This window comes from Chryseobacterium sp. HNCC26DJ241 (assembly GCF_057180505.1).
Window position 1 is genome coordinate 57,672 of the sequence record NZ_JBXUGL010000005.1, and the last position, 57,671, is coordinate 115,342.

At 33.1% G+C, this 57,671-nt stretch carries 54 protein-coding genes (2 of these 54 cut by a window edge); 38 read left to right on the forward strand and 16 right to left on the reverse strand.

Features of this window, described 5'->3' with window-relative positions:
• A protein-coding gene (locus AC2A1C_RS04895) for a lipopolysaccharide biosynthesis protein (protein ID WP_484023960.1) crosses the window boundary here: on the reverse strand, positions 1–1,093 show its 5' portion. Its footprint begins 386 nt before the window's first position; only the first 1,093 of its 1,479 coding nucleotides appear in the window; it begins with the start codon at positions 1,091–1,093; the stop codon falls past the left edge of the window.
• Entirely contained in the window at positions 1,093–1,884 is a 792-nt protein-coding gene (locus tag AC2A1C_RS04900; RefSeq protein WP_484023961.1) for an FkbM family methyltransferase, read from the reverse strand. The genes AC2A1C_RS04895 and AC2A1C_RS04900 overlap by 1 nt, the downstream gene beginning before the upstream one ends.
• A 137-nt stretch (positions 1,885–2,021) precedes the next feature.
• Between AC2A1C_RS04900 and AC2A1C_RS04905 the strand changes: the two genes are divergently transcribed.
• Positions 2,022–3,668: an alpha-amylase family glycosyl hydrolase gene (locus AC2A1C_RS04905; RefSeq protein ID WP_484023963.1), complete on the forward strand. Its 1,647-nt coding sequence runs from the start codon at positions 2,022–2,024 to the stop codon at positions 3,666–3,668.
• 144 nt (positions 3,669–3,812) lie between these two features.
• Here the strand turns inward: AC2A1C_RS04905 and AC2A1C_RS04910 are convergent, their stop codons facing one another.
• On the reverse strand, positions 3,813–4,466 hold the full coding sequence (locus tag AC2A1C_RS04910) for a DUF2461 domain-containing protein (protein WP_484023964.1): 654 nt from the start codon (positions 4,464–4,466) through the stop codon (positions 3,813–3,815).
• Positions 4,467–4,555: 89 nt separating this feature from the next.
• On the reverse strand, positions 4,556–4,852 hold the full coding sequence (locus AC2A1C_RS04915) for a GIY-YIG nuclease family protein (RefSeq protein ID WP_484023965.1): 297 nt from the start codon (positions 4,850–4,852) through the stop codon (positions 4,556–4,558).
• 197 nt (positions 4,853–5,049) lie between these two features.
• Here AC2A1C_RS04915 and AC2A1C_RS04920 point away from each other — a divergent pair, with 197 nt between their 5' ends.
• The 8 genes from AC2A1C_RS04920 to AC2A1C_RS04955 all read left to right on the forward strand — a co-directional run bounded on the left by AC2A1C_RS04920 (position 5,050) and on the right by AC2A1C_RS04955 (position 12,367).
• The gene (locus AC2A1C_RS04920) at positions 5,050–6,717 is read left to right on the forward strand and encodes a DEAD/DEAH box helicase (RefSeq protein ID WP_484023966.1); all 1,668 of its coding nucleotides are present in this window, start codon (positions 5,050–5,052) and stop codon (positions 6,715–6,717) included.
• 97 nt (positions 6,718–6,814) lie between these two features.
• Positions 6,815–7,387, forward strand: coding sequence for a DUF2490 domain-containing protein (locus tag AC2A1C_RS04925; protein WP_484023968.1), 573 nt, complete (start codon positions 6,815–6,817; stop codon positions 7,385–7,387).
• 8 nt (positions 7,388–7,395) lie between these two features.
• A complete protein-coding gene (locus tag AC2A1C_RS04930) occupies positions 7,396–7,539 on the forward strand; it encodes a hypothetical protein (RefSeq protein ID WP_484023969.1) in 144 nt (47 codons plus the stop codon).
• 98 nt (positions 7,540–7,637) lie between these two features.
• Entirely contained in the window at positions 7,638–8,276 is a 639-nt protein-coding gene (locus tag AC2A1C_RS04935; protein ID WP_484023971.1) for a DUF47 domain-containing protein, read from the forward strand.
• Positions 8,277–8,297: 21 nt separating this feature from the next.
• On the forward strand, positions 8,298–9,440 hold the full coding sequence (locus AC2A1C_RS04940) for an anion permease (protein ID WP_484023972.1): 1,143 nt from the start codon (positions 8,298–8,300) through the stop codon (positions 9,438–9,440).
• Positions 9,441–9,550: 110 nt separating this feature from the next.
• On the forward strand, positions 9,551–10,522 hold the full coding sequence (locus AC2A1C_RS04945) for a polyprenyl synthetase family protein (RefSeq protein WP_484023974.1): 972 nt from the start codon (positions 9,551–9,553) through the stop codon (positions 10,520–10,522).
• Between the two features lie 65 nt (positions 10,523–10,587).
• Positions 10,588–11,541, forward strand: coding sequence for a GSCFA domain-containing protein (locus AC2A1C_RS04950; RefSeq protein WP_484023976.1), 954 nt, complete (start codon positions 10,588–10,590; stop codon positions 11,539–11,541).
• Positions 11,542–11,605: 64 nt separating this feature from the next.
• Positions 11,606–12,367, forward strand: coding sequence for a TatD family hydrolase (locus AC2A1C_RS04955; protein ID WP_484023978.1), 762 nt, complete (start codon positions 11,606–11,608; stop codon positions 12,365–12,367).
• Positions 12,368–12,391: 24 nt separating this feature from the next.
• On the opposite strand, the gene AC2A1C_RS04960 is transcribed toward AC2A1C_RS04955, so the two are convergent.
• From AC2A1C_RS04960 to AC2A1C_RS04975, 4 genes are all read right to left on the reverse strand, one after another.
• A complete protein-coding gene (locus AC2A1C_RS04960; RefSeq protein WP_484023980.1) occupies positions 12,392–13,639 on the reverse strand; it encodes a DEAD/DEAH box helicase in 1,248 nt (415 codons plus the stop codon).
• 82 nt (positions 13,640–13,721) lie between these two features.
• The gene (locus tag AC2A1C_RS04965; protein WP_484023982.1) at positions 13,722–14,210 is read right to left on the reverse strand and encodes a DUF6438 domain-containing protein; all 489 of its coding nucleotides are present in this window, start codon (positions 14,208–14,210) and stop codon (positions 13,722–13,724) included.
• Positions 14,211–14,248: 38 nt separating this feature from the next.
• Complete coding sequence (locus AC2A1C_RS04970; protein ID WP_484023983.1) at positions 14,249–15,091, reverse strand: isoaspartyl peptidase/L-asparaginase; 843 nt, start codon at positions 15,089–15,091, stop codon at positions 14,249–14,251.
• A 64-nt stretch (positions 15,092–15,155) separates the two neighbouring features.
• Positions 15,156–16,043 (reverse strand): cyanophycinase, encoded by an 888-nt coding sequence (locus tag AC2A1C_RS04975; RefSeq protein WP_484023984.1) that lies wholly within the window; start codon positions 16,041–16,043, stop codon positions 15,156–15,158.
• 201 nt (positions 16,044–16,244) lie between these two features.
• Between AC2A1C_RS04975 and cphA the strand changes: the two genes are divergently transcribed.
• Entirely contained in the window at positions 16,245–18,869 is a 2,625-nt protein-coding gene (gene cphA / locus AC2A1C_RS04980) for a cyanophycin synthetase (protein ID WP_484023985.1), read from the forward strand.
• 65 nt (positions 18,870–18,934) lie between these two features.
• Here cphA and AC2A1C_RS04985 read toward each other — a convergent pair whose 3' ends face one another.
• Positions 18,935–19,594 carry an HAD family hydrolase gene (locus AC2A1C_RS04985; protein ID WP_484023987.1) on the reverse strand — a complete coding sequence of 220 codons (660 nt, stop codon included), beginning with the start codon at positions 19,592–19,594 and terminating at the stop codon, positions 18,935–18,937.
• 121 nt (positions 19,595–19,715) lie between these two features.
• Here AC2A1C_RS04985 and AC2A1C_RS04990 point away from each other — a divergent pair, with 121 nt between their 5' ends.
• From AC2A1C_RS04990 to AC2A1C_RS05035, 10 genes are all read left to right on the forward strand, one after another.
• Complete coding sequence (locus AC2A1C_RS04990; RefSeq protein ID WP_484023989.1) at positions 19,716–20,309, forward strand: alpha-ketoglutarate-dependent dioxygenase AlkB family protein; 594 nt, start codon at positions 19,716–19,718, stop codon at positions 20,307–20,309.
• Positions 20,310–20,454: 145 nt separating this feature from the next.
• Positions 20,455–20,937 carry a BON domain-containing protein gene (locus AC2A1C_RS04995; RefSeq protein WP_484023990.1) on the forward strand — a complete coding sequence of 161 codons (483 nt, stop codon included), beginning with the start codon at positions 20,455–20,457 and terminating at the stop codon, positions 20,935–20,937.
• A 6-nt stretch (positions 20,938–20,943) separates the two neighbouring features.
• Positions 20,944–21,363, forward strand: a complete 420-nt coding sequence (locus tag AC2A1C_RS05000) for an SH3 domain-containing protein (RefSeq protein ID WP_484023991.1) — start codon at positions 20,944–20,946, stop codon at positions 21,361–21,363.
• Between the two features lie 80 nt (positions 21,364–21,443).
• Positions 21,444–22,583, forward strand: coding sequence for a carboxypeptidase-like regulatory domain-containing protein (locus AC2A1C_RS05005; protein WP_484023992.1), 1,140 nt, complete (start codon positions 21,444–21,446; stop codon positions 22,581–22,583).
• Entirely contained in the window at positions 22,580–24,061 is a 1,482-nt protein-coding gene (locus AC2A1C_RS05010; RefSeq protein ID WP_484023994.1) for an outer membrane beta-barrel protein, read from the forward strand. The genes AC2A1C_RS05005 and AC2A1C_RS05010 overlap by 4 nt, the downstream gene beginning before the upstream one ends.
• Positions 24,062–24,279: 218 nt before the next feature.
• Positions 24,280–25,530 carry a dicarboxylate/amino acid:cation symporter gene (locus AC2A1C_RS05015; protein ID WP_484023995.1) on the forward strand — a complete coding sequence of 417 codons (1,251 nt, stop codon included), beginning with the start codon at positions 24,280–24,282 and terminating at the stop codon, positions 25,528–25,530.
• Between the two features lie 54 nt (positions 25,531–25,584).
• Positions 25,585–26,337 (forward strand): hypothetical protein, encoded by a 753-nt coding sequence (locus AC2A1C_RS05020; protein WP_484023996.1) that lies wholly within the window; start codon positions 25,585–25,587, stop codon positions 26,335–26,337.
• A 19-nt stretch (positions 26,338–26,356) separates the two neighbouring features.
• Positions 26,357–26,755, forward strand: coding sequence for a hypothetical protein (locus AC2A1C_RS05025; RefSeq protein WP_484023998.1), 399 nt, complete (start codon positions 26,357–26,359; stop codon positions 26,753–26,755).
• 93 nt (positions 26,756–26,848) lie between these two features.
• Positions 26,849–27,496: a hypothetical protein gene (locus tag AC2A1C_RS05030; RefSeq protein ID WP_484024000.1), complete on the forward strand. Its 648-nt coding sequence runs from the start codon at positions 26,849–26,851 to the stop codon at positions 27,494–27,496.
• A gap of 46 nt (positions 27,497–27,542) precedes the next feature.
• Positions 27,543–28,721 (forward strand): aspartyl protease family protein, encoded by a 1,179-nt coding sequence (locus tag AC2A1C_RS05035; protein WP_484024001.1) that lies wholly within the window; start codon positions 27,543–27,545, stop codon positions 28,719–28,721.
• A gap of 191 nt (positions 28,722–28,912) precedes the next feature.
• Here the strand turns inward: AC2A1C_RS05035 and queG are convergent, their stop codons facing one another.
• Positions 28,913–29,845, reverse strand: coding sequence for a tRNA epoxyqueuosine(34) reductase QueG (gene queG / locus AC2A1C_RS05040; RefSeq protein WP_484024003.1), 933 nt, complete (start codon positions 29,843–29,845; stop codon positions 28,913–28,915).
• An 87-nt stretch (positions 29,846–29,932) separates the two neighbouring features.
• On the opposite strand from queG, the gene AC2A1C_RS05045 reads away from it, so the two are divergent.
• The 8 genes from AC2A1C_RS05045 (at position 29,933) to AC2A1C_RS05080 (ending at position 39,314) form a co-directional block, all read left to right on the forward strand.
• On the forward strand, positions 29,933–30,220 hold the full coding sequence (locus AC2A1C_RS05045) for a rhodanese-like domain-containing protein (RefSeq protein WP_484024004.1): 288 nt from the start codon (positions 29,933–29,935) through the stop codon (positions 30,218–30,220).
• A 232-nt stretch (positions 30,221–30,452) separates the two neighbouring features.
• Positions 30,453–31,016, forward strand: coding sequence for a hypothetical protein (locus AC2A1C_RS05050; protein ID WP_484024006.1), 564 nt, complete (start codon positions 30,453–30,455; stop codon positions 31,014–31,016).
• Between the two features lie 100 nt (positions 31,017–31,116).
• Positions 31,117–32,166: a glucokinase gene (locus AC2A1C_RS05055; protein WP_484024008.1), complete on the forward strand. Its 1,050-nt coding sequence runs from the start codon at positions 31,117–31,119 to the stop codon at positions 32,164–32,166.
• 157 nt (positions 32,167–32,323) lie between these two features.
• Positions 32,324–32,890, forward strand: coding sequence for a YceI family protein (locus tag AC2A1C_RS05060; protein ID WP_484024009.1), 567 nt, complete (start codon positions 32,324–32,326; stop codon positions 32,888–32,890).
• 139 nt (positions 32,891–33,029) lie between these two features.
• On the forward strand, positions 33,030–33,680 hold the full coding sequence (locus AC2A1C_RS05065; protein ID WP_484024011.1) for an alpha/beta hydrolase: 651 nt from the start codon (positions 33,030–33,032) through the stop codon (positions 33,678–33,680).
• Between the two features lie 53 nt (positions 33,681–33,733).
• A complete protein-coding gene (locus tag AC2A1C_RS05070) occupies positions 33,734–35,152 on the forward strand; it encodes an L-serine ammonia-lyase (RefSeq protein ID WP_484024013.1) in 1,419 nt (472 codons plus the stop codon).
• Between the two features lie 114 nt (positions 35,153–35,266).
• Entirely contained in the window at positions 35,267–37,429 is a 2,163-nt protein-coding gene (locus AC2A1C_RS05075; RefSeq protein WP_484024015.1) for a GH92 family glycosyl hydrolase, read from the forward strand.
• Between the two features lie 31 nt (positions 37,430–37,460).
• The gene (locus AC2A1C_RS05080) at positions 37,461–39,314 is read left to right on the forward strand and encodes a beta-L-arabinofuranosidase domain-containing protein (protein ID WP_484024017.1); all 1,854 of its coding nucleotides are present in this window, start codon (positions 37,461–37,463) and stop codon (positions 39,312–39,314) included.
• A gap of 31 nt (positions 39,315–39,345) precedes the next feature.
• Here the strand turns inward: AC2A1C_RS05080 and lptC are convergent, their stop codons facing one another.
• The 4 genes from lptC to ggt form a co-directional block, all read right to left on the reverse strand.
• Positions 39,346–39,936, reverse strand: a complete 591-nt coding sequence (lptC, locus tag AC2A1C_RS05085; RefSeq protein ID WP_484024057.1) for an LPS export ABC transporter periplasmic protein LptC — start codon at positions 39,934–39,936, stop codon at positions 39,346–39,348.
• A gap of 10 nt (positions 39,937–39,946) precedes the next feature.
• Positions 39,947–41,254 (reverse strand): BamG family beta-barrel-assembly machinery protein, encoded by a 1,308-nt coding sequence (gene bamG, locus AC2A1C_RS05090; protein WP_484024018.1) that lies wholly within the window; start codon positions 41,252–41,254, stop codon positions 39,947–39,949.
• A gap of 117 nt (positions 41,255–41,371) precedes the next feature.
• Entirely contained in the window at positions 41,372–42,625 is a 1,254-nt protein-coding gene (dctA, locus tag AC2A1C_RS05095; RefSeq protein ID WP_484024020.1) for a C4-dicarboxylate transporter DctA, read from the reverse strand.
• 56 nt (positions 42,626–42,681) lie between these two features.
• Positions 42,682–44,373, reverse strand: coding sequence for a gamma-glutamyltransferase (gene ggt, locus AC2A1C_RS05100; protein ID WP_484024022.1), 1,692 nt, complete (start codon positions 44,371–44,373; stop codon positions 42,682–42,684).
• Positions 44,374–44,817: 444 nt separating this feature from the next.
• Here ggt and AC2A1C_RS05105 point away from each other — a divergent pair, with 444 nt between their 5' ends.
• The 3 genes from AC2A1C_RS05105 to AC2A1C_RS05115 all read left to right on the forward strand — a co-directional run bounded on the left by AC2A1C_RS05105 (position 44,818) and on the right by AC2A1C_RS05115 (position 49,586).
• Positions 44,818–47,694 (forward strand): TonB-dependent receptor plug domain-containing protein, encoded by a 2,877-nt coding sequence (locus AC2A1C_RS05105; protein WP_484024023.1) that lies wholly within the window; start codon positions 44,818–44,820, stop codon positions 47,692–47,694.
• A gap of 92 nt (positions 47,695–47,786) precedes the next feature.
• Entirely contained in the window at positions 47,787–48,749 is a 963-nt protein-coding gene (locus AC2A1C_RS05110) for an NAD-dependent epimerase/dehydratase family protein (protein WP_484024025.1), read from the forward strand.
• 84 nt (positions 48,750–48,833) lie between these two features.
• Positions 48,834–49,586, forward strand: coding sequence for a polysaccharide deacetylase family protein (locus AC2A1C_RS05115; RefSeq protein ID WP_484024027.1), 753 nt, complete (start codon positions 48,834–48,836; stop codon positions 49,584–49,586).
• Positions 49,587–49,619: 33 nt separating this feature from the next.
• On the opposite strand, the gene AC2A1C_RS05120 is transcribed toward AC2A1C_RS05115, so the two are convergent.
• Both AC2A1C_RS05120 and AC2A1C_RS05125 read right to left on the reverse strand, forming a co-directional pair.
• Positions 49,620–50,825, reverse strand: coding sequence for a metallophosphoesterase (locus AC2A1C_RS05120; protein ID WP_484024029.1), 1,206 nt, complete (start codon positions 50,823–50,825; stop codon positions 49,620–49,622).
• 71 nt (positions 50,826–50,896) lie between these two features.
• Entirely contained in the window at positions 50,897–51,967 is a 1,071-nt protein-coding gene (locus tag AC2A1C_RS05125; RefSeq protein WP_484024031.1) for a 3-oxoacyl-ACP synthase III family protein, read from the reverse strand.
• A gap of 99 nt (positions 51,968–52,066) precedes the next feature.
• Between AC2A1C_RS05125 and AC2A1C_RS05130 the strand changes: the two genes are divergently transcribed.
• The 7 genes from AC2A1C_RS05130 to AC2A1C_RS05160 all read left to right on the forward strand — a co-directional run.
• On the forward strand, positions 52,067–52,636 hold the full coding sequence (locus AC2A1C_RS05130) for a hypothetical protein (protein WP_484024033.1): 570 nt from the start codon (positions 52,067–52,069) through the stop codon (positions 52,634–52,636).
• A gap of 2 nt (positions 52,637–52,638) precedes the next feature.
• On the forward strand, positions 52,639–53,358 hold the full coding sequence (gene ubiE, locus AC2A1C_RS05135; protein WP_484024035.1) for a bifunctional demethylmenaquinone methyltransferase/2-methoxy-6-polyprenyl-1,4-benzoquinol methylase UbiE: 720 nt from the start codon (positions 52,639–52,641) through the stop codon (positions 53,356–53,358).
• Positions 53,359–53,361: 3 nt separating this feature from the next.
• Positions 53,362–54,147, forward strand: coding sequence for a type IX secretion/gliding motility protein PorT/SprT (gene porT / locus AC2A1C_RS05140; RefSeq protein WP_484024037.1), 786 nt, complete (start codon positions 53,362–53,364; stop codon positions 54,145–54,147).
• A gap of 368 nt (positions 54,148–54,515) precedes the next feature.
• Positions 54,516–54,818 (forward strand): hypothetical protein, encoded by a 303-nt coding sequence (locus AC2A1C_RS05145; protein ID WP_484024039.1) that lies wholly within the window; start codon positions 54,516–54,518, stop codon positions 54,816–54,818.
• Entirely contained in the window at positions 54,818–55,108 is a 291-nt protein-coding gene (locus tag AC2A1C_RS05150; protein WP_484024041.1) for a cell division protein ZapA, read from the forward strand. Before AC2A1C_RS05145 ends, AC2A1C_RS05150 begins: the two co-directional genes overlap by 1 nt.
• A gap of 317 nt (positions 55,109–55,425) precedes the next feature.
• Positions 55,426–56,994: a ribonuclease Y gene (gene rny / locus AC2A1C_RS05155; RefSeq protein ID WP_484024043.1), complete on the forward strand. Its 1,569-nt coding sequence runs from the start codon at positions 55,426–55,428 to the stop codon at positions 56,992–56,994.
• A 74-nt stretch (positions 56,995–57,068) separates the two neighbouring features.
• Positions 57,069–57,671, forward strand: partial view of an MFS transporter gene (locus AC2A1C_RS05160; RefSeq protein WP_484024045.1) — the 5' portion only. The gene runs 639 nt beyond the window's last position; the window shows 603 of its 1,242 coding nt (coding positions 1–603); it begins with the start codon at positions 57,069–57,071; its stop codon lies beyond the right edge, outside the window.

Genomic DNA, 57,671 nt, shown 5'->3' on the forward strand with positions numbered 1-57,671 from the left:
ATCGGTAATATTTTGAAAGCGAAATAACGTGCCCGTTAAAACCCGTTGCCAAATCAAAAAGCATGGCAAATCCCAGAATCCAAATCACAGGTTCAGATTGTTTCAGAAGGTCGCCGTTTTTTATAAATTCTGCCAAATATGGAAACCCGACCAAAACGCAGGAAAGTAAAACCAAACCGATAAAAAAGAGTGATAAAGACGATTTTTTGTGAATTCGGTCGAGCTCTTCAAAATCATTTTCTGCAATAGTCTTGTTGATGATAGGTGCGGAAATATTATACAATCCCATTGATGGAATACTGATCAGCGAGATAATAGAGTAGAGTGTGCTGTAAACACCGTTGGCTTCAAAATTGATGAATTCGCCAATCATATAGCTGTCAATTCTCAGAGCAATATAATTTCCGATATTTCCGAGAAATCCGTAAAAGCTGTAATTCAGAACATTTTTCCAGAGATTATCTTTCTTAAAATATTTTGTACTAAAGTCGGGCTTTATTTTTTCCAGTTTGTTGGTATAGGAAATATATCCGAAAAGCCCAATAATAAAAGCTCCGATAAAAAATAAATAGGCTCCTTTTTCCGGAATATGAAAGAAGAAAAAAAGACAGAAAGCACCCAAATTGGCAACTTTCGGAAGAAGATTTTCAAAAATATTGGGAATTACAATTCTTTTATAATTGGATAAAAATTTATTGAAAACCGCACTTAACGCTAAAACCAATATTAATGGGAGAATCAGCCTTTTCATGCTCCACATTTCTGTGGTTTTCAGAATCGGGAAAAGCTCATTCAGTAAAAAATATCCTAAAATAAATATTGTGAAATTCACCAAAATTCCGACCAATGAAAGTGAAAGCATATTGTGATGCTTTCCATCCAAAGAAGTCTGACGGAAAAACTTGACATTTGAAAATGAAATCCCAAAAACTACAATTGGCAGCAACATTTCGGCAGTAGGAAGCACATATCGCAATTTTCCATAAAATTCCATATCATACGGAAATATAAAAATCGCGGAAAATGTACCCAGCAAAAAACCCAGATATCCAACAATCGAATATTTAAAACCCTGCCTTGCTACTACACTCATTAGTTCGGAATAAAGATAATATTGTTAATGTATTGGGTATAATTTTTCAGATTTTCAGCATTTTGTTTTTCAAGAAAATCTTTCGTCAGTTTTTTTAATTCCAATGAATTTCGATCAAGATAATGGGCGGTAAAATTCCAGTTTTCAATTTGTTCTATGAAACTCCAGACTGGTTGCTGATGATGTCTTTGCTCAATTTCGATCATCATGGTTGGTCGGAATTTTTTGATGGTTTTTTCGGCTCCTTTTATGGTTTTCATTTCATTTCCTTCCACATCTATTTTGATGAAATCCAGCTTTTTCAGATTTTGTGTTTCTACCCAATCGTCAAATTTTGTGACCTTTATTTTTTCAGTAACGGATTTTTCTTCGTTTTCTTCTTTTTGGGAAGTTTGCAATGTTCCGCGTGAATGAATTTCTTTTCCGTTGATGATAGGGATTTTAAATTCTGCTTCTGTGTTTTGGTCGGATAAAGCTAATGGAATCACATTTATTTTTGGAAAAATCCTCTTCAGTCTTTTGTATAAATTTCCGTTTGGCTCGAACGCGAAAATATTTTGTGAAGGAAGTATTTTTTCTACTTGAAATATGTAAATACCCAAATTAGCACCAATATCCACAAAAACATCATTTTTTTGCAGATAACCCAGAATCCAAAGTAGTTCTGGCTCTATTTTTCTTTCCAATACATTCTCTTTTGAAAGATTTTTAAGTTTTTTGAAAAACCTTTCTTTATAAAAAGAGGGAGATATGTATTGAAGTTGATCTGCTAATGAGCTGTATAGAGACATAGTAAGTTAGAATTCGGATGAATAGAATAGCAAAGATAAATCTTTTTGTTAATAAAATGTTAAATTTTAAGAAGAATTCTTTCACTCAAAGTAAATATTTATATTTGAAATTGTATTGATTTCAAAACGATTTTCTTATGAAAAAAAGTATTATACTACTTTCTCTGGCTTTTTTGACTTCCTGCAAAACAGCTACGAATATTTCTGATTCTAAAAAACCATTTGTTTGGGAAGGTGCAAATATGTATTTCCTTTTAACCGATCGTTTTAAAAATGGAGATAAAACCAATGACGTTGCTTTTGAAAGAACTGAAAAACCAGCTCTTTTAAGAGGTTTTGAAGGAGGAGATTTGCGGGGAGTCATTGAAAAAGTGGATGATAATTATTTTTCAAATTTAGGAGTGAATGCAATTTGGATGACACCGCTTGTAGAGCAAATTCATGGATATACAGATGAAGGAACGGGAAAAACCTATGCATTTCACGGATATTGGGCAAAAGATTGGACTACCCTTGATCCGAATTTCGGTAAAGAAAAAGATTTGCAGGAATTGGTGGAAAAAGCTCACAAAAAGGGAATCCGAATTGTGTTGGATGTGGTTATCAATCATACAGGTCCCGTTACACCCATTGATAAAATTTATCCTGCAGATTGGGTAAGAAGCGCTCCGCAATGTAAATATGACAATTACATCAATACAACAGCTTGTACATTGGTGGCAAATCTTCCAGATGTGATGACGGAAGAAAACATCAATGTCGGACTTCCGAAAATGCTCGAAGAAAAATGGAAAAAAGAAGGACGATACGAAGCTGAAACGAAAAGCCTGAACGAATTTTTTGCAAAATATAACTTCCCGAAAGCTCCGAAATATTACATTATGAAATGGCTTTCCGATTATATTAAAAAATATGGAGTAGACGGTTTCCGTATAGATACCGTAAAACATGTGAATGAAGATGTTTGGAAAGAATTTCAGAGAGTTTGTCAGGATGCTTTTGACGAATACAAAAGAAATAATCCTTCCAAAGTTTTGGATAATAATCCGTTTTTTACAGTTGGAGAAGTATACGGTTATGGAATTTCCCAGAAGAAAATTTATGATTTCGGAGATAAGAAGGTGAATTATTTCAATAATGGTTTTGAAAGCCTAATCAATTTTGAATTTAAAGGTGATGCCAATAAACCGTATGAAGAAATTTTTTCAAAATATTCAGGAATTTTAAATTCTGACCTGAAAGGTTTTGGCGTGATGAATTACATTTCTTCTCATGATGACGGTTGGCCTTTCGATAAAGAACGGAAAAAAACTTTTGAAGCAGGAACTAAATTATTGCTTTCTCCAGGAATTTCCCAAATTTATTACGGAGACGAAACTGCACGTCCATTAATTGTAAACGGAGCAGAAGGTGATGCCAATCTTCGCAGTAATATGAATTGGAATGATATTCAGAATAATCCTGAAACTAAAAAATTATTGGAGCATTTTCAGAAATTAGGAAAATTCCGTGCGAATCATCTTGCAGTTGGAGCAGGAGTTCATCAGATGATTTCAAATTCACCGTATTGGTTTTCCAGAGTTTACGAAAATAAAGGTTTTACGGATAAAGTAGTGATTGGTCTCAATTTGGATAAAGGAACTAAAGAAGTAAATGTAACAGGAATTTTTGAAAATGGAGATAAAATCCGTGATGCATATTCCGGAGCTTCGATGTCTGTTATTGACGGAAAAGTATCGTTAAATTCCAATTACGAAATTGTATTACTGGAAAAAGTAAAATAATATAAAAGAGGCTGTCTCAAAAGTCATAAAATTTAGGATTTTGTCATTTCGACGAAGGAGAAATCTTTTGTAAATCAGTAAAATAGATTCTTTACTTCATTTCATTACGTTCTGAATGACACTTTGGAAAACAGCCTCTTTTTTTTAAAGAAAAGGTGCTTCCAGAAAATCATTTAACGGTTTTATGGATTTAAAAATTTTTGCGAAATTTTTCACAGCTTTTGCATCCGTCAATTCTTCATCGGAAACAGGATGAGAGACCACAAAATGTTTTAACTTCAGATATTCTGCCATTGGATCTTCTTTTTCAAAACCTTGTGGAACTTTCTGGAGTTTGTTTTCCACACTCAATCCTCTGAAATTATTCCGAAAATCTTTTTGCTCGAGAATTTTTAAAAATTCATCACCATTCATAGAAATTTCTTTTCGGATTTCCTTGAGAACTTTTGGATCAGGTTGATAAACTCCACCTGCAAGAAAAGATTTTCCGGGTTCGATATGAAGATAATATCCCGCAATCTTATTTCCTTTTCCGATTCCCAAACTCGCTCCGAAATTGGTTTTGTATGGAGATTTATCTTTAGAAAAGCGTGTATCTCTATATATTCTGAACATGGATTTTTTGGCATCCATTTTCCCAACTTCTTCATCAAAATCGGCAATTTCTTCAATTAAGTTTTCAACAAAGACTACCACATCTTCATGAGCTTCCGTATAAAGGTTTTTGTTTTCGGTGAACCAATCTCGGTTGTTATTTTTATCTAAATTTTTTAAAAATTGTAGAGTAGAGGATTTCATAAGTTATAATTTTATTAATTGCGAATTTTAGCCTGAGGTTCTCGAAGGCTCATAAAAATACAAAAATCCTTAGATTTTTTCCATATTAATTATTGATTGGGGAATTTTCTTTTAGAAAGATTAGGAAGATTTTCCCATTCATCATTGATGATGGCTTCCTTTTTCTTTCTACTCCAACCTTTTACTTGCCTTTCAAAAGCAATAGCCTGATAAAAATCGTCAAATTCTGTATAAAAGAGAACTTCTACTGGTCGTCTGGTAAAAGTATAGGAATTAGGATCATATCCATTTTGGTGATAAAGAAATTTAGTTTCCAAATCATCAGTTGTACCGGTGTAATAAGTATTATCTGAGCAAAGCAGAATATAAACGTAAAATTTTTTCAAAGGTGTTTTTCTTCAAAATTAATCTTTTTATTTTTAATGAAAAAGCTTTGCTTTTGGCTTTTTTTGAGCCTTCGAGAACCTCAGGCTGATATTTTTCGGATAAATTTATTTTTTGGAATTTTAATGGCTTTTTAATTAAAAATTTCATCTAAAATAAAATCCGTATCTTTGCAGCTGAAAATTTAGACGATCTTTAAATGAATTTATTTACGGAATCCAATTTAAGTCCTGAAGTTCTTCAGGCGATTGGCGAACTCGGCTACGAACAGCCGACAGAAATCCAAAAGCAGACTATTCCTTTTATTCAATCAGACATTCGCGATCTTATCGCACTTGCGGCAACAGGAACAGGCAAAACAGCAGCATTTTCGCTTCCGATTTTGGATATGATAGACGACAATAGTCGTAAAATCCAATTATTGGTGCTTTGCCCGACTCGAGAACTTTGCCTCCAGATCACTAAAGACATCAAAAATTACACGAAATACCTGAAAAACATCAAAACTACAGCAGTTTATGGTGGAAGTAGTATTATGGAACAAATTCGTTCCCTGAAAGAAAAACCACAAATTATTGTAGGAACTCCGGGACGTGTAATTGATTTGATTAATAGAAAAGCATTGGATTTTTCATCTATTCACTGGTTGGTTTTAGATGAGGCAGACGAAATGCTTTCTATGGGCTTCAAAGATGATCTGGAAACTATTTTGAGTGAAACTCCTGAAACAAAGCAAACTTTTTTGTTTTCAGCTACTATGAACAAAGAAGTAGAAAGGATTTCTAAAAATTATCTTACAAAGCCTCACAAAATTTCTGTAGGTTCTATCAATGCTGTGAAGAAAAACATTGCCCACGAATTTTATGTAGTAGGGTACAGACAGAAAAAAGAAGCATTGAAACGTTTGATAGACGCAAATCCAAACCAATATTCCATTATTTTTTGTAGAACAAGAATGGAAACTCAGGAAGTAGCAGATTTTTTGATGCAGAACGGTTATGCAGCAGATGCACTTCATGGCGATCTTTCTCAAGCTCAGAGAGATACGGTAATGAAAAAATTCCGTCTCAAAAATATAGATATTTTGGTTGCAACGGATGTTGCAGCGAGAGGTTTGGATGTGGATTCTTTGACACACGTGATTCATTATTCGCTTCCTGATGATCCGGAAGTTTTTGTTCACCGAAGCGGAAGAACAGGTCGTGCCGGAAAAGACGGAATTTCTATGGCATTAATAAAGCCTGAAGAAACCAGAAAATTAAAACAGATCAAGTCTTCTACAAAAATTGAAATTACCGAAAAGCAAATTCCGAAAGGTGAAGAAATTGTTAAAGCTCAGGTTGCCGGTGTTTTTGAAAGTCTTTTCACAGAACATGAAGATTTCTTTGAGTTTGATGACAGCCTAATTCCTGATTTATCACAGTTCACAAAAGAAGAACTGGTGCATCAATTGCTACAATTCCAACTGAAAGATTTGGCTCAGTATTATAAAAATAGAAATGATCTTTCCGTTCAGAGACTTTCCAAAGAAGATGATCTTCCGCAAAGCAGAAGAGAAAGAAGAAGAGATGACAACAGAAGTGGAAGAGATCGGGATGGAAGAAAGGGAAAACACAGAAATAATGAAAATATGCTTAGATTTTTCTTTAATCTTGGAAAACGCGATCAATTGAAAAAAGTAGACATGCTTGATATCATCAATAAAGCTACGGCAAAATCTAAGAAACGTGCAGATATTGGAGATATCGAAATTTTAGATAAGTTTACTTTCTTTGAAGTGGATAAGAATTTTAAAAATGAAATTCTTTCTAATCTTCCAAGTATGAAATTCAAAGGGAAGGAAATGAGAGCAGAAGTTGCGAACTAAACATGAGCACAATGATATTTTAAACAGCCTTTTTTGAGGCTGTTTTTTTATTCTTTTAGAAAAAATTAATTCTATTTTTGTAAAAAATAAATCGGTAATGTTGGAAAAGTTCGCTTTTTTATTTTTATTCTTGTATGCTTTTCTAAATGCACAAAATGATGGTTTCAAGGATCATATTTCTAATTTTAATATGACTTCTTTTACCTACAAACATAATAAAAAATGGTCTGCATATATTGAATTGCAACAGCGTTCTATTCAGGATTTTATGCTTCCGGATTATTACGAAATCAAAGGAGGAATTGGGTACAACCTCAATAAATCCAACCAGGTTTTTATTGGAATTGGGAAATACGGAACATACAGAGACAGCAAATTTTATCAGCGAGAAAATCGGCTTTGGCTGCAATACGTTTTCTCACAAAATATCTCACGTTTGAAGATCGACCATCGTGTTCGAGCCGAAAAGCGTTTCTTTTATTTCCCACAACCTGATATAAAATCAAATGACGAAAGATACCGATATCGTCTGTCTTTAACATTGCCTCTGAATAATAAAAAAATGCAATCCAAAACGTTTTTTCTCAATACTTTCGATGAAATTTTTGTGGGACCAAAAGATCCGTTTTTTAAGAGAAACCGATACTTTGCAGATTCGGATATCAGATAGATGATTTTATGGTGACTAATTTTGGATATATGTGGCAAAGAGAATTTTCTGCTAATGATATTAAAAACTATCACTTTGTCTATTTCGGACTGAATTTTACATTCGATAGATTAAAAAACAGTGAGTATCGGGAAATTCCGGTAGTTGATTAAAATCACCATCAATGTTAATAAAAATTAATATCGGAATTTTTAAGCTATGCTTATGAATTCTCATATTTGCATTACTAAAACTCTAAAATTAAAATTAAATGGGAATCGGGAATATTTTCAAAGCTTTCCAGCCTAAAGACAAGGTTTTCTTTGTTTTGTTTGATAAAGTAGGACAAAATCTTGTAGAGATGTCAAAGTTTTTCCATGAAGGAATTCAGGAATTTGATCAAAATGATGATACTTTCATGAGTAAAATCAGTGATTTCGAACACACTAATGATGAGCTTACTCACCAGATTTTTGTAGAATTAGGACAAAATTTTATTACTCCTTTTGATAGAGAAGACATTTCATTGTTGGCAAATCGCCTTGATGATATTGCGGATTATATGTTTGCTTCAGCAAAATACATATACCTTTATAAAACCCCTGAAACGAAGGAATATGCAGAGTTTTCACTTCTTATTCATAAGGCTTGCCTTGAAATTCAGAATGCATTGGGGAATTTAAAAGATTTTAAAGATCCTGCTGCTGTAAAAGAATCTTGTATCAAAATCAATTCTTATGAAAATATAGCTGATGATGTGCAGAGTAATGCTTTGATGAAACTTTTTGAAACCAATGATCCTATCAGAATTATCAAAGTGAAATCTGTACTTAATTATCTTGAAGAAGTAACAGATAAAGCAGAAGATGTAGCCAATATTCTGGAAAATATTGTGATCAAATACGCATAATTTTCAACCAATTATTTTAGAATGGATCTACCTGTACTTCTGATCGTTATTATTGCTCTTGCCTTAATATTTGATTATATCAATGGTTTTCACGATGCAGCCAATTCTATTGCCACGATTGTTTCCACAAAAGTTTTAACGCCTTTTCAGGCTGTACTTTGGGCGGCACTTTGGAATTTTGCAGCATTTTTTGTAGCAATGTATATAATTGGAGAATTTAAAATTGCTAATACTGTTGCAAAATCTGTGAATGAAGAATTTATTACCCTTGAAGTTATTTTTGCAGGCCTCATTGCGGCAATAGCTTGGAATTTACTGACTTGGTGGTTTGGAATACCCTCATCATCTTCTCATACATTAATTGGCGGTTTTATAGGATCTGCGTTAATGCATGCACTGGTAAAAGAGTATCATTATATTTCTGTAGAAAATAATACACTTGGTTTGTTTCAGAAAATTATTGAGGCTTTTAAAGGTTTAATGCACCAAAATGTTGTAAAATATGATTATGTAATTCCTATTTTCCTATTCATATTTTTAGCACCTTTTATTGGGATGTTTATTTCTGTTATTATTACATTAATAATTGTAAGGATAAGTAAGAATTCTCACCCTTATAAAGCAGATAAAATTTTTAAAAAATTGCAATTAGTTTCCTCAGCGCTTTTTAGTTTAGGACACGGAACCAATGATGCCCAGAAAGTAATGGGTATTGTAGGAGCGGCAATTATTTACTATCATGTACAAATGCTTCATGATCCTGTTTATATAGCAATGGAAGGAAAAGAGCAGTTCAGATATTTTGTTGAACATTATTGGTGGGTTCCGGTAGCCTCTTTTATTATGATTGCTTTAGGAACTATGAGTGGCGGTTGGAAAATTGTAAAAACAATGGGAACAAGAATTACAAAAGTAACACCACTTGAAGGGGTAAGTGCAGAAACAGCAGGAGCAATTACTTTGTTTTTAACAGAGCATTTTGGTATCCCTGTTTCTACTACTCACACTATTACCGGATCAATTATCGGGGTTGGTTTAACAAAAAGAGTTTCTGCAGTACGTTGGGGAATTACGGTAAGTTTGCTTTGGGCATGGATTCTCACGATTCCGATTTCTGCAATCGTAGCAGGTATTACGTATCTTTTAGTTATTCTTATAACCTAAAGTTACGTTCATAATAGTATGATTATATAAAAGTTTTGTCTTCTTGACAAGGCTTTTTATTTTTTTAAGCATTCAAAAATTGTATTTTTGCAGGAAACCAAAACATATTCATGGAATTTTTAGATCAGTATCAGGAAATAGTAGCAACAGCAATAGACAAATATTTGTTCAAAGACAAACCTAAGGAACTTTACGAACCTATGAACTATATTATTTCGCATGGAGGCAAAAGGCTTCGTCCGATTATGGTTTTGATGGGTTGCGAACTTTTCGGAGGCGATATTTACAAAGCTTTGAAACCGGCTCTCGCTATTGAATATTTTCATAATTTTACTCTGATCCATGATGATATAATGGACGAAGCTCCACTTAGAAGAAATGTTCCGACTATTCATACGCTTCATGGTACTAATACAGCCATACTTTCCGGAGATGGACTTCTTTTAAAAGCATACAAATTTTTTGAAGATCTTGAGCCTGAACTTTTTAAAGCCTGCATCAGAGTTTTTACACATACCGGACTTTTATTGTGCGAAGGACAGCAGTATGATATTAATTTTGAAACTCAGGAAAATGTAACGTATGAGGATTATATCCGAATGATTACCTATAAAACCGGAATTTTAAGCGCATCTTCTTTTGAAATAGGAGCTTTGATAGCAAAAGCCAACTTCTCCGAAGCAAAGGCATTATTCAATTTTGGAAAACATATCGGTATTGCTTTTCAGATTATGGATGATTATCTGGATGTTTTCGGAAATCAGCGTCAGTTTGGAAAAAAACATGCAGGAGATATCTATGAAAATAAAAAAACGGTTCTTTATCTTTTAGCTAGAGAACATGCAACTCCTGAAGAAAGAAAAGAATTGGATTTTTGGTATTCCAAAAAAACAGACAATATTGATAAGGTTTTTGGTGTGGAAAAGATTTTCCGCAGAACAAAAGTAGATGAAAAAACACTTCGTCTTGTTCAGAAACATAATGAAATCGGACAAAGTTATTTGAAAAAGATTAATGTTCCCGAAGAAAAGAAAAAACCTTTTATCGAATTAGCTAATTATTTGTTGAGAAGAGAAAGCTAATTGATTTTGATATGGTGATTTGCTGATATGCAGATCACAATCACGTCGTCATCACCAAATCAACTATGAAATTCCGAACTGAGGTACATATCGAAGATTCTGAAAAAAAAATAGAAATTGAAGATAAAATATTTTCAATTGGTTCCTGTTTCGCTTCAGAAATTTCAGATTTGTTGGGCAATGGTCAATTACAAACATTGAATAATCCTTTCGGAACTATTTTCAATCCATATTCGATCAATCATGCAATAAAAAAATTGCACGATTCTCAATGGTATTCGGAAGAAGATTTAGTGACATACAATGATGCATTTATTTCGCTGGATCATCATACGAAATTTGATTCCGAGTATATACATCAGACCTTAGAAAAAATAAATGCCGAAATCGAAATAGGAAATACTTTTCTTCAGGAAACCAACTGGGTTATTATAACATACGGAACTTCTTTTATTTATGAATTTCTTCCGAAACAAAAATTAGTAGCCAATTGCCATAAAATTCCACAGAAATTTTTTCAAAAAAGAATGCTTTCACATTTGGAATTGACGGATTCTATCTACGAAACGATCATTAATCTGAAAGACATTTGCAAAGATGATGCTCAGATTTTGTTCACCGTTTCTCCGGTTCGTCATACAAAAGATGGAATAGTTGAAAATCAGCTAAGTAAGGCGAAATTAATTACGGCTATTCACGAAATGATTCCGCAATTTGATAACTGCAATTATCTTCCAATTTATGAAATTTTAATGGATGATCTGCGAGATTACCGTTTTTATAAGGATGATCTTATCCATCCGAATTCTCAGGCAATACACTATATTTTTGAAAAATTTGGAAATGCTTATTTTTCAGAGGAAACGAAAGCATTTATTACCGAAAATTTTAAAATTTATCAGGCTTTACAGCATAAAACATTAGACAGTAAAAGCCCGAAACATCAGGAATTTTTGCAAAAATTGAATTTGAAAATCGCTGAACAGCAAAAAAAAGTAAAACATAAAATTTTTAGTTGATAGTAAATAGTTGTTGGTTATGGAATTTTAACTGATAACTAACAACAGTCCACCAATAACCAAAATGATAGATACACATACACATTTATATTCCGAAGAGTTTGATTTCGATAGAGCAGAAATAATTCAGCGTGCTTTGGATAAAGGCATTACAGAATTTTATCTTCCAGCCATAGATTCTGAAAGCCACGAAAAAATGTTGGCTTTAGAAGCTGAATATCCGGAGAAAATTTATTCAATGATGGGGCTTCATCCGTGTTATGTGAAACCGGAAACTTGGGAAAAAGAACTCGAAATTGTAAAAAAATATATCGATGAAAGAGATTTTCCTGCCATTGGCGAAATAGGAATTGATTTGTATTGGGATAAATCTACTTTGGATATTCAGATTAGAGCTTTTGAACAACAAATTGATTGGGCTATTGAAAAAGATTGGCCAATTGTAATTCATACCAGAGAAAGTTTTGATGAAGTTTTTGAAATTTTGGAACGTAAAAAGCATTCTAAACTTAGAGGGATTTTCCATTGTTTTTCGGGAAATTTGGAACAGGCAAAACATGCTATTGATTTGAATTTTCTTCTCGGAATTGGTGGAGTAGTGACCTTCAAGAACGGAAAAATAGATCAATTTCTCCATGAAATTCCACTGGAAAAAATCGTTCTGGAAACAGACTCTCCCTATCTTGCCCCAGTTCCGTTTCGTGGAAAAAGAAATGAAAGTTCTTATTTGGATTTAGTTGTCGGAAAATTGGTCAATATTTATGGAAAAGATTTCTCAGAAATTGATAGGATTACTACTGAGAATGCTAAAAAAATATTCAATTGAAAAAGCCAAAATTCAATTTGGCTTTTACTTTTTTCTTCTGAAAAATTTCTTTTTCTCGTTTTGCTTTTTCAATTGAGTTTTTGAAGGAGGAGTTCCGACAGCAACCGGTTTATTATTACTATCTCTTTTTTGTTCCACCAAATTATCAGTATGAAACGGATGGTCTTTTGCAACCGGAATTTTCTTTCCGATTAGTTTTTCCGTATTTCTAAGATTGGCTAAATCAAGTCCATCTACAAACGAAAAAGAAGTTCCTTCAGCTCCAGCTCTTCCTGTTCTTCCGATTCGATGTACATACGTTTCGGAAACATCGGAAAGTTCATAATTTACAACATATTTTAGATCATCAATGTCAATTCCTCTTGCTGCAATATCAGTCGCTACCAACACTCTGGTTTTCTTGTCTTTAAAATTGTTGAGAGCATTTTGCCGTGCATTCTGAGATTTATCTCCATGAATTGCTTGTGCAGAAATATTAGATTTTATCAGTTTTTTTACAATTTTATCGGCTCCATATTTTGTTCGGGAAAATACTAAAACATGATCCAATTTCGGATCTTGCAAAAGATGGATCAGCAAATCGGTTTTATTGTCTTTTTCTACAAAATAAATACTCTGATTGATGGTTTCCGCAGTTGAAGAAACAGGTGTAACTTCCACTTTTACAGGATGGTGTAAAATTTCATGAGCCAGATTTGCAATTTCTTTCGGCATAGTTGCAGAAAAAAACAGATTTTGTCTTTTTGGTGGCAAAAGTTTTATGATTCTTTTCACATCATGCACAAATCCCATATCCAGCATTCTGTCTGCCTCGTCCAAAACAAAAATCTGTAAATGATGAAGTTTTACAATTCCTTGTCCAATAAAATCGAGCAATCTTCCCGGAGTTGCAATTAAAATATCCACTCCTTTTTTTACATCTTGTTCCTGTTGGTGCTGTTTTACACCCCCGAAAATAACCAGAGTTTTCAGATTGAGAAATTTTCCGTATGCCTGAAAATTTTCTTCAATCTGAATGGCAAGTTCACGGGTTGGAGTAAGAATTAGAGCTTTTATTTGTTTGGAATGCTCTTTATTTTCAGTTAAATTTTGTAAAATGGGAATGGCAAATGCTGCGGTTTTTCCTGTTCCTGTTTGTGCACATCCTAGCAAATCTTTTTTTTCTAAAATGGAAGGAATGGCTTTTTCCTGTATTGGTGTTGGATTTTCATACCCTTCTTTCTGAAGTGCATCAAGAATAGGTTTAATGATTTTTAAGTCTGTAAATTTCAAAGAAATAATATTTTAAATAAAAAATCCCTCCATTTTGAAGGAATTAGCTTTGCAAAGATAGTTTAATATTTTTTAAGAAAATTCATTTCACTTTTTCCCAATCCTGATTGTGTTTCAAATCTTCAAAAAATTGATATACTTTTATAAGTTCTTCTGTTCCGCTTTTGCCATAATCCTGAATGGTTTTAGAAGTTTTATCTGCAAAATTCAATCTCAAGTAAGAAGTGGGCAAATCTGTTATATTCTTGTCTCCGTAATAATTTTTCAGAGATTTTGGATTTAGTTCGTTTAAAAGAATTATCAGTGTATTATAATCTTCTTTTTTTATAACGGTTTTGAAAGTTCCTTCTCTTGGTTTGGCAAATTCGTCTTTGGATTTTCCGTCCGAAAAATTGAAACGTTCTGCTTCTAAAATTGCATTTCTATTAGAATCTATTGTCATTTTATAGATTGGGCAAAATCCGAAACAAGCTCCAGCTTCGTATTCTATTTTCGAGTATTCTGAATTGGCTTTTTGGGAATGGCAAGAAAACATAAGGATGAATGCAATTACAGAAAATAAATATTTCATTTTGACAAATTTTTCTGAAAATTACAAGAATCGTTCCCTTAGTTGAAAACTTCAATGCTTTCACCGTCAAAACTGGCAAAAACCATTTTCGGATAAGAATCTTGATGGAAGATATTTCCTTGATTATCAATAGCAATAGCACCTGCGAAACCATCAATTTCTTTCAGCTCTTCAAAAGTTTTTTCAAAGGCTTTTTCCAGAGACATTCCATCGGTCACTCGTGTTACAATTTTTGTAGCAGTAGCGTTACTTACAATATCCTCGCCAACTCCAGTGCAACTTACAGCGCAATATGCATTGGCATAATTTCCGGCAACTGTAGCAGAATCCGAAATTCTTCCGGGAATTTCAAAACCTTTTCCACCTGTGGAAGTAGCAACAGCGAGCTTTCCGTCTTTGTCCAGCGCAACACAACCGACTGTTCCTTTTCCTCCGGTTTTTAGTTTTTCTTCATATTCTTTTCTTCGTTGTGGAATTTCCGTAGAGAAATTTTCAAAACCATTTTCTGCTGCAAATTTTTTAGCTCCGCTTCCGCCCAAAACACGATCATCAACATTCATCAGTTTTTCAGCAACAAAAACCGGATTTTTTACATCCTGAATATTAATCACACCACTGAATTTCTGCGTTTCAGCATCCATAATTGCTGCACTCATTCGTATAATTCCGTCACTTTGAATCTGAGAGCCAATTCCGGCATTGAAAAGTTCGTCATCTTCAAGTAAGGAAACGGAATAAGCCACAGTTTCCAAAGCAGAATGTGTTTTTAAATATTCGTAGGATTTCAAAACGATTTCTTTCAAAGCGTTTTGCTTGGAAATTTTAGTTTTGTGGCTTTGGTCGCTTTCCGAAAAAAAACCACCATGTATTATAATTTTCATAGGATATGATTGATGAATGGTAATTGATAATTGATGCCATTTATCAATTAAAATTTATGATTTATTATTTTTCCTGTGGAATTGGGCTGTATTGGGAATTAACAATCGTCAGTTCCTTAGTTTTCAAATCAAAATGATCGTTTACAGACATTACATGAACAATCAGATTATCAATAGAAATCGGAGCTCCTAATTCTATATTGGTAAGATTGGTATCTTTTATAAATCTTCCATCCACAAGTATTACCAGTCCGGAACCAATGGCTGTCATGCTATCTCCGCTTATAAAAAGTCCGGTGTCTTCACCAAGACCAATTCCTAAAGTTCGAGGATTATTCACAACTGCCTGAAAAAGTCTTCCGATTCTTCCACGTTGAACAAAATGAGTGTCAATAATTACATTTTCCATAAAACCCAAACCTTGAGTGGTTTTGATCTCGCCTTTCAGCAGAGCTTCATGGCTGGAACCTTGATAAATCATATTTTCTGAAGCAGCGGCTGCTCCAGCAGAAGTTCCCGCATAGATGAAATCCTGTTCTTGATATTTTAGTAAAATAGCATCATGAAAACGCGTCCCACCCAAAATAGAAGTAAGACGAAGCTGATCTCCACCGGTGAACATCACTACATCTGCAGCATTAGCTCTTGCAACTATAGCATCAGAATTTGCCTGTTCTCGGTTTTGTATTTCAAGAATATTGACGTTTTTAGCTCCGAGAAATTCAAAAGCCTTCTTATATTCCGGGCCTACAATCTGTGGGATTTGGGAAGCTGTAGGAATTATTTCTATTATAGAATTTTCCTTCAGTTTAGATTCGTTTATAATTTTTCTTAATATTCCTGTTTCAAAAAAATTAAGGTTTTTTTCAACATTTTGATCAAAGTTTTGTTCAGTAAAGCTGCCTTTATTTACAGCACCTCCTATAATTACTAATTTTCCCACTGCTTTCATATTTTGCAAATTTAAAAAAATCTTCAAAAAGGTTTTCATCAAATTAATGAAGAATCTGATTTTATTGATTTGCTGTAGAATTAATATTACTTTATTCTTTGTTTTTATTTATGATAAATTTTTATTATTTATGTAGAATTAAAAGCATTTTGCTTTTGTATGCATTAATAGTATTCTGATTATAAAATATCCGATTAAATTATGAAAATTGAAAAAATACAAATTCTTCGTGGTCCGAATATCTGGAGTATTCGCAGAAAAAAATTAATTCAAATGCGCCTGAATCTGGAAGAATTGGAGAATTTTCCGACCAATAAAATTCCGGGATTTCGCGAAAGAATTGAAAAACTGATTCCAAGCCTTATCACACATCGTTGTTCCGAAGGCTATGAAGGAGGATTTTTTCACCGAGTAGAATTAGGAACTTGGATGGGACATGTAATAGAACATATTGCATTGGAAATCCAGACTCTAGCAGGAATGGATACCGGATTTGGAAGGACTAGAGAAACCAAAACCCCCGGAATTTACAACGTAGTTTTTGATTATATTGAAGAAAATGCCGGAGCTTATGCAGCAGAAGAATCCGTAAAAATAGCCCAAAGTTTAGTAGATGATACGGAATATGATTTGGAATATTGTATCCATAGATTGAAGGAAATTCGTGAAAAAGAAAGACTTGGGCCTTCTACAGGAAGCATTGTGGAAGAAGCAGTTGCCAGAAATATTCCTTGGATCAGATTGGGAAGAAATTCTTTGGTGCAATTGGGTTATGGTGTTAATCAGCAAAGATTTCAGGCTACAATTACAGGCAAAACAAGCTCTATTGCAGTAGATATTGCATGCAATAAAGAATTAACAAAAAAAATGTTGGATGATGCAGCTATTCCTGTCCCGAATGGAGGTTTGGTAGTGGATGAAGAAGATCTGGAATATGTAATCCGGAAAATTGGTTATCCAATTGTACTAAAACCTTTAGACGGAAATCACGGACGTGGACAGACCATTAATGTAAACGATTGGGAAACTGCAAAAGTCGGATTGGAACATGCGCAAAAAGTTTCCCGAAAGGTAATTGTAGAAAAATATATTACAGGATATGATTTTCGTGTTTTGGTGATTAATCATAAAATGGTAGCTGCGGCAAGAAGAGTTCCCGCAAATGTGATTGGAGATGGAGAACGGAATATTCAGCAACTTATTGATAAAGAAAATCTCGATCCGAGAAGAGGTTACGGACATGAAAATGTTCTTACAGAAATTACCGTCGATAAAGATACCAACGAACTTTTAGACAAATTAGGCTATACTTTGGAAACGATTCCTCAGAAAGGAGAAATTGTTTATTTAAAATCTACAGCCAATCTTTCTACTGGTGGAACTTCCATTGATGTTACCGATATGGTACACCCAGAAAATATTACAATGGTGGAAAGAATTTCTAAAATTATTGGTTTGGATGTTTGCGGAATTGATATTATGGCAGAAAATCTTACTCAACCATTAAAAGAAAGTGGAGGAGCGATTTTGGAAGTAAATGCAGCACCAGGTTTCAGAATGCATTTGGCTCCAAGTGAAGGTTTGCCAAGAAATGTTGCTGCTCCTGTTGTTGATATGTTGTATCCACAAGGAAAACCTTTCAGAATTCCAATTATAGCAGTAACCGGAACGAACGGAAAAACAACAACAACACGATTGATTTCACATATTGTAAAAAATAACGGTTATAGAGTGGGTTTCACAACTTCGGATGGAATTTATATTCAGAATACGATGCTTTCCAAAGGAGATACAACAGGCCCGATTTCTGCTGAATTTGTATTGAAGGATCCAACTGTGGAATTTGCGGTTTTGGAAACGGCAAGAGGTGGAATTTTGCGTTCAGGATTAGGATTCAATTATTGTGATATTGGAGTTTTGACAAATATCAAAGAAGATCATCTTGGATTGAGTGATATTCATAACTTGAAAGATTTAACTCGAGTAAAAAGAGTAGTTCTGGATGCTGTGAAAAAAGATGGATGGTGTGTTCTGAATGCAGATGATGAATATTCTATGAGATTGGTAAATGATTTGGATGCAAAAGTGGCGATTTTTAGTTTAAACGAAAATAATCCGCACATTGTAAAATTTGCAAAAGAAGGAAAAATTACCTGCGTTTATGAAGAAGGTTTTGTTACTATCAAAAAAGGGGATTGGAAAATCCGTATTGCAAAAGTGAGCAATATTCCGATAACCATGCAAGGAAAGGCTAAATTTATGATTGCGAATGTTTTGGCAGCAAGTTTAGCATGTTATTTATATGGATTTGCGATTGAAGATATTGCCAATTCTTTGAGAACATTTATTCCAAGTGCACAATTGACACCGGGAAGACTGAATGTTTTCAAATTTAAAAATTTTAAAGTAATGATCGATTTTGCGCATAATCCTGCCGGTTATGAAGCTATTGAAGATTATCTTAAAAATGTAGAAGCCAGCAAAAAAATAGGAATTATTTCGGGAGTTGGTGATCGTCGTGATGAAGATATTAAAGAATGTGGAAAAATTGCAGGAAGAATGTTCGATCATATTATTGTAAGAAGTGAAAAACATCTTCGAGGAAGAACAGAGGAGGAAATTAACGGTTTGGTGATCAGTGGAATTCAGGAATCGGGAAGAAATGTGAGCTATGAGATTATTCCAAAAGAAATAGAAGCATTGAAGCATGCGATGAGTCTTGCAGAGGAAGGAACTTTCATCACAGCTTTGAGCGATGTGGTGAACAATGCAATTGAACTGGTTCAGGAATATCAGGCAAAAGAACAGCAGGAAGAAGGACAATAAACTATAAAACTCTCACATTTGTGAGAGTTTTTTGTTTTTATAAAATTATTTGATTCGGAATTTAACTAAAAAAAATCAGAAATTTCTTTTATCATCAATTCAGAAAAATCAGAAACTACAATATCAGCCAAAGAATAATCCTGCTTTGTAGAATTTCGGCTTTTATAAGCCGCACAAAAAATTTCCGCACGATGTGCTGCAATAATTCCATTGGTAGAATCTTCAATGACCATGCAGTTTTCTCTTGGTTCTCCTACAATTTCGGAGGCCAGAATAAAAATTTCGGGATGAGGTTTGGATTCTTTTAAAGCAGCTCCACTTATTTTTCCCATAAAATAGCGACCTAAATCAAATTTTTCGAAAACCCAATTAATGGTATTGATATGAGCGGAGGAAGCCAAAATTAGTTTTATATCGTTTTCAAAATAATGAACAATCAATTCTTTTACACCCGGAATCAAGCCAAAATCCGAATCATTATCGAAAAGATATTTGAAATAACTCCTTTTTATAGTTGCGATTTCTTCCCACGAAATATTCAGTTCGAATCTTTCTATCAGCTTTTCGCAAACACTTTTTGTAGAATTTCCGGTAAAAGTAGAATAAAAATCTTCTGAAACTTCAATATTCAAATCTTCAAAAGTTTTAAAATAAGCTTTTCTGTGAAGTGGTTCAGTATCCACAATTACACCATCCATGTCGAATAGTACTGCTTTTAATGGCATTTTCAGAATTTTTTTGCAAAGATACATTTATTATAAAAAAATACTTGTTCATTTTTCGGTTTTATACTCATTCGGAAATTTTTACTTTTAAAACATGATTTCTGAATTATTTAAAAATAGTATGAATCCCTCTGAAAACCTTCTTCCAAAAGAGGGAACAGTAAATTATCATGGAAAAATTTTTACAAAAAATGAAGCAGATTTTTATTATCATCATCTACTGAATCAAATTCCGTGGAAACATGATGAAGCCATTATTTTTGGAAAACTGATCGAGACTAAAAGAAAAGTTGCTTGGTTTGGAGAGCACCCCTTTGAATATACCTATTCCGGAAGAACCAAATATGCAGAAAAGTGGACAAAAGAACTTCTTGATCTAAAGGAAAAAATTGAAAAAATTTCTGGAGAAACATTCAATTCTTGTCTTCTTAATCTCTATCATAATGGAAGTGAAGGAATGGCCTATCACAGTGATGGCGAAAAAGATTTAAAAAAGAATGGTGCAATTGCTTCCGTTACTTTTGGAGCGGAAAGAAAGTTTTCTTTTAAGCATAAAGAAAGCAAAGAAAAAATTGATATGATATTAGAACATGGCAGCTTGCTCATTATGAAAAATGAAACACAAACATATTGGCTTCATCGTTTGCCACCTACCAAAAAAATAGTTTCTCCGAGAATAAATCTTACTTTCAGGACTATTGTAGAAAATGGATAATTTCAGAATTGAAAAATTAATGACCTGAATTCTAATTGTTTGTAAAAAAATTATAAAAACTTTATCAAATTTTAAGAATTCGGTATATTTTTTATTAGTAAATTTGAGTCTATGAACCTAAATTTTTAATTTAAATATTTCAACTATGAAAAAAACAATTGCAATGGCTGCTTTGGCACTAGCTGTGTCTTTTGGAGCGGTTTCCTGTAAGAAAAAAGTGTCTGATGCAGACCTACAAACTAAGGCTACTGCTGTAGTTACTGCTAATCCTTCTGCTTCTGTAGAAGTAAAAGATGGAGTTGCACATCTTAGCGGAACTTTCGCAACTCCGGCTGAAAAAGATGCGGCCATCGCTTCTCTAAAAGCTATTGAAGGTGTAAAAGATGTAATGGATATGGCAACTGTAACTCCACCTCCACCTCCTGTAGAAACTGTTTCTGCTGTTGATCCTGCAGTTCAGAAAAAAGTAGCTGATGCATTAAAAGATTTCCCTTCTGTAAAAGTAGAAGTTGTAAACGGAGAACTTACTTTGACAGGGAATGTTTCTTCTGCTCAAGCTAGAAAAATCAAAGAATCTGTAGATGCTTTGAAAGTAGGAAAAGTAAATCTTAATTATACTGTAAAATAATTTAAAATGAGTACATTACAAGATAAATATTCAAGTGTAATTTCTGCAGCACAATCTGTAGGAGTATCAGATTTACAAGTTTCTGAGCAAGACGGGATTCTTTACGTTTCCGGAAATGCTTCTAGCACTGCTGCAAAAGATGCAGTTTGGAATGCATTAGGAGCTATTGATTCTACATATTCTGCTTCTGATATCAATATTGATGTTCAGGTAGCAGGTTTGGCTGCAGGTTCTTCTTTGACAGTTGCAACTGAAGATTCAAACCTAAATATTAGACAAGAACCTTCTACTGAAGCTGCAATCGTAGGAAAAGCTGCAAAAGGTGAAACCGTAACTTTAGTAGAGCAATCTTCTGATGATTGGTGGAAAGTAAAAACTGCTGATGGAGAAGAAGGGTATGCTTATGCAAGATATTTGAAAGCGTAATTTTTTTTAAATATTTTATGGAAACCTCCGTTTTTCGGAGGTTTTTCCTATTTTTATGGGCTACTTTCAGAAAATAATATATGAAGAAATTGTGGATTTTATTTATTTTTTTCCTTTTAAAACTAAATGGACAAACAATAAATATTAATGGAAAAGTAACCGATGAAAATAATAAACCTATTGAAAATGTGATCGTTTCTTTACATAAACAAAAGGATTCTTCCATTATCAATTTTACGGGAACAAATCCAAACGGAACTTTCAATATAAAAATTCCGAAACAGAAAGAGCCTTCTATTTTGCAAATTTCTGGAGAACAACTTCGATCATTTTCTAAAAATTTTGAAAGCATAGATAAAAATGTGGATATCGGAACTATTTCACTTAAAAAAGAATTGGTTGCAGATATTGAACAAGTGAAAATAACTTCGCATATTGTAATAAAAAAGGATACTATTATTTATAATGCTTCCTATTTTAAGATAAAACCTGATGATAAAATAGACGAACTTATAAAGCAAATTCCCGGTGCAGAAATTGACGATAATGGAAAAATAACCATAAACGGAAAATCTGCAAACAAAATCCTTATTAATGGGAAGCCTCTTTTTGACAAAGACGGAAGAATTGCTTTTGAAAATTATTCAGCAGATGCCATTAAAAAAATCCAGATTACCACCACCAAAACCAAAGAAGAAGAATTTACAGGAAGAACTCCTACAACAGATGATCTTACCATAAATTTCATTACGGATGAAGAGAACAACAAAGGAAAAATTGATAATTTTAGTTTTGGTTACGGAACGCATAATTTTTATACAGGTTCATTTTATAAGAGTCAGTTTAAGGGCGATCAAAAAATTGACTATATCGGAAAATTAAGCGATAACGGAATTAAAAAAATATTACAATTGGGCATTAATTACTCCGATAAAATTGGAAACGATTTTGAAATCGAAAGGATGAGTGCCAATTATAACGATACAGATTCCCGAAGTTATTCCAAAACATACAGAACTACTTTTTTGCCGGAATATAAATTGGATAGAAGTTCGGAAAATAATGGCAACTCGGGGAAACGGGAATTTCTTTTCGGTACCGACGGAAATCTGAAAATAAACAAATCATTATTGATGACTATTTCTGTTGATTTTTCGAATATTTCAACGGATAATTCCAATAACAACAATAGTTTTGTTTTGCGTGATGATGAATTTTGAATAGCAGTTCCAGTTCATCTCGTGGAAATTCTACCACCAATACTTTTACTCCGAAAATATGTATTATTAAAAAATTCAAAAAAAACAATCGTTCATTTTCAGCATCTATAAGCAACACTTTTTCGGAAGGAAAAAAAACAAATTATAACCTTCAGGAAACGTTATTCAATAATAATCCGGAAGAGAATGATTATCGGAATCAGCGTTCGAAAACCAAAAATTCTACTGCTATTTTCGAAACGGATTTTAAATATACTGAACCAATTTCCGATTTAGCAACACTTACTTTTGGAATGAATTATAGTTTGCAAAAACTAAATAATGAAAAAAATGTAGATGATTTTGATATTAATTCTAATCAGTATTCGGAATTTAATTCTTTATTATCCAATGCTTTAAGTCAAAATAATTCATTTTTGATCTCAAATATCAACTATACTTTTCAAAAAAACAAACTCACTTTTATTGCTGATGCAAATCTTGATGTTTCAAAATTGAAAATCAATTCTTTTTATAATTTCCAAAATTTTATTTTTCAAAAAAATTTCATTTTACCGGAATATAAAGTAATGACGGAATACAAATTCAGCAAAACTCAAAACCTTAAAATTGAAAATAGAGCGGAATATTCCATTCCGCAGATTGATGCTTTAAATCCATTTATTGACGAGTCCAATCCTTTGATTACTTTTCAGGGAAATCCTGATTTGAAAAGCACTTGGAGAAACATGACCAGTATTAATTATACAAATAATAATATCCCGAAAGCTACCAATTATAATACAAAATTAGATTTTCAATACGAAAATAATAGGGTTACTGATTACAGCTTTTATGATAATTCAGGAAAACAATTTCGCACTTTTGCTAATATTAGTGGAAATAAAAGTGCCAATTTCAATACCTCTTTTACTAAAAAATATAAATGGAACGGAAACCAAATTTCCCTGAATCCTTCTCTTTCCGGTATTTATAATTTTAGAAAAGGATTTATAGACGGAACTGTTTATACCAATAGTATTTACACCATTTATCCTAAATTCTCTTTTAATCTAAATTGGAAGGACAAGATGGATATTCGTTCTACCATTGGAATAAATTATTCGTTTTCGAAATACACTAATTACCGTTTTGATAAAACGAGAACGGCCAATCAAAAATATTCAGTAGGATTGACCAGCTATTTTTTTAACAAGAATTTATTTTTCACCAATAATTTTACACTTACCAAAAATGTCAATATTTCCTCTGATTTTGATAGAAATATATATTACTGGAATTCAAGTGTAAATTACATGTTTTACAAAAAACAGATGACGCTGAAATTCAGTGCAATCGATTTGCTAAACCAAAGGCAAAGTATTGCCAGAACCATTACTGATAACTACGTCGAGGATAGGGAAGAATTGATTTTGGCGAGATATTTTATGCTTACATTTTCCATGAATTTTAACAAATTAGGGAATAAGAAAAATTAATTTTAGAAATTTTTTGGGGGTCATTTCGTCAGATTTTCCCAAACAATCCCAAAGATAAAATCTGACGAAACCGTGCTATCCATTGCAATCTTTTTTTGGTTGCGGCGGCAAAGCCGCCGCAACCAAAAAAAGGATTTCCATTTCTATCACTTGCCCGAAATTCCACACTCGAAAAAATTTCCGTAAAAAACATATATTTGTAGAATACACAAAAAACTATGAAAGGACAAAATAAACTATTTATCGCTATTATCATTGGCTTGGTTTTGGGAATTACAACAGGGGGAATTGTTCATTTGCTATATCCCGATTCTTCAGAAGGATTTTCAAAAAATATAAAACTTCTCGGTACAGTTTTCATTCGTCTTGTTCAGATGATCATTGCACCTTTGGTTTTTACCACTCTTGTTGTAGGAATTGCAAAAATGAGTGATGTAAAAATGATCGGAAGAGTAGGGACAAAGGCAATGTTATGGTTTATTACGGCATCTTTGGCTTCTCTGTTGATTGGCTTGGTTTTGGTTAATTGGCTGGAACCGGGGCACGTTACCAAACTTCCGATTCAGGATGCAGCTTCTGCTTCGGAAATTGTCAATAATTCCAAAGAATTTTCTTTAGAAGATTTTGTAAAACATATTATTCCGAAAAGTTTATTTGAAGCCTTTGCGACGAATGAAGTTCTCCAAATTGTAGTTTTTTCCGTAATGTTCGGGATTGCTTTGGCAAACATGGGAGAAGAATATACCAAACCGATTCTGAAAGGTTTGGATATTTGCGCTCATGCTATTTTGAAAATGGTAGGATATATAATGTGGGTGGCACCTTTTGGAGTTTTTGGAGCTATTGCTGCTGTAGTTGCTACCAACGGATTCGAAATTTTTAAAGTATATGCAATCTATTTAAGAGATTTTTTCTTCGCTCTTGCAGTTTTATGGTTGGTGTTATGTCTTGTTGGATATTTGATCTTAGGAAATCGTTTGTTTGAACTATTAAGAAGAATAAAAGAACCTTTACTCATTGCATTTTCCACTACAAGTTCGGAAGCAGTTTTTCCAAAATTGGTGGAAGAATTGGAAAGATTTGGCTGTAATAGCAGGATTGTTTCGTTTATTTTACCGTTAGGATATTCATTCAATTTGGATGGAAGTATGATGTATATGACATTTGCTTCTATTTTTATTGCCCAGATTTATGGAATTGATATGCCGGTTAGCAAACAAATTATCATGCTTTTGGTTTTGATGCTTACTTCTAAAGGAATTGCAGGAGTACCAAGAGCAAGTTTGGTCATTATTGTAGCTACTTGTGCCATGTTCGGAATTCCACCTGAAGGTATTGCTTTGATTTTGCCAATTGACCACTTCTGTGATATGGGAAGAAGTATGACCAATGTTTTAGGAAATGCTTTGGCTACTTCTGCAGTTTCCAAATGGGAAGGACAGTTGGAAAATCATGGAGGTGGTCTATAATACAAATTGTTTGCAAAGTTTTTCAGGTATTTTTTGAATTTCTTAAATTTAAAAATGAAAAAAATAATAATTGCTCTCTGTGTTGTGATATTAGGTTGTATAACATATTATATATATCATAAATATACACATCCAAAAGGCAATTACCCGCCAGAACCGGATAATATTTCTGCGGCAGAATTTAAGAATCCTACTCCTATACAGCGGCTACAAGACAGCATTACAAAAAATACAATTCCTTGTCTGTTTTATAAAGATTATATTAATATTAACCTATCTGAAACGTCAAAGCTACAACGAGATTCTGTAATTAATGATATTCATTATCAGGTTTATTTATCAGGACTTAAAAATAATTTTATTATCAATATTTTTGATATCTCAACAGATTTAAAAAAAGTAATCAACTATAGTACTAAAAACCTTTCAACACCACCTGTTTATTTTGTAAGGCTTACTGATTATAATGATAAATATAGTCGGTATAATTTGCCCCGTCATCATTTGTTTTTAGGGGATAATTTGGAGATTGATATTGCCAATAAAATTTATAAGTCATTACAATCTGTCTGTAAAAAAATCAAATTTTATGATGATACACAAATGATTTATCTTTTCTTAAATCAGACCACACTGAAAGACGTTTATTTTGAACAGCTTACAGGTTATAACCCAACTGTAGAGCAAGATTATGGCAAACGGATCGCAGGATATTACAATTTAAGAACAGGAAAAATAAAAATAACTTCCATAAAATACGAAGCAGCAACAGAAGGGCAAAGAGTAGCTCCGAAAGAATATCAATAATTTTTAATTATTTCTAAAAATGAAAATACGGACTGTTATTGTAATACTATTTTTGCTTGTTTCCTGTCGTGGAAAACAAAATGTAAACCTTAACATAGAAGATAAAATTTTGAATTTGCTAATTGAAAATTCCGATGGAAGATCTATTGAATTTCCGGAATTGTATGATAATCTTGCAAATGAAATTTCAGATGATAGTCAGGAGAAACTAAAACTTGTGGAAAGGCTAAAAGCAAAAGGATTTAAAATTACAGATTGGGGACGTGGAAATTACCCTCCGCTTGCGCCGAGAATTGTAACTATTACAATGGAAAAAAAGGATTGTAAATGTGAAGTTACTAAAATATATTACTCAACAGTTTCTGAATCCGAATATAAAATGACAGAAAGAATTAAGTGTATGAAAATCTTAAAATGATGTAGAAAACAGTATTTTGAAACAGAAAAATTTATGCTAAAATTATTACAGATTAAATATGCTCGTTAAAACAATACCTAAAAAATTACATCTATGAAACAGATATTTTTCATAGCAATTATATTTACGGTATTTTCAGGTTGCAGCAAGAAATCTGGTAAAACAATTAATAATATTTCTAAAGAAAACAAGATAAAACTTCATAAATCAGAAAAATTATTTGTAACAGGAGATTTTGATGGAGATAAAATAAAAGATACGATCTATCAACATAATTTTTCAAACCTCATGAAAACTGAAATTGACAGTTCAGCTGATCCTAATAAAAATAAATGGGAAGATGTTATAAAATGGTTTCAAGATCAGGATGCTGATGTATATCTTACAAGTAACAATACTACAGACACATTACATTTAGGAACTGCTCAAGGATTGTATTGCCTTATAAATATTGGAGATAACAATGCCGATAATAAAGACGAAATTGCTTTTGTAATAGATAGATTAGATTTCAGCAGTATCAACAGTTGTCAGATATATTCTCTATGTAACAATAAATGGACACAGCTAAAACAATTTATCATTAACGAAAGTTCATTTGAATATGCTACAGAAAAAGCTCCTGTTTTTAATATGATTAAGAATCATTTAGAAAAACAAAATGGCAAATGGATGTTTCAGGATAATAAAGAACATAATATTGGCAAAATGCAAATAGTAAAATTAAAAAAGTGCAGATAAATCCGGATTTATTTTTATATATTTAGCCAAAAGATAACATTAAATAATGAAAAAATTTTTAATCATTTTACTTATTTTACCCATTTTCAGTTTTGGGCAAAAGAAAATAAACCAAGGAGAATTTCAGCAAAAAAACTATTGTGATACCCTGCATTTTGATTATGTAAAACAACTGATGATAGTGCCCGTAAAAATAAACGGAGAGAATAAAAGATTTCTGTTTGATACAGGTGCAGCACTCATAATATCGGAAGATATACAATCGGCTATGAAAAATCAAGAAATTGGAAACATGGCAGTAGATGATGTTAATAAAAAAACTGCTCATAATCCGATTGTAAAAATAAATGAAATACAAATTGGCAAGCTCACACTTCAAAATGCGCCTGCAATAGTAAATAGTTTTAAAAATTCCGGGATCTTAAATTGCCTGAATATTGATGGCTTCATCGGAAGTAACATATTACGCAACTCTATTGTACATATAGATATAGAAAAAAAGATAATTATTCTTACCGATAAAATTGAAAATTTAAAATTGAAAAATCCTTTTCAGTCTTCTTTAACGCTTGATAAACAAAGTAGACCATTTATAAAATTAAACATTGATGACAAAATTGAAATTGAAGGATTGTTTGATAGTGGTTCTAATAAATTTATGAATATTTCAAAAAAGTATGCAGATAAAGCAATTAAACAAAATATTGCAACAGTATTGAATGAAGGTTACGGCAGTAATAATACAGGATTGTACGGTGCAGGTGAATCACTAAAAAGAATGAGAACAAAGATTAAAAATTTAAAAATTGGTGATGCTACTATAACAGATTTCATAACCATAGTTACAGATGCAAGTCACAATGCATTTGGTACAGAACTGGGACAATATGGAACCATTACTATTGATTTTATAAATAAGAATTTCTATTTCGTGGCTAGAGAGAAAACACAATCTTATAAATATCCTCAAACATTAGGCTTTAATCTTCAGCCCGATAAAAACCAATATTCAATAGGAACCGTTTGGTCAGGAACACAAGCCGAAAAAATAGGCTTGAAAAGCGGTTTGCAAATTTTAAAAATTAATGATACCGATTTATCACAAAAAACATCGGAAAATGATTGCACCTACTTTTTATCAAATTGGTTTAATGATTCAAAAATAAAACTGACCTATAAAGATAATAGCGGACAAATAAAAACGGCTGAACTAAACGAAGAATAATCTCATTTAAGCAAAAGAAGAAACATTCATGGTTGAGAAGGGATATAACTATAGAATCAGACATTATTTAGAAAGATTTAAAAAAGTAAAATGCTCTTTAAAATTGGAAGAAAATACTAGAAAATTTTTTGAAATTGCTGTTTTTAAAACTGAATAATCAGTTGTATTTTAGATTGGTAATGCCACATTTTCTAATCATTTCCTAAAATATCAATATTCCTTTTTAAGCCCGAAAATTTAGTCCTTTTTACTGCAGATTTCCTGAAAATCTCAGAAAATAATTCCTGAGTAATTTCCTGCCACTCATTTTTGCGGAAATTTTTTAGGTATTGATTGGGTTGAAATTTCGACTGATGATGAGGAACGGAAAAACGATTCCATGGACAAACATCCTGGCAAATATCACAGCCAAACATCCAGTTTTCTAATTTATCGTTGAAGTATTCGGGAATTTCGTTTTTCAGCTCTATCGTTGCATAAGAAATACATTTGCTACCATCGATAATTTTATCTGAAACAATAGCATCAGTTGGACAAGCGTCGATACATTTTCTGCAAGTTCCACAATGATCGGTCGTTTCATGATCTTCTACAAGTTCCAGATCACAGATTATTTCTGCAAGAAAAAAGAAAGAGCCTCTTTTCTTGGAAATCAGATTGGCATTTTTTCCAATCCATCCTAATCCTGATTTTTTTGCCCAGCTTCTTTCCAAAACCGGTGCAGAATCTACAAAAACCCTGAAATGAAAATCACCAATTTCCTGCTGAAGTTCAGCAACCATTTCTTTTAAAATTTCTTTTATTACTTCATGATAATCTTCTCCATAAGCATATTTGGAGATTTTAAAATTATTCAGTTCGGGGATTTCTTCTTCGGGGAAATAATTATACATCAATGAAATTACGGATTTAGAACCTTCCACCAATAATCTCGGATCTAAACGTTTATCAAAATGATTTTCCATATATTTCATTTCACCATGATAATTATTTTTCAGCCATTTTTCAAGGGAATGAGCATCTGATTCCAAAAAATCAGCTTTGGAAATGCCACAACTTTCAAAGCCAAATTTTTTAGCTTTGGTTTTAAAAAGTTTAGAATATTTTTCTGGAAGTGAAGTCATATTTCATTGCAAAACTAACATTATTTTGATAAATTTGTTTCTACTGTTTTAGTAGTAAGATAGAATTTAAAATTAAAAAACATTTATATGTCATTAAAAGAAGTTTTAAGAAATGAACATTATCACCTGATTGATGTTCGCGAACCAATAGAATTGGAAATGGAAGGTGAAATAGAAGGTGCACAGAATATTCCTTTGGGAGAATTGGAAGAACACAAGGATGAAATTCTTGCTATTGAAAAAGCAATTATCCTTTTTTGCAGAAGTGGAAATCGTAGTGGAAAAGCGCTGGAATATCTTAATTCCTTGGGTTTGAAAGAAGGATATAACGGAGGTGGATGGGCTGATTTGAAGAACGAAATTGAAAATTTATAATTTTAAGGAACTGAAGAGTTCCTTTTTTTATGACTTGAGTTTTCATAATTTTTTTTAGAATGAAAGTATTTTTTTGTTTTACAAAATTAAATGATTGTTTAATAAATTAATTATTTTAAAACATTGATAATCAATTAATTGATTGTTAAAAACATCGAAAATTAAGATTTTAGACTCTTTTTTGGCATGATTTTTACCATTTACCAACTGTAAAATTTTAAAATTAGAAATTATGTACACAATCAAAAAAGCAATTTTTGTACTGGGAATTATGACAACAGGTTTGTTAAGCGCTCAAAGTTCTGATATGAGAAATATTTTCAAAATAGGGGCAAATGTTGGTTTGGCTGTTCCTGCGGAAAATGCATCTGCTGCGTTAGGTCTTGATTTGGCGTACCAAAATTTGGTTACTCCCGGATTTGGATTAGGTATTGCAACAGGTTATACTCATTATTTCGGAAAAGAAAACAATGGTCTTGACAATAATGATTTTGGTGTAGTTCCGGTAGCTGCATTGATAAGAGTGTATCCAAAACAGACAGGTTTCTATTTGGGGACAGATGTAGGATATGGTTTCATAACAGGTGATGAAAAAGTTGCTGCCAATAATGCTACCAATCGTCCGGATGGAGGTTTTTACATAAAACCGGAAATTGGTTATCATAATAAAGATTGGAATTTTGCAGTGCAATATCAAAAAGTATTTACGGGTGATAAAGGAAAAATCGGAAGTCAGGATTATAATGCCGGAAATCTTGGGATAGGTGTTTTTTACAATATTCCGTTAGGGAAATAAATGTACTTTTTAATAAATATAAAACCTTTTCAAAATTTTGAAAAGGTTTTTTTATTTTGAGTAAAAACTTTTGCTATATTTGGAATTAAACATTTTAAACATGGATACCAAATTCAATTTTCCATTATATTCTCCGGGAAAAAAAAATGAAGGAAGTGCTGCTTATACATTTTTAGTAGCAGATTTAAGAAAAGTGAAAAGTTTTTTGGCATTGTATGAATGCAAGGAAGGAAAAGTGAAAAGCCTTACGGAAAAAGAGTATACTACTCAGGATTTTTCCTCATTCACAGAAATGGTAAAAACTTTTATCAATGAGCTAAATATTTCAGAGGTCAATAGAGTATCGGTGGCTGTTCCCGGTCCGGTTATTGACGGAAAATGCGAAACACCAAATCTTCCATGGAGTTTGGATTCCGAAAATCTTAAGTCCGAGTTAGGAATGCAGAAAGTCTATCTTATAAATGACTTGGAAGCTACCGCTTACAGCTTTATGGAATTTGATAAAAATCAATTGGAAGTACTTCACACTTCTGAAAACAAAGTGAGAGGAAATGTTGCTGTTCTTGCTCCCGGAAATGGTTTAGGCGAAGCAGGAATGTTTTGGGACGGAGAAAGTTTGCGCCCATTTGCAACAGAAGGAGGACATACCGAGTTTTCTCCAAGAAATGATTTTGAAGTAGAGTTTTATCACTTTCTTAATAAAATATATGGAATTGTAACTTGGGAAAATGTACTCTCAAAAGATGGAATATACAATATCTATCGATTTCTAAGAGATGTAGGAAGGCATTCTGAAGATGCAGATCTTAAAAATAGAGTTCAGAATGAAGAATTTCTTTCCGTTATTGCAGATGTAGGAAAAGGAAAACAATCGCGATTGGTAAATCTTACTATTGAAATGTATGCCGAATTTCTTGCCAGAGAAGCCAATAATCTTGTCTTGAAACTGAAAGCAATAGGAGCACTGATTATAACCGGAGAAATTCCTGCTGTGCTTTTTGACTTGGTGGAAAAGGAAAAATTTTATAAAGATTTCAAAATATCAGATAGAATGGAGCATCTGCTAAAAGATATTCCTATCTACGTTGTACGAAATGATAAAGGTATTTTGGAAGGTGCCGCCCAATATGGTGCTTTCATTGAAAATTAGAAAGAACTCTTCAAAGAGTTCTTTTTTTATGAATTTTATGAAAAAGGTTTGTTTTTTGTATATCAGTTTTTTCAAAATTTTATTGACATAGGTCAATATTATTTTATAATGCTTAGTTATACTTTTGCAACAAATTTTTAAACTAAAATATAAAACAATGAAAAAATTAGCACTCGCTTTGGTTTTGATAAGTGGATTAGGTTTTGCACAGGTGAAAAAAGTAGTTTCTTCTGATGTGCATTGGTGGGGATATAAAGTAGCAAAATCTGAGGCTTCTTCACATGATGGTACAGTAAATTTAAGAACCGGATCAGTAGTTCTTAAAGGAAATAAAGTAGCAGCAGGAACTTTTATCCTTGATATGACTTCTATCACCTCAACAGATCTATCAGGAGAGTATCAGCAAAAACTAAACGGACACCTTAAAACCGGAGATTTTTTTGAAACAGATAAATATCCAACAGCAACTTATAAGATCACTTCTTTAAAAAAGAATAATGATAAAAAATATAACTATATTATAAATGGAAATCTTACAGCTAAAGGGAAAACTAGTGCTGTTTCCTTTCCTGCTCAAGTATCTGTGAAGGATGGAGTTGTAACAATTAATTCTTCTAAATTTAGTTTTGACAGACAAAAATTTGGTATTGCTTACAGTTCTACTATGAAAGATGTGGTAGTAAAGGATGAGGTAGATATGCAGATAAGCCTTACCGCAAAATAGTTTTTTTCACAAAACCCTTTGGTAATCATTATTTTAAAATATTGATTAAAAATATATCCAAAAGAGCAGAAATTATCTGCTCTTTTTTTATTTTTGAATAAATAAACAGACAAACTATGTTTGTAAAATATTTGACCATATGAGGCTGTATATTGTAAGTGGACTTGGAGCGGATTTCAAAATATTAGAAAAATTAGAGTTGAATTTTGCAACTGAAATCGTTTTCCTGAATTGGCTTATTCCTGAGCGTAATGAGACATTCGAAAATTATGTTCGGAGAATGGCTGAAAGAGTAGATCATTCCAAACCTTTTTATCTTTTAGGATATTCTTTTGGAGGAATTATGGTTCAGGAAATTGATAGACTGAAAAAAGCCGAAAAAGTCGTAATTCTCGGAAGTATAAAATCGGATAAAGAAAAGTCCCGATTGATAAAGACCGGAGAAATGACCCGAATTCCCCGAATATTGCCCGAAAAAATATTTCATGAGAAATCTTCATTAGCCACATATTCTTTTTTCAAAAAGTTTTTTGATCCGAAAAATAGAAAAATGGTGGAATATTTTCGGGTTCGTAATCCCTATTATCTTAAATGGTCTATCGAAAAAATTTCTGAATGGAAATTTGAAGAAAATCCGTCGGTAGTACAAGTTTTAGGAGATAAAGATATTGTATTTCCTATTAAAAATTCTAAGCCGGATTATATCATTAAAGACGGAACTCATCTTTTTCCGGCTACCAAGCACAAAGAAGTTTCTAAAATACTTAAAGAAATATTTTCTGAAAACTAAAGCATATTAAAATCTTTTATTTTTGAACCTTAAATCGTAAATCCTAAATACAAATGCAATCCATATCTGTTTTTGAAATTATAAAAGTAGGAATTGGCCCATCCAGCTCTCATACAATGGGACCTTGGAATGCTTCAGAAATGTTTCTAAACCTTATCCGAAAAAAGAGTGGAATAGTAGATGTTAAAGAAATTTTTGTAGAATTTTTTGGTTCGCTTGCAAAAACGGGAATCGGACACGGAACAGACATTGCGGGAATGCTTGGACTTTCGGGAGAAAATTTCAGAACTATTGATACTGTTTTGATTGATGAGAAAGTAGAAAAAATAAAAACTTCACAACTGATCAATTTGGGTAATGAAAAGGAGATTCCCTTTATTTACGGACATCATTTAGTTTTGAATAAAGAAAAGTCTTTAGATTTTCACCCAAACGGAATGATTTTCAGAGCTGTTTTGGAAAATGGAGAAGAAATAGTTCAGGATTATTATTCAGTTGGAGGTGGCTTTGTAGCTACTCGTGAAGAAGTATCAGTAGAAAGTTCTTGTATCAGAACTCTTTATCCTTGCCATCATGGAAATGATGTTTTGCATTATTGTGAAAAACTTGGATTGCAAAAATTTTCAGACCTCATTTTCCTGAATGAAGAAAGCTGGAGAACAAAAGAAGAAACCGAAAAAGAAGCACTTTATATTTGGCAACAGATCAAAGAGTGTATTTATAAAGGCGTCAATAAAGAAGGTATTCTTCCGGGTGGTTTACAAGTTATCAGAAGAGCTCCCGCTCTCAACAGAAAATTGTTGGGAGAGAAAATTTATAAAAATCTAGATGAATGGTTTCAACTTGTTGTGGATGCTGAAGAAACATTTACTGCAATTAATAAATGGGTGTCCTGTTTTGCTCTTGCAGTGAATGAGGAAAATGCAAGTTTTGGAAGAATCATAACAGCTCCCACTAATGGAGCGAGTGGCGTAATTCCTGCCGTGCTCATGTTTTCGCAAGCATTTACGGAACATACTAATGAAGATGATATTGTAAGATTTATTCTTGTGGCAGGAGAAATTGGTACTTTATTTAAGAAAAATGCAACAATTTCTGCGGCAATGGGAGGTTGTCAGGCAGAAGTAGGAGTTTCTTCGGCAATGGCTGCAGCTGGACTTACAGAAATTATGGGAGGTACACCTGCTCAGGTTTTAATGGCGGCTGAAATTGCAATGGAACATCATCTTGGTCTCACTTGTGATCCAATAGCAGGTTTGGTTCAGATTCCATGTATAGAAAGAAATTCTATGGGAGCAATAAAAGCAATTACAGCTGCTAATATTGCTATAGAAAGTGATCCTTCTAAGGCAAGAGTTTCTTTAGACGAGGTAATCCAATCTATGTGGGAAACGGCACAAAGTATGAGTGAAAGATTCAAAGAGACATCAGAAGGAGGACTTGCTATTGCCGTAAACGTAGCAGAATGCTAAAAAAATAATTCATCAAAATTTACTATTTTGAGATTTATAGTTGAAAATCATGATTCTGTAAATCTTAGAGAAAGCCACTAAAAAGGTTTCAATGTATATCCATAACTCAAAAAAATGGCAAATAAAATTTTACTCTTACTTCTCTTTTATTGTGCAACAAGTTTTGCTCAAAATTCAAATTTCGTAAATGTTTTTATTGGTACAGATGGAACTGGGCATACTTTTCCGGGGCCATCAATGCCTTTTGGTATGGTACAACCAGGACCGGATAATCGAGATTTTGGATGGAACCATACAAGTGGATACCAATATCAAGATACTTTGCTTTTAGGTTTTTCGCAAACCCGCTTCAGCGGAACAGGGATTAATGAAATGGGAGACGTACTTTTGCTGCCAATCAATCCAAAAAAAGAGAAACTAAAAAATGCTTATTATAAAAATACTGAAATCGGAAAAGTAGGATATTATTCACTGAAAAAAAAGGACGATGTAAAAGTGGAATTGACCTGCTCAGAAAGAGTAGCTTTTCATCGATATACATTTCCGGAAAACGAAGCTCAGGTTTTGGTAGATTTACAGCATGGTCTGCGTTTTATTTTTGATAAAAATACCGAAAAAGGTTTAGTAGTCGATAGTGATGTGAAAATTGTGGATGATAGAACTATTGCTGGCTTTTGCTCAACTCAAAACTGGGTAGACCGAAAATATTTTTTTACCTTATCCTTTGACCAACCTTTTGTGAAATCAGAACTTATCGGCAAGAATGAAATTGAAAAAGCACCTAAATTCTTATTGGATTTTTCATTGGTAAAGAATAGGCAGCTGAAAGTGAAGATTGCTTTGTCATCAGTTTCGGTAGAAGGTGCAACTCAAAATATGATACATGAAATTCCACATTGGGATTTTGAAAAAATAAAAGCAAATAATCTAAAAACTTGGAATCACTATTTGGATAGGATCACCATTGAAGCTCCGAAAAAACAGAAAGAAATATTCTATACTTCCTTATATCACTTGTTTTTGCAGCCTTCCAATATAGCAGATGTGGATGGAAAATACAGAGGAGCGAATGATGAAATTGCAACAGCTTCCAATGGAGAATATTACTCTACATTATCCATTTGGGATATATATCGTGGAGCATTTCCTTTATTGCAGATTTTAGCGCCTGAAAAAATTGATGATATTGTTCAGACTTTACTTTTGCATCATAAAGCTAATGGATTTTTGCCTATTTGGACAGCTTGGGGTAAAGATAATTATTGTATGATCGGAAATCATGCCATTCCTATGATTTTATCGGCTTATCAAAATGGTTTTAAAGGGTTTGATGTAAATGAAGCATTGAAAGCCATGGTAGAAACCTCTTCCAAATCACATATCAATTCTGATTGGGAACTTTATAATCGTTATGGGTATTATCCGTTTGATAAATTGCAAAATGAAGCTGTTTCCAGAACTTTAGAAAGCGGTTATGACGATTGGTGCGTAGCTGAAATGGCAAAAAAATTAGGCGAAAATGAAATTGCAGATACTTTTTTGAAAAGATCCAATTTCTATCAAAATATTTTCGACAAAGAAACTACTTTTTTCAGAGGAAAGGATACCAAAGGAAATTGGAGAACACCTTTTAATCCTTTAATTGCAACTTCTCCTCTTAATAATCCAGGTGATTATACCGAAGCCAATGCATGGCAATATTTTTGGACACCTGCTCAGCACGATGTACAAGGAATAATTAAATTATTGGGAGGTAAAGAAAATTTTACTAAAAAACTTAATGATTTTTTCACGATAAAAGCTGAAAATCCGGATAAATTTTTGGGACAAGAAGCCATGATTGGTCAATATGCTCAAGGCAATGAGCCAAGTCATCATGTAATTTATTTATATGCATACAGTAATGAGCCAAAAACAGGTCAAAAGTATATCCGACAGGCGATCAATGAATTTTATAACAACACTCCTGATGGAATGATTGGTAATGATGACTGCGGACAAATGAGTGCTTGGTATATCCTTTCTATTTTAGGTTTTTATCCTGTAAATCCTGCTGATGGTACATTTGTATTGGGTAGTCCGCAAATCAAAAGTGCAAAACTGCATCTTTCAAACGGCAAAACATTTTCCGTTCTTGCTAAAAATTTTTCCCAGGAAGCTGCTTACAATGAAACCCGTTTTCTGGATGGTAAAAAAATAAGGCAACCTTTTATTACCTATCAAGATATTATGAAGGGAGGAAATTTAGTTTTTGAAATGACAGCAAAGCATGAATAATGTAGCGAAATTTCTATAATTTTTGAATATTTTGGAGAATTTAGAAAAATTTATTGCTTTTCCTTTCGGAAGTATAAAACCCAGTGGATGGCTTAAAGAGCAAATGCAAAAAGACCTGAACGGCTTTGTCGGAAATCTTGCAAAAATTGTTCCTGAGCTTATCAATGATCCGGTTTATCATAAAGGCAGACTGCGCAAAAATTCTAAAACTAAAGATCTGGGTAATCATAAAGAAGAAAATGATGCGGAAAATGAAGAACAATACAAATGGTGGAACAGCGAAACGCAATCCAATTGGTGGGATGGATATTTGCGGAATGTTTTTTTGTTGGACGACGAAAAGAATATTGAAGAAGTAAAAAATTATATTGAAAGTGTTTTATCTGCTCAGGATGCAGATGGTTATATTGGTATTTATAGTCAGGAACTTCGTTATAATTTTGATTCAGAAAATGGAGAATTATGGTCAAAAGCAACTTTGTATAGAGGTTTATTGGCGTATTATGAATATACAAAAGAGGAGAAAGTATTTGTAGCGGTAGAAAGAGCTGTAGAAAATGTAATGCAGAATTATCCAATTAATGATTCAAGTCCTTTTAGTTGTGGTACTTCTTTTAATGTTGGGGTTTCTCATGGTTTGGCATTTACTGATATTTTGGAAAGGATGTATTTTCATACAAAAAATGAGATATATAGACAATATGCCTTGTTTTTGTACATGGATTTTTCAAATACTTATCAATCTGAGGGCGATGTACAATTGAAAAATATTTTAGAACCGAATTACAAACTAAAATCACATGGAGTACATACTTTTGAGCATATCAGAGCATTGACTATAGCCAAATATGCAGCAAAATCAAAAATTTTAGATACAGCATTGGAGGTTTATTTACAGCGAATTAAAAACGTCATTACCATAAGTGGAGGAGCTATTGGTGATGAATGGATCGAGGAACGAAATGCAGATGCTACACATACCGGTTATGAATATTGCTCGCTGCAAGAACTTTTGGACAGCTATTGTCTATTGTTTCAAAAAACCGGAAATGCTGAAACAGGTGATGCCATCGAAAATATTTTTTATAACGCAGCACAAGGTTCAAGAAATCCCCATAATTCTTCTGTTGCTTATCTGAAAACTGACAATTCCTTTGAAATGCAGGGTACTAAAAATGGAAAAGAAGAAGACGGAAGAAAACAAACACGATATAAGTATTCTCCGGCACATCAAGATGTAGCAGTATGTTGTAATCCGAATGCTGGCAGAATTACGCCTTACTTTATCCAAAATTCTTGGATGAAGGAAAGTGAAATTGTTTTGGTAGCAACACTATTGATGCCCAATATTTTGGAAACTACCCTTAACGGAAATCAAATTCAAATTGAAAATCAGACTCATTATCCTTTTGAAAATGATTTTAAATTTAAAATTGTACAAAAAGAACCATCACGATTCCAATTAAAAATCAGAAAACCAGATTGGGTAAAGAATATAAAAACTATTGAAAAATATAGAATTGAAAATGGTTTTATTCTGATTGAAAGGGATTTTCGGTCTATTGATTTTATAGATATTTCTTTTGAAACCGATATTTTGATTAGAAAAGACAATACTGGTTCTCATTATTTTACTTATGGAGCATTGCTTTATGCTTTGCCTATTCATGCAGAAGAAGTAGTCTGTAAAAAATATACCGGAGAATTTGTGGATTTGTTTTACAAGCCTGTTTCAAAGACTGAATATTCCTATTTTGAAAATAAAATAGCGAAATATTCAAACGGAAAAATTATAACAAAACTGATGAATCAAAATAATAATCAATTCGAGGAGGTGGAACTTATACCGATGGGAAAAACTATTCTAAGACAGGTAACATTCTAAAACAGCTTTTGGCAAAGTAATTTTTATACAATTATTTTCCCTTTTCAGGAATTTTTTTGGCATTAATATCGCCTCTGTTGTTGAAAAAAGTATATTCTGAAAAATCGTCTTTCGCTGTCATTCCGTTTGCACCGATAAGTGTAGAACCATCTTTGTCAGTAACATATACTGTATCAGAGGTATAAATCTTTTTTTTAATCTGATCCCAAAAAACGGATTGCATGGCAAATGTTTGTCCTTCATTGGTTACAATTCTTACATTTCCGTGGGCTTCATAGAATTTTTTCTTTTCATTGATCTTAGCATATTTTGCTTTGATTGTACCCGGAACATTCGGCTTTTTTTTATCAAAAAATTTAATGTCAATTCCTTTTTTTGCTACTACATAAGGAGAATCAATATACTCATATTTTTCAATAAGCGGAGCTGTGGCTCGCAATGTAACAAAACCGGAATCCCGCTGAATAATATTGGCATTATTAATAATCTGCGAAGGGAAATTGGTGTTTTTATTTTTGTTGACTTCCGCAAGATCTTCTTCACAAGAAACCATAGAAAAAAATATAGCACATCCAGTAAAGATGGCTATATTTTTTAAAAGTATTTTCCGAAGAATTTTCATTCTTATAATATTAATCATAAAGTGCCTTCTGGAACCAACGATCTGCAAAATTGATACCGATTCTGAAATTTACAAAAGTTTGATTAATAAGATTATTATCTAAAGTTCCGCGTTTCCCAAGTTCGATACCCAAATCTATACCGCTCAATCTGGAAGAACTTCTGTTTGCAAAAGGGAGAGAAGCTCCGGCTGTAATAGCAAATCTGTTGATATCTTTTCCGTTGATATTCAGACTTCCTTTTTCGTAATAAGCACCATAACGGTAGATTACTCTGGAGAAATAACTTCTAAAATTGTTAAGATTCGGTACAAACCAACCTCCTGTAGAAATTCGGTAAGAATTTTCATAAGCAAACGGCTGCCCTAAAAATTGTACATTTTCTCCTTTTTTGAAATCGAATTGTGTTCCTAAAAACCATTTCAGATCTTTTCCATAACCAACACCAAAAGAACCTTCGGAAGGAATCAACTGTTTGTCTTCGCTTTTATTTTCGTCGATGATACTTACATTTGTTTTGTCTCCGTTACTTAGATAATAATAGGTACTATTGGTGTAGGTAGTTTCCATTTTTCCGGTATTTCCGAAAGAATAGGTAGCTCCTAAAGTAAGTTTACGATCATTGGAAAGTTTTTTCTGGTATGTTGTTCCAAGCGTAAAATTGAAAGATTTAATTTTATTTCTGGTTTCGTAGCCATTAATCAACTCAGATGTAGGTAAATTATTAGCGTCTAGAGTTGTTAGTTCATCTGTGTCATAAAGATTTCCGAAGTAAAAATTAGATCTCAAACCTAAGCCAAATTCCGGTGAAACTTGATAAGAAAATCCTGCCTGAACAGTATTTAATGTACCTTCTCCATGGAAAGAATTTATTGTATAGTTTTCGTAATTTAAAATATCATTAACATTTTTTTCTTTTACCACTACAGAATATTTTTTTGAACTGTAAGGTTGATATCCCATCCCAAATTTTACTTTCTTGGAAATAGGAAAAGCAATAGAAATGTTTGATATATAGTTGGAATGTTTGGAAACATTCACATTATTAAAATCTGATTTGAAATAATTATTTTCATTTGTGACTTCAAATTTTACCGAAGTCAGTTCCAGATTGGTATTTGCAGCTGGGTTTCTGAAATTGAAATTATTATTAAAATCCGAAACAAATGCAGTTGTAACTCCACCCATTGCGTTTACATCTATTGAGTTGTCAAACTTTACATCACCAATTCCGAATGCAGCATAAGGCGAGTTTCCTATTGTTTGCGCATTGGCAATCACTCCTACAGAAATGAATGACAAAACCAAAAATCTCTTCATTATTTAGTTTTAAAATAAAGCGCAAATATCTTAATTATTACTGAATTGTGAAAGTTAAAGTTTGTTAAGTACTTTTGAATGCATTTTTTCACAAAATCAGGAAGATTTTAGAATTATTCAATGGTTCTCAAGAACTTTTTTCATTTGCTCTTTATCCAATTGTTTTTCCCAATTTGCAACTACTATTGTTGCTACTGAATTTCCAATAACATTCGTTAAAGCTCGGCATTCACTCATAAATTTATCAATTCCGAGAATTAAAGTCATTCCTGCAATCGGAATTTCCGGAACTACGGCAAGAGTAGCAGCAAGCGTAATAAATCCGGCACCTGTAACTCCGGCTGCTCCTTTAGAACTTAGCATTGCTACCAAAAGTAAGATCAATTGTTTTTCTAAAGGCAAATGTATGTTGCAGGCTTGTGCAATGAAAAGAGAAGCCAGTGTCATATAAATGTTGGTTCCGTCGAGATTAAAAGAATATCCGGTTGGTACTACCATTCCGACAATAGTTTTGGAACAACCGGCTTTTTCCAATTTTTCCATTAATCCCGGTAATGCCGGTTCTGAAGAACTCGTTCCCAAAACCAAAAGTAGCTCATCTTTTAGATAAAGCAATAATTTAAAAATATTAAAACCATTATACCAAGCTACGCTTCCTAAGATCAAAACGATAAAAAGAATAGAAGTAATGTAAAATGTAGTAACCAAAAATATAAGTTTGTAAACCGATTCTAAACCATATTTTCCGATTGTGAAAGCAATAGCTCCAAAAGCACCAATCGGTGCCAATTTCATCAAAATGTGTACAATTTTAAAAATAGGAGAGGAGAGTGCCTGAAGAAAATCCGTGACTTTCTGGCTTCGTTCTTTTGTTAAAACCAAACCAACTCCCATTAATACGGAAACCAGCAAAACTTGGAGAATATTTTCCCCAATCAACGGACTGAAAAGCGTATCCGGAATAATATTCATGATAAAACCCGTAATCGTAGTTTCATGAGCTTTATGTGTATATTCCGAAACGTCTCCAGAAAGTGTTGCAGGATTGATGTTCAAACCTTTTCCGGGCTGAAAAATGTTTCCTACAACCAACCCAATAATTAAAGCTAATGTAGAAAATGTAAAAAAATAAATGAGCGCTTTTGTGGCAATTCTTCCAATGCTTTTCAGATCAGCCAAATGTGCAATTCCCAATGTAAGTGTAATGAAGATCACCGGTGCGATAATCATTTTTACTAATTTGATGAAACCGTCTCCCAAAGGTTTCATTTTTTCACCAATTTCGGGAAAGAAATGTCCCAAAAGTAATCCGCAAAGTATGGCAAAAATTACTTGGAGATATAATTCTTTGTAAAGCGTTTTTATTCTCAATTTTTTCGTTAAGTTGTAGTATAGTTTTTTAAATTTAAATATTGGAAATCAATGCATTATTCTGTTGCTACAGAATCGTCTCCACGTCCATCTGCAACCGCGTGAATATTTCCGTTATCGTCAATCAAAATGATTTCTGTTCTTCCGATTTGCGGAACTTTTTCGATGACATAATTCATTTTTTGTAAATCGGAAATGGTACTTTCAGGAAAATTAGGTTCTACCATTACTTTTTCCGGAAGCCATTGATGATGGAATTTCGGATAATTAATCGTGAGATTTGCATTTAACTTAAAATCTATAACATCCACAACTGATTGATATACAGATGTCGGAATTGTAGTTCCACCCGGAGTTCCGACTACCATAAAAGGTTTTCCGTTTTTCATAATTATGGTCGGTGTCATGGAAGAAAGCATTCTTTTATTTGGCTGAATAGAATTTGCTTCACCACCAACTGCACCAAACATATTCGGAACACCCGGTTTTACAGAAAAATCGTCCATTTCGTTATTCAGAAAAAATCCGGCTCCGGAAACAACTACTTTGCTTCCATAGAGTCCATTCAATGTAGTAGTTACAGCAGCAGCATTTCCATCCTTATCCAAAACTGAAATGTGGGTAGTTTCCGTACTTTCTTTATTTGGATTGACAATTTTTCCCACTTCGGAGCTTGGAGTTGCTTTTTCAGGATTGTAGGATTTCCAGCGTTTTTTTAAATATTCATCGGAAATCAGCATTTCGGTTTTATCATTAATAAAATCCGGATCGCCCATATATTCGGCTCTGTCTGCATAAGCACGACGTTCTGCTTCCACCATGATCTGAACGGCTTTCGTAGAATTTGCCTGATGGTTTTCCAAATTTTCAAAACTTGCCATTTTCAGCATTTGAGCCAAAAGAAGTCCACCACTGGAAGGAAGTGGCATGGAAACCACATCATTTCCTTTATACTGAAACTGAAGTGGTTTTCTTTCTACAACTTTATATTTTTTTAGATCTTCGAGTGAAATAATTCCGTTTCCACGTTTCATTTCAGCAACGAGAAATTCTGCTGTTTTTCCTTCATAAAAACCTTTTTGTCCATCTTTCTGAATTCTTTTAAGAGTTTCGGCTAATTCTTTTTGAACAAGCAAATCTCCGGCTTTCCAAGGAGTGTCTTTTGCAAATGCAATTGTAGTATAGTTGTGTTTTAAAAATTGTGATTTTAAGGAATTTAAAAGATTGGCTTCCCGTTCTGTAATGGCAAATCCTTTTTCAGCCAAATCAATAGCAGGCTGAACCAGAGTAGACATTGGAAGTTTGCAATATTTCAGAGTGGCAAAAAATCCGGCAACAGATCCCGGAATTCCAACCGCAAGTCTGCCATTTTGAGAAAGATCGGTATTGGCATTTCCTTTTTTATCAAGATACATATCTCGTGATGCTTTGGATGGTGCGGTTTCGCGATAATCTAGGGTAAATTTTTCACCATTATTTTTTACTCCCACTAAAAATCCGCCACCTCCGATATTTCCTGCTTGAGGATAAACAACAGCCAAAGCATATTGTGTAGCAATTACAGCATCATAAGCATTTCCGCCCATTTTCAGAATTTTTGCGCCGGCTTCACTTGCCAGTGGATGCGCAGAAACTACAACACCTTTTTTTTGAATTTTCACTTCTTTTATAATTTTGATGTCTGTAAATTGTGAAAAAAGTGATAAGGAAATAAAAGTGACTATAAATGAGAGTTTTATTTTTTTCATAAGATTTATATTAATAAAATTTTTGGCTCTACGTTAAATTTTTTCGGAAATTGAAATAATTGGGTTTTTGTAAAAATATTGGTTCAATATACAGCGACTTTGTATTTTTTTCACTCAAAAAATAATCATCTTCTGTTAATTGAATACTTTTACATTCTCTATATTACTGTTTTTTTATGAAAATTATTCATAATCAATAATAGCATAAATAAAACTGAGCCATTTTTGATAAACTTTGAGGTTAAAATTTGATGCAAATAAAATAAAAATTTTCTGCTTTTTAAAATTATTCAAACTTTGATTTTCATAGTTTTTGGAGAATAAAAGATTTCTGCAAAAATATTGTTTATTCTATAAAAAAATTAATATTTTGTTATTTTTATGTATATAAATTTTGATAATTTAATATTTTTAGTAATATTTGTAGAAATAAACTTTTTATATATGAAGAAAAACTACCAGAGAATCGTAACTTTAGGGGTGTTTTTGGTTTTTGTAGGCCAGATTTCTGCCCAAGAAAACAATGACAGCTTAAAGGTAAAAACAGTCGAAGAGGTAAAAATTACTGTTGGCTCTAGAAACAAGAATAGAGTGGTAACGGATTCGCCAGTTCCTATTGATGTTATAAATATTAAGGAATTAGCAGTAGCTGCGCCTCAAACAGATTTAACACAAATATTGAACTATGTGGCGCCTTCTTTTACTTCGAATACGACCACTGTAGCAGATGGAACAGATCATATAGATCCTGCTCAGTTAAGAGGTTTAGGACCAGACCAGACATTAGTTTTAGTAAATGGGAAAAGAAGGCATACTACAGCTCTTGTCAATGTAAATGGTTCTCCAGGAAGAGGTTCTGTAGGAACTGATTTGAATGCACTGCCATCTTTTGCTATTGAAGGTTTAGATGTTTTAAGAGATGGAGCTGCTGCACAATATGGATCGGATGCTATTGCAGGTGTAATAAACCTTAGAATGAAGAAAGCTACCAATAAATTAGAACTAGCTTTAAATACGGGAGGTTTTTTAAGTTCTGGAGCGAATGATCATAGAGGTGGTATGGATGGTTTTAAAACGCAATTAGATGCAAACTACGGGACACAAATTTTTGGAAAAGGTTTTGTAAATTTTACAGGGAGCTTTGCATGGAGAGATGATACCAACAGAGCTACAGATTTTAATGGAAGTATATTTAATATATATAATGCGGTAGAAAGAGTATCTCTCGCTAATGGAACAAATATTAATTCCTTATTTTCAAATATTAATGCATTAAACGCAACGGAATTAAATAATTTATTCTCAATAATTAAATCTAGTGCAAATCAAATTGGATATTTAACGACTGCTCAGCAAACAGCTATTCAAAATGCTAATACATTATCGGCAATGCAATCTGCATTAGGAGTTAATGTTACAGATAACGAATTAGCAGCAAGAGGCCTTTCTCGTAGAGATTTTAACATGAGAATTGGCCAATCAAAATTGCTTACAACGCAATTTTTTGTAAATTCTGAAATTCCAATTAATGATAATCATAAATTTTATGCATTTGGGGGGTATAGTAACAGAGACGGTAATTCTGCTGGTTTCTACAGAAGGCCAAACCAAGCTAGAACTTACACAGGATTATATCCAAATGGTTTCTTACCAGAAATAGGTTCTACAGTTGTAGATTATTCGGCAGCAGGAGGTTTCAAAGGTAAAATAGGGGGCTTTAATTATGATTTAAGTAATACTTTTGGGATAAATTCATTTGAATACAATATTGAAAACACTGCTAATGTAACCATGGGAATGAGTTCTCCTAATTCTTTCTATGCAGGGAAATTAAAGTTCCAACAAAATACTACCAACTTGGACTTCCAACGTAACTTTAATGTGTTAGATGGATTAAGTTTAGGTTTTGGAGGAGAGTATCGATTAGAAAGATATATTTTGAAAGCTGGTGATCCAGAGTCGTATTTAGGGTATAATATTTCTGTTACAGACTTTTTTGGTAATGCTAGACCAGGTGGAGCTCAGGTTTTTCCGGGATTTAGACCAGTAAACCAAGTAAATGGAGGTAGAAATAGTATTGCAGCATATTTAGATACTGAATTAGATATTACCAAATGGTTACTAGTAGGTGCTGCGTTGCGCTATGAAGATTATTCGGATTTTGGAAACACATTCAATTATAAATTTGCTACAAGAGTAAAAGCGAATAATGATTTAACTTTTAGAGGAGCTGTTTCCACAGGTTTTAGAGCGCCATCTTTAGCACAAATTTATTTTAATTCTACATCTACTCAATTTGTAGGAGGAGTGCCGTTTGAAGTGGGGACGTTTCCTAACGCAGGAAGAGAGGCAGATTTGCTGGGGATTCCAGATCTTAAACAAGAGGAATCTAATAACTACAGTATTGGTTTTTCATATAAAATTCCAGAAACTAATTTAACATTTTCTGTTGATGGATATTATATAAAAATAAAAGACAGGGTAGTATTAACTGATGGTTTTTCTAGACCTACTAATCCTGCAGCTGGTTCTAATGGGTGGTACCCAATTGGAACTCCCCAAAGAGAATTACAAGATTTATTCGACAAAGCAAACGCAACTACTGCTACATTTTTCTCTAACGCCGTTGATACACAATCAAGAGGTTTAGATTTGGTAATTACCAATAGAGCAAAACTAGATGAAGTTACTTTAAATACCAATTTTGCATCTACTTTTTCTAGTACAAAAAGAATAGGGGATATTCACGGTTCACCATTGTTAATAGAAAATGGCCAGATCAATAGATATTATTCAGAAGCTACTCGTATTTATATGGAAGAAGCAGTGCCAAGAGTAAAGGCTAATTTAATGAATACCATTACTTATAAAAAATGGGATTTCTTTATGAGACAAAGCTATTTTGGTAAAGTAACTGATCCTAATGTTGCTGATGTAAATGGAGATGGAATACTTCAAGGTGAATATATTAATGGATTTTTAGTGGCTACTGAACATCCAGTTTGGGCAGCAAGAACAATTACAGACGTATCTGTTTCGTATGCTTTGAGCAAAAATTTTAAACTAACATTAGGAGCTAATAATGTATTTGACATATATCCAGATAAAAATTTAAAAACCCAAACAATTACAAGCGCTCCGAATGTAGCAGGTACTGCATATGTAACACCTAATCAATCGAGTAATGATCCAAATATTAGATCTGTAGTTCCTGGAACTATAGATTTATCAAATAATAACCAATTTGAATACTCAAGAAACGTTGGACAATTTGGAATGAATGGAAGATACATTTTCGCAAGAGTAAATCTTAGTTTTTAAGAATAAATTTTACTTTAAAATATAGATTAAGCAATCATTTATGGTTGCTTATTCTTTTTTAATATATTTGTGAAGTTTCAAAAAGTAAAAAAATGCAGGCCTCTACGGAAAAAATCCTCATAACCGGAGCTCTTGGGCAAATCGGAACTGAACTCACCAACAGACTTGTAGAAATTCACGGAAAAGATAATGTAATCGCTTCCGGACTTGACAGATGGGACAAATCTCTTACTTCGGCAGGTTTTTATGAACGAATGGATGTTACCAACACGCAATTGGTTCGGCAAATTATTCAGGATTACGGAATTACTACGGTTTATCATTTAGCTTCTTTACTTTCCGGAACTTCTGAAAGACAGCCGCTTTTTGCATGGAGATTGAATATAGAACCACTTCTGAATTTCTGCGAATTGGCGAAAGAAGGTTTGATCCAGAAAATTTTCTGGCCGAGTTCTATTGCAGTTTTCGGAACGGGAATTCCAAAGGAAAATGTAGGGCAAGATGTGGTTCTGAATCCGACTACTGTCTACGGAATTTCCAAGTTAGCTGGAGAAAAATGGTGTGAATATTATCATGATAAATTTGGTGTGGATGTGAGAAGTATTCGTTATCCGGGTTTAATTTCATGGAAAACTCCTGCTGGTGGCGGAACTACGGATTATGCTGTGGAAATTTTTTATGAAGCTATTGAAGAAGGAAAGTACACCAGTTTTATTTCCGAAAATACAGCAATGCCGATGTTGTACATGGATGATGCTATCAATGCTACTTTGAAATTGATGGATGCTCCGAAAGAAAATCTTACGGTTCGTTCTTCGTATAATTTGGGAGGGATGAGTTTTACGCCAAAGCAATTGGCAGAAGAAATCAAAAAAGAAATTCCGGAATTTGAGATCAATTATGAACCGGATTTCCGACAGGCAATTGCAGATTCTTGGCCGGCTTCTATTGATGATTCTGTTGCAAAAAAAGATTGGGATTTATCTTACGATTTCGGAATTTCTGAAATGACAAAAGACATGATTAAGAACCTAAAGGTGAAATTACAAAAGTAAAATTTAATAAATTACAGTTTCAGTAATTAAATTTAAATATTTAATAATCATAATTTTACAAGTTTTATATAAAAATTACTTTACATGATATTATTAACGTTCAATCTCATCAATAATGAACCGGAACTGAAAAATGGAGAACAACTTTCGGAGACTGAACGAACAGAAATCACCCAAAAAAATACCAATTCCATTCTTCGGATTTTGGAACTTTATGATGTAAAAGCCACTTTTTTTGTAGAAATTTCTCTTCTTGAAAATCTTAAACCTTTGCTGAAAAAGATTATTTCAAAAGGACACGAAATTTCTTTTTACAATAAAAATTCTAGTCTTCAGGAAATTGAAAAAGCAAAATCTTCTACTGAGTATCTTCTTGAAAAAAACATTCGCGGAATTCGGCAGAAAGACGTTACCCTTTCTCTTTCCGAATTGAAATCTTTGGAATTTACCTACATTTCCAACATCGAGAATGCTAATATTTTATTTCCATTGAAGCGATTACGAAGAAGTACCGAAATAAAAGAAGTATTGGGAATGAGCATTGTTCCCGAAAGTATTTCTCCCTATTCTCAGCTTCCGTATAACGACTTTGTTTTCCAAATGGCGCCAAAAACGTTTTATAAAAATATGGTTTCCGAAACTTTGAAAGCGGAAGAATTTGTTTTGATTTATCTTGATTCTCGACAGTTTACAGATTATGAATTGACTCCTTTTAAAATTCCGTTTTACCGAAGATTTAATTCCGGACGAAAAATGGAAGATAAGCTGGAAGAATTCCTAAAATGGATCAATGAAAAAGAATTGGCCACTTCCAGAATGAAGGATTATATTTTCTGATTACTATACTACAACTATACTTTAAAATAATTTTTACGAAAGTTCAAAAACTGTAATTTCAGGTAAAACGCCAACTCTTCCCGGATATCCGATCACTCCGAATCCGCGGTTTACATAGAGATATTTTCCTTCGCTTTCATACAAATCTGCCCATTTTGAATAACGATACTGAACAGGACTCCATCGTACATTTTTCAGATCAATCCCGAATTGCATTCCGTGTGTATGTCCGGAAAGTGTTAATTGAACATTAGAACGATGAAATTTTACAACCCTATCAAAATGAGTAGGATCATGGCTCATCAGGATTTTTGCAGCTTCAGTAGGAACACCATTTGTAGCTTTTTCAAGATCTCCATATTGTGGAAAAGGTTTTTCGCCCCAGTTTTCTACACCAAGAATGTAGAGTTTTTCTCCGTTTTTTTCAATAATACGATGTTCATTTCTCAGCATTTCGAAGCCGGCTTGTTTCTGAAAATCAATTAATTTTGGAATATTCTGAGCCTTTTCCTGTGGAGATTTCCACTCTGCATAATCGCCATAATCATGGTTTCCCAAAACCGAAAATTTTCCATCTTTTGATTTTATTTTTGAAAATAAAGGAACAAACGGCTTGAACTCTTCTGCAAAGTTATTGACCATATCTCCTGTAAAAAGGACAAGATCGGCATTTTGCTCGTTTATAAGCTGGATTGCTTTTTCCAATTTTTCGGGGTGAAAAAAACTTCCGCTGTGTACATCTGAAATTTGTAAAACTTTATATCCCTTAAAACTTTTCGGCAAGCCGGATATTTTTAGCATTACTTTTCGTACAGTTTGTCTATACTTTCCGAAAATTACACCATCCAACACAAAAGCAGATAAAATCCCGCCCAAACCAAGACCGATTGCGGAAAGAAATTTTCTTCTTTCAGGATAATGTTTGGAAGAATTTGAAAACTGTTGAAAACCAAACTGCAAAAGCCTGAAAATATCATCCAAGAAAAGAAATATGCCTACTAAAATTTTAGGGATCAGAAATGCTAAGAATATAGTAGCTATGATCTGGATTCTATGATGATCCCGATCTGATCTTTGAAAAGATGAAATTTCATAGAATAAGAAACCATACAATGCAAGAGTAATAACACCATAACAAATCCGGGCGATAGAATTTGAGACAATGGTTTTAAAAGCCTGATAAACATAAATCTCTAAAATCAGGAAAATAGCGGTGATAATAAGAAAATTCCGTTGCATGATTTTTTTTTGAATAAAAAAGCACAAAGGAAATTACTTTGTGCCATATTTTTTAGTTGTAATTTTTTTAATTAAGGAAATCTATATACAATAGCATTGATATTCATTCCGGCTCCTACAGAAGCGAAAACGATATTTCCATGTTCTTTAAATTCTTGTTCTTTCAATTGTTTTTTACGAATTAAATCAAACATGGTAGGAACGGTCGCTACTGAAGAATTTCCAAATTCCTGAATGGTCATTGGTGAAACTGCATGGTCATAATCGGATTTTCCGTAAAGTTTGAAAAGTCTTCCGATCATAGCATAATCCATTTTGGCATTTGCCTGATGAATGAGGATTTTATCAATATCTTCAATGGAAAGATCAGCCTGGTCAATGGTTGCTTTGATGGCATCAGGAACATATTTCAGGGCATATTCATAGATTTTTCTACCTTGCATTCTGATGTAAAGTTTTTCCTGATCTTCAGCATTTTTATTCAACGTTTTGGAATTATTCAGGTATTCCAATTCTACACCATTATCACACAATGTATTATGACTTATAATTCCTACATTTTCATTTTCGGTTGCGGTTACTACCACTGCACCAGCTCCGTCTGCAAAAATCATTTTATTTCTGTCATAAGGATCTGTAACACGGCTTAATGTTTCAGCACCGATTACTAAAATATTTTTTGCATTTCCGGATTTAATGAAAATATCAGCTAAAATCATTCCTTCTACCCAACCAGGACATCCGAAAATCATATCATACGTGATGCATTTTCTGTTTTTTATTCCCAGTTTGCTTTTTACTCTTGCCGCCATATTGGGCATAAAATTCGCAGTTCCGGAAGCACTTACTTCTCCAAAATTACTGGCAAAAATAATATAGTCTAACGTTTCAGGATCAATATTGGCATCTTCTATTGCTTTTTGGGAGGCTATTACGGCCATATCAGAATTGAACCAATCTTCATTAATATATCTGCGATTTTCAATTTCAGTGATATCCACGAATTTTTGGATAATTTCTTCGTTGGGTTTGTCCAGTTTTTCTCCGTCTTCTGTATAGAATTCTGAATTTAGAAAATGTTCTCTTCCTATCACTCTTTCCGGTACATAGCTTCCTGAACCTATTATGACTGTATTTGGCATATTTGTTTTTGAAAAAATTTCAGCAAAGTTAAGAATTAATATTGTATTCACGATGAAACAAAAAAATATTAAATTTGCATTTTCTTCTAAAATATAGTAATGAAACTATCACCATCAGCAAAAGGTCTCGTATTTTCAGTATTGGCTGTTTTAGCTGCGTTTGGTATCTATTTCCTTTTTTTGGCCAAACAAAACTATTATGTGGTAGATAATCCGACTAATAATACCTATTATTTTAATATTAATAATTCTGAAGAAAAAATTATTTCTCAAGGACAAACCGTAAAAGTAGATCTTATTAAAGGCAAAAATGAAATCAAGGTTTTTGATGGCAGTAAAAAATTGCTTTATGATTCTGTCTTTATGGTGAATCAAATGAGGGGTATTCTGAATATCGCACATCAGGACTATTACATCCATACGCAATATTATGGATACAATTTAAATAAAGATTCCTTACTTTTGGAACTTGGGAAAACCAATATTGACGGAAAAATGTATTTGGGCGCTCCAAAGCATTTTAATAAACTATATTCTGAAGATTTCTATTATAATGTGGACGAAGAGTATGATAAAGTAATCAAGAATGTCCAAAAAATTGAATCCAGAACTAAAATTTTCAGAAAACAGGATTTTTTGAATTATTATAAAAATTATTATAAACTTTGATTTTGAAACACATTACTCCTTACAATACAGACGCGAGCAAGAAGAGCCAAGTAGAAGATATGTTTGATAATATAGCCGGAAAGTATGACTTTCTGAATCGTTTATTATCCATGAACATTGATGTACTCTGGAGGAAAAGACTGGTAAAAATGCTTCAAGAAGTGAAACCCGGGAAAGTTTTGGATGTGGCTACAGGTACCGGAGATCTTGCTATTGCCGTACAAAAAGGGACTAATGCAGAAATTATCGGTTTAGATCTTTCACAAAAAATGCTAGATGTAGGAATCGAAAAAGTAAAGAGGAATGATCTTCAGAATAAAATAACGATGGTAAAAGGTGATGCAGAAAATTTACCTTTTGAGGATAATAAATTCGATGCTGTTACCGTTGCATTTGGAGTAAGGAATTTTGAAAATTTGGAAAAAGGCTTAGATGAACTGAAAAGGGTAGTAAAGGAAAAGGGTAGTGTATACATCCTTGAATTTTCTAAAGTGGAAGGTTTTTTGGGAAGTATTTATATGTTTTATTTTAAAAATGTGCTTCCTAGAATAGGAAAATTGGTTTCCAAAGATCATCGTGCATATACTTATCTTCCGGATTCTGTAAATGCTTTTCCTTCAGGAGAAAAGATGCAAAATATTCTTTATGAAAGAGGTTTTAAAAAAGTAGCATATACCAAACTAAGTCTTGGAATTGCAACCATTTATCAAGCAACAAAATAATATATGAGAAAAAAAATCTTAACCCTGATTATCGTTTTTGCAATAGGCTTTACTGCCACTTGCAATGCACAGCTTTTTCGGACAAAAGACAGGATGGATAATCTTGAAGGTTTTGATGATCAAAAATTCAGTTGGGGATTTTATCTTGCAGCTAATAATTTTGATTATAAATTGGTTCTTCATCCTATGTATGGAATTGAAAATCAAAGAAATCTCGTTCAGGTAAAATCATCCTACAGTTTTGGAGCAGGACTTATCGGAAAAATGAAATTGAATCAAAGTTTTGATCTAAGATTGGAACCAGGACTTCAATTTGTACAAAGAGATATCACTTTTGATACACAATCTAACGATCAATATTCGGGAGGAAATACTTCAAACCCTCCGTTCACACCAATAGCATTGACTGATGCGGATAAATTAAGAACAGTAAAAGCAACTTATGTAGATATTCCATTGCTGGTAGAATTCCATGGAGATCGATGGTATAATTCACGTCCTTATGTAGCAACCGGTGTAAATTGGATGCTAAATCTTCAGTCTAATAATAAAAGTACTGATGACAATCAGCAAGGAATTTTCAGGACAACTGCAAGTAATTTTGCTTGGACGGCTGAATTGGGAATTCAATTTTACTTCAGTAGATTCAAACTTACGCCTGCGTTTCGAGGAACATTTATGATTAATGACGAAATGGTGGCAGATAATACGGGAACACCTCCATATTGGTCATCTGCAATTTCAACCGGAAAAACAAGAGCATTTATGTTTGTTCTCAAATTTGAATAAAAAGTGTTTATATACAATTAGAAAGACCATTCAGGTCTTTTTTTTATCTGATTGTCCTAATAAAAAACCTCTGCGATCTTGGTTAAGTTTTAACGCCTTTGCGAACCTTAAAAGCAGTTTTTTTGTGAAAAATCTTTGCGTACTTAGCGTTAAAATCAAGCGCTATGATTGATAACGGATAGTCAATTTTTTTATTTTAATTTGTGAAGCAAATCATTACTTAGACTAATTTTTGATTAAATTTTTAAAATTCATTTTAGGCTTCAATTTATTTTACGATGAGAAATGAAAAGAAAAGAAATTATTCTTTTCATTCAGATTTAATTTTACTATTTTTGCCTAGTTGTTAGAATTTTTTAACCCTGAATATGCTCAGCGAATTAGAACAGAATTTTTCGACTCTTGAAAAAAAGATTTTGATTATAGCAAAAAAATATCAGGATCTTACAGAAAGAATGTCGGAACTTTCTCAAGAGCATGAACAGCTGAAAGAGAAATTTGAAGAGGAACAAAAAAGAAATAGGGTTTTGACAGAAGAGCAAAAAAATATAAAATTGTATTCCGCAATAGCAGGAAATCCGGAACATAATCGCCTGATGAAAAACCATATCAACAGGCTTGTGAAAGAAATAGATCTGTGTATTGCACAACTTCAAAACAGTGGATTGTGATGGACGTAAGGAGAATAACGATCAATATCGCCGGAAGAACCTATCCACTGAATGTACCTGCTGCTGAAGAAGAAACACTTCGGAAAGTAGGTAAGCAAATTGAAAATATGATTAAGGATTTTGAAGCCAATTTCGATGTGCGGGATAAGCAGGATGCTTTAGCAATGTGTGCTCTGAAATTAGGAGCTAATGCAGAAGTATCTCTACTCGCCAATGAAAAAAATATAAATGCTTCCAAAGAAAGAGTACAAAAACTCAATCAGCTTTTGGAAGATCTGGAAAATAAATAATTTTCCGGAAAAATACTGTCCTACAATAGTTCTAACACATTAAAGGTAAACTCAACGCTAAACAATTACCGGGCAAATGTTCACTCGATGGCGTGCCGATTTTTCGGATTACAGAAAGTGAAAATCAGTCCAAATCGTGTTGATTAGGAGTTTACTCTAAATCATTGAACTGTTGTAGGTTTTTTATTTGAAGTATGAAGTATGAAGAGTGAAGTATGAAGTATGATATTGATTAGTACACTACTGAATATCAATTATCATTTATGAATTATCAATTATCAATAATTAAAATTAATGAAGATTAAAACTATATATATATGACAACAGCTATTATTATCGGCGTTATTTGCTTGGTGGTTGGAGCGGTTTTAGGAATGCTTTTTTCTAAAAGTTCCCTGAACTCGAAAGCCAAATTTATTATGGAAGATGCAAAGAAAAACGCCGAAAACCTTATAGAAAAGGCCACTGTTCAGGCAGAATCCATTAAAAAAGAAAAACAGCTACAAGCAAAGGAAAAGTTTCTTGAACTAAAGTCTCAGCATGATGCTGACATCCAGTCCAGAGAAAAGAAAATGCAGGAAGCTGAAAAGCGAGTGAAAGATAAAGAACAGAAACTAAACGATGAGCTTAGCAAAACAGGAAAATTAGAAAAAGATCTTGACAAACAGATTGCTGATTATTCTAAAAAGCATGAGATTCTTGAAAAAAAGCAACAAGAACTTGATGTAGCAATAGCTCAAAAAGTAGAAACATTGGAAAAAATCTCCAATTACTCCGCTGAAGAAGCAAAAGCAGAATTGGTAGAATCTTTGAAAGCTGAAGCAAAAACAAAAGCGCAGGCTCATGTTCAGAGTATTATGGAGGAAGCTCAGATGAATGCTAAAAATGAAGCAAGAAAAATTGTAATTCAAACAATTCAAAGAATTGGTACTGAACAAGCAATCGAAAATTCTGTTTCAGTTTTCAATATCGAATCGGATGAAGTAAAAGGTAGGATCATCGGTAGGGAAGGTAGAAATATCAGAGCTTTGGAAGCAGCAACCGGTGTGGAAATTATTGTAGATGATACACCAGAAGCTATTCTTCTTTCATGTTTTGATCCGGTAAGAAGAGAAATTGCAAGACTTTCTTTACATAGATTGGTTACAGATGGAAGAATTCATCCTGCAAGAATAGAAGAAGTAGTGGAAAAAACCAGAAAACAAATCGAAGAAGAAATTATTGAAGTAGGAAAAAGAACGATTATCGATTTAGGAATTCATGGTTTACATCCTGAATTGGTAAAAATTGTTGGTAGAATGAAGTATCGTTCTTCTTACGGTCAAAATCTTCTTCAACACTCCAGAGAAGTGGCAAATATTGCTGCAACAATGGCCGCAGAATTAGGATTGAATGTGAAATTAGCAAAAAGAGCAGGTCTTCTTCACGATATTGGGAAAGTTCCAGAGCAGGAATCTGAACTTCCTCATGCACTTTTAGGAATGCAATGGGCAGAAAAATTTGGTGAAAATGCTGAAGTGGTAAATGCAATCGGAGCTCACCACGATGAAATCGAAATGACCTCTTTGCTTTCACCAATTATTCAGGTAGCGGATGGAATTTCGGGAGCGAGACCAGGAGCAAGAAGACAGGTTTTGGAATCGTATATCCAGAGATTGAAAGATTTGGAATCTGCGGCTTTAAGTTTTGATGGAGTTTCCAGTGCATATGCAATTCAGGCAGGACGTGAACTTCGCGTAATGGTGGAAAGTGCTAAAGTGAATGATGAACAATCTGCACAACTTTCTTATGATATTTCAGAAAAAATTCAAAATGAACTGACGTATCCGGGACAAGTGAGAGTAACGGTAATTCGTGAAACCAGAGCGGTGAATATTGCGAGATAATAACTCAATTAAGATATTTTATAAAAACCTTTCAATTTTCTGAAAGGTTTTCTATTTTTATCAAAACTAAAAAAATGCAAGAACTTTCTTCATCATCAAAACTAAAATATATTTTTTCGCTTCCGGTTGTTATTTCAGCGTTAGGTTATTTTGTGGATATCTATGATTTGTTGTTATTTGGAATTGTACGGATTCCGAGTTTGAAAACATTGGGCTTAAATCCTGATGTAGATGGAACTTTTATACTCAACTGTCAAATGGTGGGCTTGTTGATTGGCGGAATTTTCTGGGGAATTTTTGGTGATAAAAAAGGGAGGCTTTCGGTATTGTTTGGCTCTATTCTGGTATATTCGTTGGCTAATATTGCTTGTGGATTTTTGCCCTTTTTTCCAAAAGAAAATCTGGTATTTAGTTATGCTTTGTTACGATTTGTTGCAGGCATTGGATTAGCGGGAGAATTAGGAGCGGGAATCACATTGGTTTCGGAAAGTTTGCCAAAAAATCTGAGAGCGATAGGAACTTCCGTAGTAGCAGGTTTTGGATTGATGGGTGCTGTTGTTGCCCAATTAACAGTGGATTTAGCAGGAAGCTGGAGTATTTCTTATTTTGTGGGTGGTTTTTTGGGAATATTGCTTTTGTTTTTAAGAATTAGTGTTTCGGAATCGGGGATATATAAA

Excerpts from the sequence above, each read along its gene's own strand:
- AC2A1C_RS05045 (WP_484024004.1), top strand. The coding sequence starts at position 29,933 with ATGTCATTAAAAGAAGTTTTAAGAAATGAACATTATCACCTGATTGAT.
- AC2A1C_RS05145 (WP_484024039.1), top strand. The coding sequence starts at position 54,516 with ATGCTCAGCGAATTAGAACAGAATTTTTCGACTCTTGAAAAAAAGATT.
- AC2A1C_RS05125 (WP_484024031.1), bottom strand. The coding sequence starts at position 51,967 with ATGCCAAATACAGTCATAATAGGTTCAGGAAGCTATGTACCGGAAAGA.
- AC2A1C_RS05075 (WP_484024015.1), top strand. The coding sequence starts at position 35,267 with ATGGCAAATAAAATTTTACTCTTACTTCTCTTTTATTGTGCAACAAGT.
- AC2A1C_RS05035 (WP_484024001.1), top strand. The coding sequence starts at position 27,543 with ATGAAAAAATTTTTAATCATTTTACTTATTTTACCCATTTTCAGTTTT.
- porT (WP_484024037.1), top strand. The coding sequence starts at position 53,362 with ATGAGAAAAAAAATCTTAACCCTGATTATCGTTTTTGCAATAGGCTTT.
- AC2A1C_RS05110 (WP_484024025.1), top strand. The coding sequence starts at position 47,787 with ATGCAGGCCTCTACGGAAAAAATCCTCATAACCGGAGCTCTTGGGCAA.
- AC2A1C_RS04900 (WP_484023961.1), bottom strand. The coding sequence starts at position 1,884 with ATGTCTCTATACAGCTCATTAGCAGATCAACTTCAATACATATCTCCC.
- AC2A1C_RS04925 (WP_484023968.1), top strand. The coding sequence starts at position 6,815 with ATGTTGGAAAAGTTCGCTTTTTTATTTTTATTCTTGTATGCTTTTCTA.
- AC2A1C_RS04955 (WP_484023978.1), top strand. The coding sequence starts at position 11,606 with ATGATAGATACACATACACATTTATATTCCGAAGAGTTTGATTTCGAT.
- AC2A1C_RS04970 (WP_484023983.1), bottom strand. The coding sequence starts at position 15,091 with ATGAAAATTATAATACATGGTGGTTTTTTTTCGGAAAGCGACCAAAGC.
- AC2A1C_RS04990 (WP_484023989.1), top strand. The coding sequence starts at position 19,716 with ATGAATCCCTCTGAAAACCTTCTTCCAAAAGAGGGAACAGTAAATTAT.
- AC2A1C_RS04940 (WP_484023972.1), top strand. The coding sequence starts at position 8,298 with ATGGATCTACCTGTACTTCTGATCGTTATTATTGCTCTTGCCTTAATA.
- AC2A1C_RS05150 (WP_484024041.1), top strand. The coding sequence starts at position 54,818 with ATGGACGTAAGGAGAATAACGATCAATATCGCCGGAAGAACCTATCCA.
- AC2A1C_RS04975 (WP_484023984.1), bottom strand. The coding sequence starts at position 16,043 with ATGAAAGCAGTGGGAAAATTAGTAATTATAGGAGGTGCTGTAAATAAA.
- AC2A1C_RS04950 (WP_484023976.1), top strand. The coding sequence starts at position 10,588 with ATGAAATTCCGAACTGAGGTACATATCGAAGATTCTGAAAAAAAAATA.
- AC2A1C_RS04985 (WP_484023987.1), bottom strand. The coding sequence starts at position 19,594 with ATGCCATTAAAAGCAGTACTATTCGACATGGATGGTGTAATTGTGGAT.
- AC2A1C_RS04930 (WP_484023969.1), top strand. The coding sequence starts at position 7,396 with ATGGTGACTAATTTTGGATATATGTGGCAAAGAGAATTTTCTGCTAAT.
- AC2A1C_RS05070 (WP_484024013.1), top strand. The coding sequence starts at position 33,734 with ATGCAATCCATATCTGTTTTTGAAATTATAAAAGTAGGAATTGGCCCA.
- cphA (WP_484023985.1), top strand. The coding sequence starts at position 16,245 with ATGAAAATTGAAAAAATACAAATTCTTCGTGGTCCGAATATCTGGAGT.
- AC2A1C_RS05050 (WP_484024006.1), top strand. The coding sequence starts at position 30,453 with ATGTACACAATCAAAAAAGCAATTTTTGTACTGGGAATTATGACAACA.
- AC2A1C_RS05065 (WP_484024011.1), top strand. The coding sequence starts at position 33,030 with ATGAGGCTGTATATTGTAAGTGGACTTGGAGCGGATTTCAAAATATTA.
- lptC (WP_484024057.1), bottom strand. The coding sequence starts at position 39,936 with ATGAAAATTCTTCGGAAAATACTTTTAAAAAATATAGCCATCTTTACT.
- AC2A1C_RS05060 (WP_484024009.1), top strand. The coding sequence starts at position 32,324 with ATGAAAAAATTAGCACTCGCTTTGGTTTTGATAAGTGGATTAGGTTTT.
- AC2A1C_RS05005 (WP_484023992.1), top strand. The coding sequence starts at position 21,444 with ATGAAGAAATTGTGGATTTTATTTATTTTTTTCCTTTTAAAACTAAAT.
- bamG (WP_484024018.1), bottom strand. The coding sequence starts at position 41,254 with ATGAAGAGATTTTTGGTTTTGTCATTCATTTCTGTAGGAGTGATTGCC.
- AC2A1C_RS04995 (WP_484023990.1), top strand. The coding sequence starts at position 20,455 with ATGAAAAAAACAATTGCAATGGCTGCTTTGGCACTAGCTGTGTCTTTT.
- AC2A1C_RS05000 (WP_484023991.1), top strand. The coding sequence starts at position 20,944 with ATGAGTACATTACAAGATAAATATTCAAGTGTAATTTCTGCAGCACAA.
- AC2A1C_RS04905 (WP_484023963.1), top strand. The coding sequence starts at position 2,022 with ATGAAAAAAAGTATTATACTACTTTCTCTGGCTTTTTTGACTTCCTGC.
- AC2A1C_RS04945 (WP_484023974.1), top strand. The coding sequence starts at position 9,551 with ATGGAATTTTTAGATCAGTATCAGGAAATAGTAGCAACAGCAATAGAC.
- queG (WP_484024003.1), bottom strand. The coding sequence starts at position 29,845 with ATGACTTCACTTCCAGAAAAATATTCTAAACTTTTTAAAACCAAAGCT.
- AC2A1C_RS04935 (WP_484023971.1), top strand. The coding sequence starts at position 7,638 with ATGGGAATCGGGAATATTTTCAAAGCTTTCCAGCCTAAAGACAAGGTT.
- rny (WP_484024043.1), top strand. The coding sequence starts at position 55,426 with ATGACAACAGCTATTATTATCGGCGTTATTTGCTTGGTGGTTGGAGCG.
- ggt (WP_484024022.1), bottom strand. The coding sequence starts at position 44,373 with ATGAAAAAAATAAAACTCTCATTTATAGTCACTTTTATTTCCTTATCA.
- AC2A1C_RS04965 (WP_484023982.1), bottom strand. The coding sequence starts at position 14,210 with ATGAAATATTTATTTTCTGTAATTGCATTCATCCTTATGTTTTCTTGC.
- AC2A1C_RS05115 (WP_484024027.1), top strand. The coding sequence starts at position 48,834 with ATGATATTATTAACGTTCAATCTCATCAATAATGAACCGGAACTGAAA.
- AC2A1C_RS05105 (WP_484024023.1), top strand. The coding sequence starts at position 44,818 with ATGAAGAAAAACTACCAGAGAATCGTAACTTTAGGGGTGTTTTTGGTT.
- AC2A1C_RS05055 (WP_484024008.1), top strand. The coding sequence starts at position 31,117 with ATGGATACCAAATTCAATTTTCCATTATATTCTCCGGGAAAAAAAAAT.
- AC2A1C_RS04920 (WP_484023966.1), top strand. The coding sequence starts at position 5,050 with ATGAATTTATTTACGGAATCCAATTTAAGTCCTGAAGTTCTTCAGGCG.
- AC2A1C_RS04910 (WP_484023964.1), bottom strand. The coding sequence starts at position 4,466 with ATGAAATCCTCTACTCTACAATTTTTAAAAAATTTAGATAAAAATAAC.
- AC2A1C_RS05020 (WP_484023996.1), top strand. The coding sequence starts at position 25,585 with ATGAAAAAAATAATAATTGCTCTCTGTGTTGTGATATTAGGTTGTATA.
- AC2A1C_RS05015 (WP_484023995.1), top strand. The coding sequence starts at position 24,280 with ATGAAAGGACAAAATAAACTATTTATCGCTATTATCATTGGCTTGGTT.
- AC2A1C_RS05130 (WP_484024033.1), top strand. The coding sequence starts at position 52,067 with ATGAAACTATCACCATCAGCAAAAGGTCTCGTATTTTCAGTATTGGCT.
- AC2A1C_RS05025 (WP_484023998.1), top strand. The coding sequence starts at position 26,357 with ATGAAAATACGGACTGTTATTGTAATACTATTTTTGCTTGTTTCCTGT.
- AC2A1C_RS05030 (WP_484024000.1), top strand. The coding sequence starts at position 26,849 with ATGAAACAGATATTTTTCATAGCAATTATATTTACGGTATTTTCAGGT.
- AC2A1C_RS05120 (WP_484024029.1), bottom strand. The coding sequence starts at position 50,825 with ATGCAACGGAATTTTCTTATTATCACCGCTATTTTCCTGATTTTAGAG.